Origin of the sequence: Stieleria sp. JC731, assembly GCF_020966635.1 — a bacterium.
GTDB lineage: Bacteria > Planctomycetota > Planctomycetia > Pirellulales > Pirellulaceae > Stieleria.
On record NZ_JAJKFQ010000005.1, the window covers coordinates 230,685 to 288,355 of the forward strand.

Consider the following 57,671-nt stretch of genomic DNA (forward strand, 5'->3'; position numbering starts at 1 on the left):
GACGGAAGCAGCAAAGCCGAATTGAAAGACGCGACGTTTCTTCTCTTCTATCAGTCGAGCCTTGGACCGAGCGAGTTCTAATTCTGAATTTCGAAAACGCTCTTCGACAGACGTCAGGTATTGTTCAAGCCTCCGTCCAACGTCTCCAGCATCACGAGGTCGATCATCTTGTTCCTTAGCCAGGCAGGATCGAACCAAGTCTCGTAGCACAGGATCACCAACAGTCTCGTTAAGCAAACTGAGCGAGCGAGCGATTTGACACTGCTGAGAGTCACTGATGATGGTAAATTGGCTCTCGCCTTGGTAGAGAGATTGGCCGGTAAGGATCTTGAATAGAATCGCGCCTAGTGAGAAGACATCGCTCGTTGGCCCAAGATCGTTGATTCGCCCTTGCGCCTGTTCCGGTGAGATGTAGCCGGGAGTTCCCAACAGACTTCCAAGTCTGGTGTCAAGCTCTTCAGTTGCATCCCGGGAGTCGAAGTCGGCCAACGGAATCGTGTTTTCATTACCACAAGTTTCTTCCGTCAAGGAAAGTGATTGCAAATCTACATCCCGGACGATTGCTTCGGATTTAGCGTTGTCAGATAGCACCTTTGCCAAACCCCAGTCCATCACCAGCACTTCTCCGAATTCTCCGACCATGATGTTTGCCGGCTTCAAGTCTCGATGGATTACGCCTTGTTGGTGGGCATAACCGACAGCCTGACAAACATGCAGAAATGTATTGAGCAACTGAGAACGATCATTTCTGCCATCGCTGTGGTCTAGCAGTTCACCAAGAGTGCCTCCGTTGACAAATTTCATCGCAAAATAGGGGCAATCATTTTCCCACATGCCAGCGTCATAAATGGGCGCAATTCCCGGGTGCTGTAATTGCCCTCCGATTTGTGCTTCCTCAACAAATCGCTTGAATACAGACATCGATTTTAGATGTTGCGGCAACATTACTTTGATCCCAACTTCCCTTCCGAGGTCAGTATCGAAAGCTCTAAACACCGCACCCATTCCACCGCGCGCGATCTCTTCAAGAATCAAGTAGCGACCTTCCTTCGCTCGATTCGAAAAGTCAGGTAGGCTTCGGCTTCGTTGCAGACGTACGCGAGGAAGTTCGTTTGATAGATTGCCTCGCCTCTTAAGAACGCCTGGCAATCCGACACTTATTTGAGTGTCTGAAGCGATGCTTGGCTCGGTTTCTGCAGACGCATTGAACACTAAATTAAATGCATCTATTCTTGCCGCATTGGGATTAGTCTCAACAGCATCCAGCAATTGTTTGACGATTTCAAAAAGGTCTGAACGCTGGCGTTTCAGTTGCTCCAATGCTGTGTCGCGCCCGTCTTTAGGCAAGTCATAAATATCGAGAAATGCTTCACGGATGGAGTCCAAGTCGGTATTGCTAGGCAACAATTGAGCAACTCTCGTATGTTTGTGTCTGCTATCAACTCGGTTTCAGCGTTTTGGTAGCGGAGCAGTTTTCGAGGGGACGAAAGACGCACCATTCTCGCCTCGCTCAGTCGATTCGAACATCCAAGCTGAGCGGAGACAGTTTTGCACTTTAGTACATGCGAGAGATGTTGCTGCTTTTTCCAACAAATCCAAATTCCCAGTGACTTTTCTGAAAGTTGCTCGACTATTCGCCTTTATCAATATCGAAGGCGTCCGCGACCATCGCGCGGGCGAAGGCCCAGTGAGCGTAAGCTTTGGATTTGGAGATGCCTACAAGCTCAGCAGTTTCGGTGACAGAGAGACCAGCAAAGACCTTCATCTTGATCAGTTGAGCTGATGTCGAATCTACTTTCTCAAGAGAACTCAACGAATCGTCAAACTCGATCAGCCATGCGGGGTCCATAGCCGCACCTGTTGTCGAGTTCTCGATCGTCAGTTCAAACTCTTCGCGTTTTAAATGCCCACCCCGCTTCTTGCCCGCCTTTTGCCTGGCATTCTCTATCAGTATGCGCCGCATGGACTCCGCCGCCGCCGCAAAAAAATGGCGTCTGCCTTCCCAAGTGGCAGTGTTCTTCTGACTCATCAACCGCATGAATGTTTCGTGGACCAAAGCGGTCGCTTGAAGTGAGTGTCCCGGTCGCTCACGCCGCATCATATTCTGCGCCACGTGGCGCAGTTCTTCGTAGACCAGCGGAAATAGTTGATCGAGGACGTTTTCGTTTTGGTCAGAAGCTTTCTCAAGAATCTGCGTAATCTCGTCAGCGCTCATCGGGTCTCCTGGAATCCCAGGTGAAGTTGTAGTACCACAAAGAATTAACAAGTTCATCGGTTCAGACTGGATGTAGTCTAGCAGTCTACACCGGTCTTCAAGCAGTATCAGCATCAGACGAAGTGTCGCTAGTCCATGGAGCTTTCTCGCCCAAGTGCAAAGCCCAAGCTGCATCAGAATGCACCGCCAGCATCCGGCCTGCTCTTCCGAAAAACGAGTTTGCTAAAAATGTCAACATCGTCTGGAAAACGCTCGGAGAAGTCTCGCATGTACTTTCGGCATGCATTGACTGGCGAACAAGGAAGTGGTTATTCGACCGTCATTATGCTCATCGGCGACGCACTAACGCCAAAGGCCGGGTCGAGGACGACTTGAATCCTTGCGCAAGTGCCAAGCAATCGTTTTCCCTGTATTTACCCCAGCTCCTGTCTAAATATCGAGGCTGAGATGCTTGACCTGACAAATGTACTAAAACAAATCGCTATTCACTCAGTTTTCGTTGCGGGGCTTCTTACGGTACAGCAGCTTCATGCTGGCAAAAACGGAAAGGGAAAAGGCGATGGTGGCAGCGGAGACACATCTCCAACTGTCATGTTCCAGCCAATAACGTTCTCGCTTCCCGATCCGCTGGGGTATGCGGGGCCAGCGAACAGCTATGGGGGCGTTATCAACAATCGACTACAAATTGCCGGAAGCTACACAACTTCAGCCGGCGCTCACTCGGCATTTTTCTACGATCCGCAAGTTGACGCGAGCCATTCGATCGACCTGAACGTGATCACCCAGAACGTCCCAGATGGCTTCGCCATTCGTGCCGCCAACGGGATCAATGAGTTGGGTAACATTGCGGTTGTATGTGTCAGTGATCCAAGTCTTCGATTCTCCGACCCTGCAAACGAGGTGCTGACAGGAGTAGTGAATACGAGTGCGGGGTTTGAATTCAGCTTGGTCCCCCTGCCATCGGTCGTCTACGACGAAACGGATGAATACGCCGAACCAATGGGAATTAACAATTCGAATGACCTGTTGATCGTTTCAAGGCAGATCGAGAATGGTATCCGCGAATGGACTACCTATGTGGCTTTCTTTGACGAGGCGAACTCGACTTGGTCGCTTGAGGCCATCGATCCGCTATCTGGATTCCGCGGAGTCGGAATATCTGATCGCCTCGCAGGCGGCGATTTGTTTGTTGTCGGAAACGCTGCCGACGCAACGACCAGAAATTTGTTGTCGTATCCCGTTCGAGTGAACCTGATCAATCCCGGCGCTGGCGAAGTTGTTCTGTCAGAATACAGTGAAGCAGGCACAGACTACCGGTTTGTCGGGCCCTTCAGTGGGACCAATTCCTATGGTGAGTTCCTGGGACGTCAGATCGCAACGACGACAACGACCAAGGGAAAGCGAACTACAACAGTGGTCCAAGAATCGTTCTTCAAATTTACAAACCAAGTGCAGGCCGATTCGTTGGGGTTGCAGTATCCAAGCAAACTAAATAATCAGCTCGACTACTTCGCCAATCTAATATTCAACGGGCGAGAAGTCTTGAGCATCGACGGGAGCGATTCCTATATCGATATCGTTGATTCTATCGACTTCACCAGTGCCCCCGAAATTAATTGGGAGGCTGCCGAAACAACGACCGAATTTCGATCGATTACTGACCGCATTGATGTTGGGTCGGATTCTGATCCCGCCAATGATCTTCCGATCATATTCGGATACGCTGAGGTTGAACGCGGTCCCTACACAGCGATATCTTCCAAGCCGATCCTGCTAGTTCCAGTGCTCAGCAACTGAGCGGAAGCAATAGAACACCAAAGATATGAGAACCGAGGAGTCGCGGGCAGTAAAATCCCGCTTCCTCGTATCCGTTCCATCGCCATGCGGCTCCAATGCATCCACATGGAAAAGGAGTCGTTTTGGATCTTGTTAAAGATCCCTTCAGTGTCGACTCTTCATACCCAAGGATCTTTAACAAGATCTACTACGCAAGAGCGGAACGACAGACATCTAGTCTTCTTTGTCTAGTCGCTTTAGGATCGAATCGAGAGCGGCTTCAATTCGGCGAAGGCGAGTTTCGAGCTGATCGAGACGTTCGTCCGTTGGCTTTGTCTCCGTTTTTGCAGCTCGCGATTGAGCTTGTGCCATTTGAGCTTCTGCCATTCGCAGAGCTTGTTGTCGCTGTGCTTCTTCTTTACGCGCAGCGGCTTGAGCAACTAGCTGCTGTCGTTGATCATCGAGCGGTTTGCGAGGTCCAAGGACGATCAATGAAAACTGCGTCGCATCTTCCTGTCCTTCGGAATCTCTGACGACAGCGGAAATGGGCAGCTGAGCTGCGAGCTGTCCCGCTGGCAACGATTTCCCTGTCAAACGCTTGTATTCAGCGGCATTTACGGATGCATCGAGCGGATCGTTGTTGTTGGGACCTGTCGGCCTCACCGGGGCGGTGGCGAGCTTCGCAACGAGGTTGTCCCAGATCGTGGTGGTTTGAATTGATAGCTCACCGTTCTTGGGATCGATGTCGATGCCTTCGAATTCGGTAATCAGGCTAAAGGTTCCCTCGTTGCCGGGGTTGCCGACTCCAAGTTGAACCTTTCGATTGCCACCGACGGAAATTTCGGTCGGTTGGCGTTCGCTAAAGTGGATCGGTGCAATCAGCTTTTCGGTGGTGGACTTCGCTAGCTTCGCAACAATCAGTTCGTTGTCCAGCAATATGAAGATGCGATCGGGTTGGACTATCAAACGGTTTTGCTGTCCGTAGAAATTTGGGTTGCCCGATTGAACTGGCTTCGCGGAAATCATCGCGGAATGGACGACCGTCCCATCAATCAAGCTGCTCAGTTCAAGCCAGGTCTCGATGGTTCGATCGACTTTGTTTTGTTCCGCTCGGATGGAGACGACAGCTGGAAGCTGTTCTGACAATGTGGTGTATCGCTGAGTTTGCCACTGTGAGATTCGGCTGCCAGCGTTGTTCACCAACGCATTGCCCTGAATCATTCGCCCCCACCGTTTGATGCCCTGGTTTCGAGCTTGCATGAGTCTAAATGATTGATTGGAGTTTGCGGCGATACTCGGTAGCGAGCTTCCCAGGCATCGGACAAGCGTCCCAGATTCGAAGTCAATCACACGATCACCAACTTGGATCGTGTCAGCGCTAGTCAAGGCAATCGGTGGTTGAAGGCGCTGGAATGGGCCAGGGGGTGAAGGCCACTTCACTAGTTGCAGCGGATCTGTTTGGAACACCTCAAGCTGTTCGCCTATGACTGCGATCCGCTCGGGAGCGATCTTGGTCAATTGCTTGGGCGTCGACTTTAGAAACTGTCGTTTGCTAGCCTTCAGTTCATGACTTAGCCGATAAAACAGATTTCCAGAGTTGGGCGAAAGGTAAACCCATTGATCATCGATCGTTGCACAGCGAATGCCTTGAGGAAGCGTTTTATTGACAACCGTGACGAGGTTTTCCACATCGATGACGGTTAGTTCGTCAGGCCCAGGTTGCAATGGATGGCGGTTGGGCTGACCCGCAGTCGGTCCCCACACAATCAAGTGCTTTCCGTCTGGCGACAATTCCATTGATTTTGCCGTACACCCAAGCTCAAGCGTCGGTAGCGTCACGCGAACTTCAATGCTGGCCGCATCAATCAGTTTGCCATCGGCTTGCTTGGCCTCGACACGAATCGATTTGACACCGACATCGTCGGCCGTTGGAGTCCAGCGTATCGTTCCAGTCTCGAATCTTGCCGTTTCAGGGCCATCGGCAATGTTGATATTAGTTGCCGAATCGGATTTCGAATTGGACAGCGTGACATCGACCTGCATCGGTTGATCGACCAAGCAAGTCACGCTGCTTGGGAGGCGAAGCATTCGCAATGGCTGCAGCACATCAGAGTGGTCGCCAAGATCGATCCAGTTTGCCGATTCACTTGTACCGAGAAAAACCAAATCATTCTTCAGGTCAAAGCCGATGGTTAACGAAGTTCCTTTACTCTGTTGCGATTTGTCGAGCGCAATCGATGCGATTGGGGACGCATCGCTGAAACGATCGAGATAAAGATGGTCGCTTTTGAACGAAGCGACAAGGTCGAACGACGGGTGAATCTTGGCTGGGCTGCCGCGAAAGGAGCGTACCTGCTTGGTCAGGTCGAGTGTGTAAAGTAGGTTGCCCAGGGTCCAGTAGCGGTTCAACGGGCCGGCAGTGACTTGGCCATAGCTCTTGTGATAGTCACGCACCTGTGTGAACGTGCATTTTTCTTCGTCGACCTTCATTAAGTCGGCACCACTGGGCGACGATTTTCCACGAGCGTCGGGGACGATCCAATGTCCATCGGGACTCATCGCGACGTGGGTCGGGTGCGATTGTCCCCAGCGTTGAACTTTCACGCGATTACGGATCTGTAGCGACTGGGTGTCGATTTGGAAAACCTCACCGTCCCACCACGCTGATCCGGTGTTGCAGATCGCATAGACATAGGAATTATCATTTTGCGAACAAAACAACGCGTACGGTCCATTGCCTTGCAAAGCGACTGACCCGAGTGTTTTGTTCGTATCGAGGTCGATTAGATGCAGAGACGGCGACTTGGTGCATCCCACGACCAGCAGGTTTCGCTTGATGATCAGTTCGGTTGGATTCGTCCCGACGGGAAACTCACGGACTTGTTCAGCCTGTGGTGAATACTCAAAGACTTTGTTTTGATCCTTCAGGGTTGCAAACACGCGGCCAGTTTTTTCATGGACGGCCCAGTCAACCGCGTCAACGGCAAGTGTCACTGGTGATGCGGCTTGCAGATCTGAATAGCTACATGCCCAGCCGAGAAGCAGCACGCTGGCAACCAATAATTTCCGGCAATACATTCGTCTTCTCCCACGCGAAGCAGATAAGGAGATCAGAGTATAGACGAATGCACTTGCCGTCGTGGATCTTGTTTGAAGTAGCTCAGCACAGTTCCACCATCTGCTAAGCGATCATATGTCATCCCAGAAGATAACCGGGAGCTAACGCTCTGCGGCTGATAAGAAGTTGGATCAGTTCGAACCGTAGTGGATCTTGTTAAAGATCCCTTCAGTGTCGGCTCTTCATACCCGAGGATCTTTAACAAGATCCACTACGCAAACATGCGACATGCGTCGCCAACTCTGGAAGCTCCTAAATTGGCTCGCCGCCGTGAGAGGTGGAAGGACTGCGCTGTGCTCCGCATCGCCGTCAATCTCTTTGCGTGGCCGCGATGGAATGCCGATTTTGTCCAGTCGCGACAAACTATTGGCCCACCGCTGTATTGGCATGTTCCAGCCACGTATCGCCTCCGTTCGAATCGTTGAGTCATCGAAGCCCGCAGCAGCGAACTATTCCCATCCCTCGATCGCAATCTTGACCGCCTGTGCCCGCCCACGCGATTTCGACACAACGATTTCACTTCATGGTCGAAACCGACAGACGCCATGGTCGGTACCACACACAGCCCGTTGGCGAATCGTTGAGCTGGCCGGCATCTGATTGTTGAACAGGCATCGCAGCGGGTATCGCCAAGACGGAATGTTCTGAGCGGTGCGAGCAAACCCATGCCGATACGCCTGCTTAATCATCGACCGGCGAGCCTAGCCGTCTGGAGAATTGGCTCTCGAATAGACCTGTTTGAAGAACACTAGCTTCTCGTCGCTAAATCGAAACCGCTGCACCCAATCGATAACGTAGTCGCTTGCCGCATCACGTAGGCGACCATGCTCGCGAGCATTCACAACGACAGTATCTCCTTGAGCCACAACATCCTGCACCTCCGGAAGTTGAGATTCGATTTGGCCAAAGTTCTTGCCGACTAGCGCGACAACATCATTTGGACCTTTCGCTTTGCCGGAAAATGGGATTGCAGTAGGACCGATAATCTCAAACTCGATTTCAGTTGAAAGTGCATTGCGAAAAGCCTCGATGTCTCCGGTCGAAATTGCACAATAGATCGCTTGCACCAATTCCGTATTGCGGCGTTCAGCCAATTTGCCTTCGACAGCATCATCGCCTTTCTCGAATCGAACGCGAATATCAGAAATGAAATCAGCATGCTTGGAGTCGTTCATTGATATTGTCGTGCTGAAAAATGGGCGATGTGCGCTCGGTGACTAGGAGGAAATTTACCGGTGCCGCGATCACATGATACACCAGTAGTGATCGGACGATGTTCCAGTCACGTGCATGCAGCGTAATGATACCGAACGGAAAACGAAGAGCTTGAACATAGGTCGGTTGCATCGGCCTGCGAAGTCTACTGGTCGGTCCACTTCAGTGCCAAGCGAACTTTGGCTGCCACAAAAAACACGAAAAGCCACAAAAACACATTAGCTTCCATACTCGCTGACGGTCATCAAGTATTTCTTGACCTGGAGCGTTGCTGCGTCGAAATTCACAAGCAGCCCCGTTTCGATGCGTGATGATTTTAGATATCCAAGAAGTTGTGCAATGTGTTCGTCCGCTACCGATTCGCACGCCTTCAGCTCGACAATCAAGCATCCTTCAACAAGCAAATCCGCGAAGTATTCTCCGAGCATGGACAATCCTCATCGTATACGGTCAGTGGATGCTGTTGTTTGACATCAAGCTCCAGTTTCCTGAGTCGATGCGCCAAGGCATTCTCGTAGACCTTTTCCAGATGCCCATTTCGATGGTACTTATGGATCGCAAAACTTGTGTCTCTCACGACGTCGCAAAGCTGGTTGATGTGATCCCACTTCATTTTTTGTGCCCTTTTGTGCTTTTTGTGGCAAGCGATGTCCAGGTTCGCTATTGAATTCCAGGGACGCACCGAAAGCAATCGGAGTGATACGCTGAGATGCGGAACAATGCTCAGCTGTGAACTGGTGAAAGCAATATAAGCGGACCGCGGTGAGCGGATATCCTGAGTTGGCTACCAGAGCAGTGCAGCGGATCATGCAATGTAGATTCGTTGAGCTTGGAAGCCAGCACAGAGTATCCGGGCTTGTCGAAGTCTACTGGTCGGTTCACTTCGGAGCCGAAGCGAACTTTGGATGCCACAAAAAACACGAAAAGCCGCAAAAATAGATCAGCTTCCAGGCTCGCTTACGGTCATCAAGTATTTCTTGACTTGGAGCTTCGCTGCGCCGAAGTTCACAAGCAGCCCTGTTTCAATTCGTGATGATTTTAGATATCCAAGAAGTTGTGCAATGTGTTCGTCCGCGACCGATTTGCACGCCTTCAGCTCGACAATCAAGCATCCTTCAACAAGCAAATCCGCGAAGTATTCTCCGAGTATGGTTCCATCTTCATCGTATACGGTCAGTGGATGCTGTTGTTTGACATCAAAATCCAGCTTCCTGAGGCGATGCGCCAAGGCATTCTCGTAGACCTTTTCTAGATGCCCATTTCGATGGTACTTATGGATCGCAAAACTTGTTTCTCTCACGACGTCGCAAAGCTGGTTGATGTGATCCCACTTCATTTTTTTGTGCCCTTTTGTGCTTTTTGTGGCAAGCGATGTCCAGGTTCGCTATTGAATTCCAGCGACGCACCAAAAGCAATCGGAGTGATTCGTTCAGATGCGGAGCAATGCTCAGCTGTGAACTGCTGAAAACAAGATAAGCGGAGCGCGGCGAGCGGATATCCTGAGTTAGCTACCAGAGCATTGCAGTGGATCATGCAAAGTAGATTCATTCAACTTGGATGCCTGCACAGAGTGTCCGGGCCTGGCGAACTCTACTTGTCGGTCCACTTCGGGGGCCGAAGCGAATTTTGGCTGCCACAAAAAACACGAAAAGCCACAAAAAAACATTAGCTTCCATACTCGCTGACGGTCATCAAGTATTTCTTAACCTGGAGCGTTGCTGCGCCGAAGTTCACAAGCAGCCCCGCTATGCTGATACACCGAACACAGTGCATAGTCTTGGCGATGTTGACCTGTCGGTCCGATACGATTGGCTATCGCTGATTCTTCAATTTCAATATTGCCGCTGTGCTGGTGTCGAGCCAGGAATGACTATGGGCTCGCACCTGTTTCGTGCCGCTGTCTGAAAATGGAAACGCAAACCGATTGAGGCATGACGGAAGGCGACTATGGAAAGTTGGTCTAGCGGCGAATGCGAGGGACTGGATTGCCAGAGCGACATCGAGTTACCCAGGCGTACCCATGGTCTGGGAATCGTTCGGCTGAGAAACAATGGCCAGGGATAACCGTGAGCTATCGCTCTGCGGCTGATGGAGAAGAGGGTTTGCGTCGACACGTAGTGGATGTTGTTAAACATCCCTTGGTGTCCGAGGTCGAGAAACCTCACGGTTGAGAAACCATGCCCATGGATAACCGCGAGCTAGCGCTCTGCGGCTGATGGACAAGGTAGTTGAAGGAGGATCTTTGACAAGATCCACTACAGCTTGAGAAGTCGGGGCGACAAGATTTGAACTTGCGACCTCTGCGTCCCGAACGCAGCGCTCTACCAGGCTGAGCCACGCCCCGATTGTTTGTTTCTGGCTTGTTTGCCAACGCCCGTATTCTAACTAGTGCGTCGATCGCTGGGAAAGATGCCGGACGACAGATTTATTGATTCTTGCCGCTAGCGTTTGCTGGCCGCTTTCTTGCGGCGGTGGAAGTGATAGCCGGGAACGAAGAAACATAAACCGGCGATCCCACCGAACAACAAATGACCCCACTGCGGTGCGATCGACATCAAAATCGCTGCGGTGAACAACGCGATCGCTTGGATATAAAAACGACCGGTCAATATACCCGCCTTCACCACGAAAACCATTCCGCTAATGACCCCCAAGAGCGGACTTAGTTTTAACACCGGCAAGTTCAATAAGCTTTCGATCGGAAACAACGCCCCGATCGCAATCATGCTGCTGCCCCAAACATGGGCGACCTGACGTTCGATAAACGTGACTGGCCCCATTCGCTGTCGAAGCTTCCAAAAGACACTCGCCCATGCGCCCAGTCCGATCGTCCATAGCCCCATGTAGACCATCCGCGATTCGACACCTAAGTACTCCAGTTGCCAAGTCAAATAGCAGGCAACAAACAGTACCAGCGAATGCCACATCCACAGCAAGCCCCAGTTCTCCAACACGGCAGCATGATGAGTCTCGCGGAAGATCCGTGCGACGACTTGGTTGAAGCGACCACTTCTTGCGGAGACCACTTCGTCGGCAAGAAACGCATCAAGGTCACTCGCCAAGTCTCCGGCACTCGCATATCGCAGGTCAACGGGCTTTTGCAAACAACGGACAACGATCATTTCCAGATCACGATCGAGTCCCGGGCGCAGTGCCCGCGGTGGGCTGGGGTCTTGTTCGATGACCAACATCACCAGTTCAACAGGCGTCTCGGCAATGAAGGGTGGCCGGCCAGTCAAAGCGTAGTAAAGGATCGCGCCGAGGCTGTAAATGTCGGTCGCGGGACTGAGCAGTTCGCGTCGACCACCGGCTTGTTCGGGTGACATGTACGCCGGTGTTCCGACCATCATTCCGCTGCGGGTAAGGTCAACGTTTGCACGGACCTCTTTGGCCAAACCAAAGTCGGTCACAAGAACGCTGCCGTCTTTGGAGATCAGAATGTTGCTGGGTTTGAGATCGCGGTGAACAACGCCGTGTTCATGAGCGAACTGCACCGCCCGAGCGATTTGTGACACCAGTTCAGCCGCCTCACGCTGGGGCATGGGACCACGCGCAACACGCTCGGCAAGTGTCTCGCCCGCGATGTACTTCATGCTGAAAAACGGACGGCCTTCGAAGTCGCCGACGTCATAGACGGGGACGATGCCCGGGTGTTCTAGCTTAGCCGTCGCGGCCGCTTCGGCCATGAAACGCTGCAAGTCGGCATCACTCGCCAAGCGACCGCGCAAGATCATCTTGACTGCGACTTCACGTTCTAAGCTTAGCTGCCGAGCCCTGAAGACCACCCCCATCCCGCCCCGCCCGATCTCTTCGAGCAACTCGTAATCGCCGATCGTCGTCGGCAATTGCAAACGGGCATAACGCGGTTGGCCGTCCGGTTTTGGCGGCGAGAGTTCATCGGAGCTGGCACCAGCGGTGTCCGTGATCAGGACGGCGCCCCAAAGTTTACGGAGTTCATCGGCCAAGTCGGGGTGCTGTTGGCAAGTCGAGTCGAAATCGACCGGTTCGCCACGGCAAATCGTGTCGGTCATCTCGGCGAGCAAGTCGGCGAGCCGCTGCTCGTCACGCTCGGACAACGTGCTCACGAAATCGGCTCGTCGTTTTGCGAAGAGGGATCATCGATCGTTTGAAGCATCTCGCGGAGCCGCCGAACGGCGCGAAGGTATCGCATGCTGGCGGCGGCTGCGTTGAGTCCTAGCGCCTCGGCGATTTCCAAATTGGAAAGGTGCTCGTAGTGCCGCATCACGATGATCTCTTGATCCTGCTCGTTCATTTTGGTGATCGCTTCTTCGACCTTGGTCGCGATCTCACGCTGTGTTGCTGCGGCGGCGGGGGTGAGTGCCGGGTCGCAGACTTGAACGGCCAGTTCCAATGTCGACTGATCGGGGCTGGAGGCGACCGCCATCGGCTGCTCGCGATCCATGTTTCGTTTGGCGCTAACGCGGTGCCGACGATAGGTATCGATGATGCGGTCCCAAGCGATCTGACGGAGCCAGAGGTGGAATGCCATCGATGGATCGGAGAGGTATTTGTCCAGCCGCCCACTGGCTTCGATCATCACATCTTGAACGACATCACTGACATCAACACGCTGTTGGACTTTGCGGTCGAGTCGAAGTTCGACGAGTCGACGGATCGGTGCGCGGTGTTTCTCAAGCAATTGATTCACCGCGTCGGCGTCGCCTTCTTTGGCGGCACCCAGCAGTGTTTCGGTTTGATCGTCACCAGCCCAAATCGACTTCGTCATTCAACTCTCCTTCCTGAGACTGTAGTGTGGCGAAAAGTGGTCTGTGATGGGGGAGAGCTGATTGGCTGGTGCTCTTCGCCTGGAAATCGAGGCGAAGAGCAGAGTCGCAGATTTTGGTTGGTCGACCAAGTAACGCTGCGTATGTGGCAGCGACTATTTAGCGGGATGCAAAACGATATTCTTGAATCGCATTTCCATCGCGTCACCGACGTGAAGCTGGAATGCGATCACACCGTTTTTGGCAGCTTTTTCGGATTGGTTGTCGATGACTTCGGCGGTCATCGTGCCATTGATGAAGTGTTGCAGGTGGTTGCCTTTGGCTACGATGCGGTAGTCGTTCCATTGGCCTGGGTGGATGCCGTTGCCAAGTTCTGTGCCGTCGGCGTACTTCTTGACCGCTTTTTTTCCGTCTTCGCCGATGGTGACCGACTGCCCACGTTCGGCAAGGATACCACGGCCTTTTTCTTCATAGAGAATGCCGGCGTAGCGGTTGCCAAAATCGATGTCAGCTTGATAGCCACCGACGATGAACTTTTCGCGATCCAAGACCTTGCTGCGGTATTGGATGCCGCTGTTGGTGTTGCTGATTTTGAATTGAAGGGTCAATTCAAAGTCGGCAGGTTGCTGTTCGTCGTAGATCAAAAACGTGTTGTAAGTCAGCGGGTTTTCAGAGGTTGTTCGGCCAACGATTTGACCATCTTCGACCGACCACAAGTCTTCACGCCCGCTCCAACCAGAAAGGTCCTTGCCGTTAAAGATTATGACCGATTCGGTCAACGCTTCTGACTTTTTAGATTCTTCGCCGCTAGCTTGGTTGGCGATCAGGCCGCCGCAAAGGGTGAGTGCGGTGAGGCAGCTTGTGGAGAAAAGCTGAGTGCTGAGAAATCGGAACGTACGCATGGGGAGGTCACGTCAGGTCGGAGGGAGCAGGCTGAAGGGAATCCGCGAGGCGGCGATTTCGACGGACGTCAGGCCGGTTTTGATTCGCATCAGCTGTTCGGTTCCGGTGCAGCGATCGGCCGTCTAAGCCGACCATTGTAACCCACAATGCCGAGTCCGATGAGTCGCCAATCGGTCCGCCCCGAAGACAAATTTTGGCTTCTCGGAAGAGCCTGGGCGGATTGAGAGGCTGCTCGGCAGATTGCGTTTATCGCTGTCTATACGTTGGTTTCGTTAAGGAACTGCATGTTGGTCAGGCAGAACTGCTGGGGGCCTTCGCAGTCGATGGTCGCGGTGTTGCAAACCCGGCACATGATTTTGGGGGTTACGGCGTCGGTGAGGGTGATCTCGGCGAATCGAAAGTCGGCTTGTCGCATGCTGAGGTATGACAGACCGCCTTTGCTGATGTCGCGAGTGATCGCGAAAAAGGAGTCTCCAAGGGGTGATCCGTTCTGTTCGACCGGTTGCACCATGATTTCGAGCGAACGGGGAATGCGAGGTTCTCGCCGACGCTCCGCTGCTGGTGATTCGACCGGGTCGACTAAAGATTCTGATCTCGCATGCGTCGCTTCGACGGCACTTTTACGGCGGCGTTCCGTTCGGTGATCGACATGGGGGCGGTGATCAACATGGGGATTAGACGGGATCGTGCTCATGGCATTCGATTGAGTTGCGAGTCAAAGTTGCGTGGGTTTCACCAGCGGCGTAAACGCATCGAATATCAATGACGCCCCCCACCGTTGCTGAGATCAAAACGATCTTTTGATGAGCAACCGTAACTTGCGGAAAAGATGAACGCCAACGGACTGGCGGAAGGCCCTCAACGGTTAGAATTGTGAGGGAAGGTCAGCCTGAGAAGAAAGACGTTGCTTTGATGGAGTGATAGGAGGCGATAAAGAAGGCCATCCACGGAGTGCTGGCTGGCAATGAAGAACGCCATCCACGGAGTGGATGGGGACAATGAAGCATTAGCAGTACGCTAAGAGACGACTGCTGCGACCGATCAGACGTTGGCGTGCTTGGCTTCTTCGCTGGCGATCATCTGTGTAAGGATGTCGCGAAGTGAAACACGGATTTCCCATTCGGGATAATCGCGGCGCAGTTTGCTGAGATCACTGATGTAGCAGATGTGATCTCCTTTGCGGTTTTCATCGCCGAGTGTGTAGTCGATCTTGTGTCCGCCGATCTCTTCGATCATCGCGATGCACTCCAGAACGCTGGCCGCATTCTCACGTCCGCCGCCGATGTTGTAGACCTCACCCGGACGCGGGTTTTTTGAAAATGCTTCGAAGGCCTTTACGACGTCGCTACATTCGATTTGGTCGCGAACCTGTTTGCCTTTATATCCGAAGATCGTGTAGGGCTTTCCGGTAACAGCGACATGGACCAGGTAGCTTAAAAATCCGTGTAGTTCGACTCCGCTGTGACTGGCACCGGTCAAGCAACCGCCACGGAAGATGCCCGTTTTGATCCCGAAGTACTTGCCGTATTCCTGCGCCAAGACATCCGCGGCAGTCTTGCTGGCCCCGAAAAGCGAATGCATCGTTTGGTCGATACGACAGGATTCGTTGATGCCGCCAAAGTCTTCTTCGCGAGCGTATTCCCAGCGGGTATCTAATTCCTGAAGCGGAAGTTCGTTTGGCGCGTCCCCGTAAACCTTGTTGGTGCTCATGTGGCAGAACACCGCTTCGGGAGCGTGCTGGCGGGTCGCTTCGAGCAGGTTCAACGTACCGTTCGCGTTGACTTCGAAATCAAGAAACGGGATCGCGGCGGCTTTGTCATGTGACGGTTGAGCCGCACAGTGGATGATCAGATCAGGTGTCTCGTTCTTGAACAGATCAAGGATCGCTTCACGATCGCGAATATCGATCGCGACTGTTCGAAAGTTGTTGGTTTCGTCTTCAAGTCTTGATTGGTTCCAGCGGGTGCTACCATCGGGGCCGAAGAAGGTCGCACGCATGTCATTGTCGATTCCGATGACTTCGTCGCCGGCCGCATCCCAATGCCGCACCGCGGCCGAACCGATCAATCCACTTGAACCTGTAACGATAACTCGCATGTTGACTTTCTATTAGTTCGTACCGATCAGGGGAGCCACTTGGATCTGTCCGTCGGCCGACATCGAATGAGTTGACTTGATTGAATATTACCGCAACGAAACTCGGCGATCCCCAGAGTGATCGGTCGGGGCTGTAATGTATTGTTCACCAGCGAAACGACCTGAGAATCCTTCGCATGGTGATTCTGATTCAATCGATTCGACTGGATATACCATGACCACCACAGAACAGGGAACGTCCGATATCGTCATCATCGGGGCGGGTTTGGCGGGATTGGCCTGCGCAAAAACTCTTGCGGACGCTGGCAAGTCCGTGACGGTGCTGGAGGCCAGTGACCGTGTGGGGGGGCGGGTGCGTACCGATCATGTTGATGGTTTGACACTGGACCACGGTTTCCAAGTATTGCTGACAGCGTATCCAAGTTGCCAAAAACTGTTGAACTATGACGACCTGCGATTGAGACCTTTTCGGCCTGGAGCGTTGGTACGAAAGAACGGACGTTTTGTTCTGCTGGCGGACCCATGGCGACGCCCGACCAAAGCAATCGCGAGTGCCTTGTCGCCGGTCGGAACGCTAGGTGACAAGTTGAAGGTTGGCAAGCTGCGGTCTGATTGCCGCCAGGGCAGCTTGGATGACATCTACAGCCGTCCCAACGTGACGACGAGCGAACGTTTGCAGGAAGTCGGTTTGAGCAAGCCGATGGTGGCAGAGTTTTTCAAGCCATTCTTGGGAGGCGTTTTCCTTGACGAGTCGCTTGAGACAAGTCGTCGGATGTTTGATTTCGTCTTTCGAATGTTTGCCTCTGGGGACATCGCGGTGCCGGCCGACGGCATGGCAGCCATCCCACGGCAGTTGGCAGAATCGCTACCGCGTGGAACGGTGCGGCTTCGTCAACCTGTAAAGTCAATCGAGCATCAGGGTGATGCAAGCCACATTCATCTGTCCAACGGTGAAACCATCGTTGCCAAGAGCCTCGTCATCGCAACCGAAAGCGACGCCGCATCAAGGTTGTTGGGGATCGAAGCTCTGAAGACTGACTGGAACGAAGCGGTCAATCTGTATTTTCGGGCGCCGGTGTCGCCACAGGACAGCCAGATGTTGATGCTTCGCGGTGATGAGTCGGGGGTTATTCAAACGTTGACGGTGATGAGTGATATCGCGCCCGAATACGTTTCCGGAGCCGGCGCCCTGGTTTCCGTTTGTATTTCGGAAAGCGATCGCGATAAGGAATGCGAATTGCTCAGCGAGTTGGTGCTCAAACAGGCAAAGTCATGGTTTGGAGACCAAGTTGATCGATGGCAATACGTTCGGAGCTATCGGACACCGTATGCGTTGCCGCGGATGGACTTGAAAACGGTCGTTAAAAGCGTCCGTGGTTGCGAAATCACCGACGGCTGTCCGTCACATGTTTATGTGTGTGGAGACTACCGCGAAACGCCTAGTATTCATGGGGCGCTCAATAGTGGAATGCGAGTTGCAACGAGACTGATTGACACGCTTTAGAACGCTCATGTGAGACAAACTGGGAAATCCTGACGACGCCGGTATCGGATCAATGCAACAGATGAATGACAACTCAGCGATGACTTTAACGACTGCGATCGACAAGATCGCGGAGGAGCATTACGACGACTGGATCTCGTTGCGCCGACACTTGCACCAGCATCCAGAACTATCGGGTGAGGAGACTTGGACATCCAATGAGTTGAAATCGCGTCTGTGTGCTTTGGACTTGCCAGTTCGAATGGCAGGTGAAAGTCGCGGCGTGATGGCCGATTTGATCACCGACGTTAGCTTGGCTGATGAGCCAAGATTGGCGATCCGAGGCGACATTGATGGCTTGCCGATCCAGGATGAAAAATCGGTGCCCTACCGAAGCTGTAAGCCAGGGGTGATGCATGCGTGTGGTCACGATGTCCACGCCACAGTCGTTGTAGCGGCAATGCAGATCTTGAAAGAGCTGGAACGTACCGGGCAGTTGCCTTGGCCGGTCGCAGTGCGTGCCGTCCTGCAGCCGGCGGAAGAAAATTCCGAAGGGGCACGCCACATGATTCACCATCGCGCGCTCAAGGACGTCGAGGCCATTATCGCTCTTCACGTCGATCCGACACGGCAGGTCGGATGCATCGGAATTCGAAACGACGTCTTGACTGCCGCTTGTGACCAATTTGAAATCACAATCGAAGGCAAAGGCGGACATGGCGCGAGGCCACATTTAGCGATCGATCCAATCGAGGCATTGGTCGCTTGGGTGGAAGCTGCCTATCGTCGTGTGAATCGTGCAATCGATCCGCACCAAACCGTTGTGATTTCGATTGGGATGATCAAGGCAGGCCATAGTGCGAATGTGATTCCTGACACGGCAGTCGCGATGGGAACGCTGCGAACACTAAGTCCATCTTCGCGCAGGAAAGCTTTCGAAACGATCGAGTCAATTAATGAGTCCATCGAGACTCAGTTCGGCTGTACCGTCAAGTTACGTCTGGGGACGTCCGCGCCTGCGGTGGTGAACGACCGTAAGATTGTTGCGTTGATGTACGACGCGATTGTTCAGACACTGAATCCCGCGGCAGTCGATTGGATCGAGTCACCGAGCATGGGTAGCGAAGACTTTTCGTACTACCTCGAACACGTTCCCGGTGCGATGTTTCGACTAGGCGTAGCGGGATCGCAAGTCGGAACGGCACCTCTTCATACGCCGACGTTCGACATCGACGAGCGTGCCATCGCGCATGCGGCTAAACTATTTGCATCGATTGCGATTCGGTACTTTGACCCGGCAAGAAAATGAGCAAGTTCGTATTCCGTGCCAACGATCGTCCAAGTCTTGGGATTGAGCTCGAGTTGGGGGTCGTCGATGCGGAAACGTTCGCGCTGACATCGCAAAGTAATCAATTGCTGGCTGCGGTTGAGCCTCCTTATCGAGATTCCTGCAAGCATGAGCTGATGCAGTGCTGTGTGGAAGTGATCAGCGGTGTAAGCGATAGTGTTCAGGACGCACGCGAAGATTTGTCTGGGAAGCTCTCCGTTTTGCAACGGGCAGCCGAGTGTCAGGGGCTTCAATTGTGGTGGGGAGCGACACATCCCTTTAGTCACTGGCTTGATCAGACCGTCACCGATGATGAACGCTACAAGAGTTTGATGCGTTTGTTGCAGGAGATGGCGAGGCGACTGATCACTTTTGGCTTGCACGTACACGTCGGCGTTGACAGCGGCGACAAGGCCGTGATGATCTGCGATCGCATCATGCATCACCTGCCTCTCTTGCTGGCCCTATCGTCCAGCAGTCCTTATTGGGAAGGACGCGACACCGGCCTACATTCGCACCGCAGCAAAGTCATGGAAGGCTTGCCGACGGCCGGGTTGCCCACGTTGATGCGAAACTGGAGTGAGTACGTCTGGTTGGTGAACCATATGGTCGATACGGGATTCATCAACACGATCCGTGAGATCTGGTGGGACGTCCGTCCACACCATAATTTCGGAACGGTGGAAGTCCGCATGTGCGACATGCCGGGCAACATGGATCACGTTTGTGGACTGGCAGCATTGATCCAGTGTTTAGTCAAATTCCTCAGCGATGAAATTGACAACGGAACCTATCAGTTCGATTGTCATCCGATGATGGTACGACAGAACAAGTGGCGCGCATCACGCTATGGGCTGACCGCGATGTTGGTCAACACCTACGATTATTCTCAGCAATCGGTGCCCGAAATCGCTTGCGATCTAGTCGATAAATTGCAAGGGGTCGCGCAAGATCTTGGTTGTGAAACAGAGCTGTTGTATGTAAAAGAGATCGCGAGCAGCGGCGGATGGGCAGAACGACAGCGTTCGATCCTGAGAGAGACTGGTTCCGCAAAGGAGATCGTGCGACAATTAACGGAACAGTCGCTCGTCGCGATCTGACGACTGAAAAAACGGTTCACCTTGAATTGTCGTTCAGTTGAAGCGAACCAGCATAAGCGAATTAGCAGTGGAACGCTTCGTCAGCCAATAACCATTCGTTTCAGAGTTTCCAATCGGAGAAGGGCCGCAGGGATGGGCAAGAATATTGTTGTCTGTTGTGACGGAACCGGCAACGAATTCGAAATCGATCAAACCAACGTGTTGCGTCTGCACTATGGATTGCAGACCGATGAGAATCAGGTGGCCTTTTACTCGCCTGGCGTTGGAACGTTCAGTCCGTCGATGGCGTTGACTCGACCCGGCCAAGCATTCAGTCGAACGTTGGGCTTGGCCTTTGGTGCAGGCTATAGGCAAACGATCGAGCATGCCTACTGGTTTATTGTCCAACACTTCGTCCCGGGCGATCGGATTTTTCTGTTTGGATTTAGCCGCGGCGCCTACACGGCTCGAATCATTGCGGCACTGTTGCACGGGGTTGGGATCTTGTGGCAAGGCAATCGCCATATGGTTCCCTATGCCCTTAATGAAATCGAAAGTCGCCGAAACAAGCGAATCAACTTCGATCGATTGACGCGGTTTCGAAAACAGTTCTCACGCCCGCTCGCTGAAAAACCCTACATTTTTTTAGGGCTGTGGGATACGGTGTCTTCGATCTCGTGGGCGTATGACTATTTGCGTTATGCCTATTCGGCGAACAATCCCAGTGTTAGCGTTGTTCGTCATGCGGTGGCGATTGATGAGTACCGTGCCTTTTTCACTCAGAATCTTTTCACCCGTCGGGAAGATCAGGATTTCAAAGAAGTTTGGTTCGCAGGGTCACATTCGGACGTCGGAGGCGGCTATCCCGAATCGCAAAGCGGTCTAGCAAAGATCACAATGCAGTGGATGGTGATGCAGGCGTTTCAAGCGGGAGTGCTCTTTGACCCCAACCGGATCGAATCGCTATTAGCCGGTGCAGAACCGTCGACCTATGCAGACGATCTACATCGATCGCTGACTTGGAAGTGGTGGGCTGCGGAGTTCTTTCCGAAGCAAACATTTGGGATGCGGATTCCGCGGCCACACCTAGCACGACGTCGTCAGGTCGTCGCGCGCGTTCGCGGAAAACGCCAAGCCCAAAAGCCGCTGTTGCATGAAACGGCTATTCGGCGATTCGAAGATCGTGCGATGAAGTATCGCCCCCGGAACTGGCCCAAAGAATATGACATTGAGCCGGAAATCGACCGTGATAATTCGATGACGAACCCGCTGCCTACCGCAGTGGGTAAAGTCGCTGGCTAGAACAGCCGGTTGTATCCATTCAAGGCTGCAACGCGGTACGCTTCGGCCATCGTCGGGTAGTTGAACGTGGTTTCGAAAAAGTATTCCAAGTTCAGGTCATGTGAATCCATGACCGCTTGTCCGATGTGGATGATTTCCGATGCATTGGCGCCAAAGCAATGAACACCGAGCACCTTTCGTGTTTCGCGGTGGAAAAGAATCTTTAGCATGCCAACAGTCGTTCCCATGATTTGGGCGCGAGCCAAGCTTTTGAATTGAGCTTGCCCGACCTCGTAGGGCACGCATGCTTCGGTAAGCTGCCGTTCGGTCTGCCCGACGGAGCTAATTTCGGGGCTTGTATAAATCCCTGTCGGAATGTCATCGAGTCGCAAGTTGCCGTCTTTGCGTTCCAAAATATGCATCGCGGCGGCGCGGCCTTGTGTGTAGGCGGCGCTTGCCAAGGACGGATATCCGATCACGTCGCCGACCGCGTAAATGTGATCGCGGGAGGTTTGGAATTGTTGGTCGACTTCCAGTTGTCCGCGTTTATTGACCTCCAGGCCGACGTTTTCCAGGCCAAGGTTTTCAGTGTTGCCGCTGCGACCATTGGCCCAGAGCAGCGCATCCGATTTGATGCGTTTACCGCTCTTGAGGTGCAGGATCACGCCGTCGCCAATGCCTTCGATCTTCTCGACGACTTCATCGTTGCGGATCACGACGCCTTGGTCACGCAGGTGGTACGCGAGGGCGTCGACGATTTCGTCATCGAGGAATTCCAGCAAACGGCTTCGGGTGTTGACCAAGTTGACTTTGACGCCAAGGTTACGAAACATCGAAGCGTATTCGGTGCCGACAACACCCGCACCATAGATGGTGATCGTGCCGGGCTTTTCAGCCATGCCAAGGATGGTATCGCTGTCGTAAATATGAGGGTGGTTGAAGTCGACGTTTGGCGGATGATAGGGACGCGCTCCGGTCGCGATGACAAATGATTTGGCGCGAATCTTTTCCGTCTCATCGATCAGAATGGTATGGTCATCGATAAAGCGGGCATGGCCATAGTGAACGGGCACACTGTTGCGGTCATAGAATGATTGCCGCATCGTGACTTGCTTGGCAATGATTTCCGTGGTGCCCCTGCGAAGCTGTTCCATTGTGGGGCTGGCATGAATCCCCATCTCACGGAAAACTGGGTTCTTCAGCACGTTCATCGTGTTGGTGATCGTGTACCGAAGTGCTTTACTGGGAATCGTCCCCCAGTGTGTGCAGCCACCCCCGATTTGGCGATATCGCTCCGCGACGCCAACCCGCAGTCCGCCTTTTCCAGCCTGCATCGCGGCGCCTTCCCCACCGGGGCCTGTCCCGATGACGAATAGATCAAAATCAAAGTCCGAATCGCTCATTTGAATTCAGTGGGTGTAAAAGTACTCGTATGCGAAGGCTTGTTTTACGATGTTGATCGTCTGTGTCCAATCCGACGTCACGTTCGCGGACGTCGATCACAACGTTACACGTGTGTGTACGTGGTTGGAGCAAGCCGCAAGGCTCGAAAGTGCATCTGGCGAAGACACCAAATTGGTTGTTTTTCCTGAGTGTATGCTATCCGGCTACGTCTTCGAGACTCGGGATTCGGCCATCGCGGCATCGATTTCAATCGACAGTGAAGCGTTCCGTCAGATCGCCAGAGTCTGTCATCAGCACAAGCTTTTGGCTGTCATCGGGTTCCTCGAACGACATCATGACCAGTTTTTCAATGCGTGCGCATTGGTCGGTGGTGAGGGGAACATCGCCTGCTATCGAAAAGTCCACTTACCACATTTGGGAGTCGATCGATTTGCCGACCGTGGTACTCAACCATACCATTGTGTCGAGGCAAGCATTGGTGGGGCTGATCCGTTCCGACTGGGGATGGCAATTTGTTACGACGGATCTTTTTCCGAACCGATCCGATGTTTGGCGCTCGAGGGCGCCGATCTGATCGCACTACCGACCAATTGGCCAGTCGAAGGTCAACAGGTCGCCGAAATCGTTCCACGTGCCCGTAGTCACGAAAATCATCTGTACTTCGCAGCGGCAAATCGAGTCGGTACCGAGAACGGAACGAGCTTCGCCGGACGAAGTTCGATTTGCGGTCCCGACGGCATGGTGCTGGGGAAACTAGACCATTGCGAAGAAGGAATGATCTATGCGAATGTTGATGTGACGCTGTCGCGGAAGAAGCGGATCGAGCGGGTTCCCGGTGAACATGTGATCGATCGATTCGCCGATCGGCAGCCAAGCTACTACGGCAAGATTGTTGAGTAGCATTGTTGCTGCAAGGTCAGCCATCTAAACGGTCGATCAATCGCCGTCGAATGAAACCGGAAGGACGCCATAGAGTCCGCGAGTGAAGACTTGATCGATCCAATTGTCCAAGCGGACGATCGGACGTGCTGGCACAATGACAACGTCACCATCGCGTAGCCAGATCTCGTCGCTAGGATTGGGGCGTTTGCCATAGATCGCGCCTTGTAGATCCAGCATCGTCGAAACCAAACGCCAATCTTCGGCGCGGCGAAGGATCACGACCTGACGCATATTGCCATCGGGTGTGTTGCCACCGGCTTGTGCAATTGCGCCAAGGACAGTCGTCGGTGTGGTCAGCTGAATTCTTGATGGTGACGCGACGTTGCCCAAAACATAGACAAAGTGTGCCGCCTGCTGAGTCAGGATCGGCTCGGCTTCCAAACCGATAACGATTTCTTGATAGCGAAGGTTGATTTCCTTCTTTAGCTCAGGCAACGAGAAGCCTTGGACACAGATCCCGCCAATGCCAGGCAAACGAATCTTGCCATCGGGCATCACGGTGACGGTCAATGCTTGTTGCTGAAGACCGCTCGCACCACCGACCGCGTTGCGGATGTCTTCGGCAAGCTTGTTGACAACAACGGGTGTGACGTCGATCGATGGCTCGTCATACAGCTTTTTGTATTTCTGCTCCAACACATCACGCAGTTGACTGACGGTTAATCCGGCAGCGTGAATCTGTCCAAGCAAACGAACAGTGATGGTGCCATCCGGCTGAATTACTAATCCGCGATCAAGGGTGCCGCGTTGCAAGTCTTCGTCAGCCACCGATTCGATCAAAACTTCGTCGCCAGGTGCGAGTCGGTATTCACCTTGGTTTTGACGACGGGTGATCAAGTAGAACACTTGCAACTGATCACCAGGACGAAGGCGATAGACACCCAAATGTGCGTAGCGTGATGGCCCGGCATATCCACCCGGGCCGTAGGCTCCAAAATCCATTGGGCACATGTCACGCCATCGGGCTTCGGCACCACAATGATTGGCACAGTCGACACCCATCATGCACTTTGCACAGCCCGATTTGCATGGGTATCCACCGGGAACATTACGACATCCACAATCGGGCTCACTATCGATACGTCCTTCGATCGTGACGGCTTGTGAAGAGCCCGTTTCGAGAGTTTGAGCATTGGCCGAAGTCGTGACAACACAGGCGAAGACGACGAGTGCCAGTCGCAAAGCCATCGACTTTGTGATTCGACGTGATTGATCGAAGGAAGCTTGATCGCTGTGTTTCATCGCTACGTTTCCGACCACGTGGGATCGAATGATGTGGAGTTTGTTCGGTTGCAGTTGGGTTTCGGACTGACGGTTACCAAAAACGCATCTTGGTCATGAACCGCTTCACCGGCGAAATCTGGCTCGCAGGCTGGTCCTTGATTCCAGATTGGGCTTGGCTCGCAGTATGAGCTTGGATTGAATTGTTCGCCCTCGAGATTTCTGGGGCCGTTTGCGTAGGCCTTGGCCTGCGGAAGGACGCGGTCACGGCAGGAGTCGCGTCCTCGTTTTTGACGCTTGCGTTGATTGCTGAAACCGGATGGGTGCTTGATCCGTAAGGCTGTGCTATCGCGGGAGCATTGGCAGGTTGGTTTGCTATCTGCGACTGCCCGACATTGAACGCTGGCGAAATGGCGGCGAATTGTGAAGGCGATAGCTCGATGACTTCCGGCGTCCGAGTTGGCTTTTCGGTTTGTGGCATTTGCATTCGCAAGCTTGCCGTCAATCGCATTGCCGCTTCTCGGTCGCCTTGTCGCTGCTGCACCGTCGCCAGTGTCGCTGCCACACCCGCATTGGGTTGCAAGTCCATGGCATGCTTGAGCGTCCAAGTTGCTTCGCGATCCAATCCCATCTCGGCTAATTGCATTCCAAGGCGCGCGGCCAACGAAGCGTTTTCGGGTTGACCTTGTAACGCCGCACGACGAAGACATAACGACGTTTCCTCTGGCAGATGACTTCGGTCATTGCGTCCCAATTCGATCGCCGCGACTAAGTCCATCGCTTGGGCTGCCATCACGTGATACTTTGCCAATGGGGCAAGATTCATGCGGGCGTAGTCGAGGTAGCGATCGGCCGCTTCCGTAGTGGTGATGCCCTCGGGGACACCACCAGCGAAGATCGGTGTCTGATGCGACGTCGCGATCGCGTTGATCCGGTCGACGTCGATAGCGGCTCCACCTGAAAGAAAGTCGCGAGCCTCGATCATCGCGGTTTTTGCGGTGCGAAGCTGCTTCGCGGCGCGAGGCTGGGTGTTGGAGGCTGCCGTCTGGCGATCCGCGATGTCAATTCCGGTCGCGATCAACTCAAGTGCTTTCCAGGCCGATGCCTCTGCAGATGACCAGGCGCCGACACGGTACTCGCGATAGGCATCCGCGAGGTGTTGTTCGCTTCGTGCGGAACAGGAATCGATCGTAACCGATTGAAGCCAACGCCGATCAGTATTGCCTTTCAAGGTGCTGTCGGACGACTCGGACAAGCGATCTTGTCGAAGCTGTGCGAGGCGTCGCGCGGCAACCTGGATCGGTGCATGCGAATGGGACTCTGATACCAAAGAACCCGCTTTCGAAACCGCGTTGGTATCTGCTGCGTGAGATGCGATCTCGGAAGGAGAATCAGGTGCCGGAGGTTGGTCTAAAGCGATCCATTCATGTTGTGGCGGTAGGTCTTGCGCAAACGTTTCGCTGGATGCCGGAACGACAGGAACCCCAATACCGGTGCTCGACTGCTGACGGACGGTAGTTGTTTTGGGAAGACGCCGCGGCATCAACGATTCGGCTGATGATTGCTTTTCCTGGACGGGGCCTTCAAGCACAATCGCGGATTCGATCTCTGTCTCCAGCGAGGTCTTGCCATTGGCAATCGCTCGACCATGAGACGACACCGGTTGCAGATAGAATGAGTTTCGAACCGGATCGCCTGCAAGAACAGATCCGGCGCACGAACAGGCAAGCGACAATGCGATCCATCGGCGACAGGTTGACTGTCGCCGGGCAAGCGAACTCCGATTTCGCTTTTTACACTTCATGGCTTCCATGTCCTGACATAGGTTTGCGTGGATTCCGGGAGGAACTCAAACCTGAAACTCGATGTTTCGCGTCTATTTCAATCGCGATTGCTATCCGCTGAACGGTCCTGTTGTGATGATCGGACGGGTTGGGACGGTCAGCACCGTAAAACCATTGATGCGAATCATTCCAAATCTGGTTTGATCGATCGATCCGTTACAACCCGCAAAGCTTCCCGAATAACGATTGATAGCAAACGATAATGGGAGGGTCTTCGGGCAGTTATTTCAGGCGGCGGAAGAGTGTTCGATGGTGCTGCCGGGGTGATGGAAGCCACCACTAGAAACCTGGCTTCTGACAGATGAAATCAAATTGTCGACGAAGCGAAAGAACTAATCACCGAATGCGTTGAACGCATGTCGGCCAGCCCGGATCTAGCTAGCCCGTTTCTAGATCGGTGTAGGGCGACCGTAGAAGTAACCTTGCGCGAGATCGAAACCGATGTCGGAACAGGTTTGAGCTTCGCTTGACGTTTCGATGCCTTCGGCGAGGGCTTTTATTTCCAAGTCGCGAACCATTTTGACCAACGTTTCGAGCATTTGTCGTCGCGCCGCACCCGCATGATCGATCCCGTGGATCAAGCTGATATCGAACTTAACATAGTCCGGCTTCGATTCGATCAGTTCCGCCAGTCTCGCCTGTCCAGAGCCGAAGTCATCAAAGGCAAGTTCAATGTTCAAATCGTTGACGGCGGCAGATAGCTCGCGCATCACTTTACGGTTGGTCACGCTGGCTTCGTGGATTTCCAGAACCAAGTCAGCGTTGTCTGCGATCTGACGGACTTTCACAAGCGAATCGATCAGCTTGTCTGCGTCCTCGAGTTCTTTGGGATGGGTGTTCACAAACAGGTTGGGTCGTGGCGGTAGGTCACGTCCAACACGGATGCCTTCCCAGCGAAGCAGTTGGCTCAGTTCGACTTCCAGATTCAGTTGGCTGGCCGCATTGAACATTGCCGCGACTGATTCAAGGCCAAAGACTTTGCCGCGGCCAAGGATCTCGTGTCCGACAACATTCTGGCTGTCCATTTCCACGATGACTTGGAAGTGTGGACGCACCAATTTTTCGCTCATCATCCGATCGAACTGAACGAGTGCCAGTGCTTCGTCGCAAACATTGCGTGCAATCGTGCCAGTGGCTTGACCGGTTGGCGATTGTCGAAGGACACGAAATGGCGCTTCGGCAAAGTGCAACAGGTCTTCTTCTTCGATCGTGGTTTCGCCATGAAGGCGTTCACCATTGACGTAAGTCCCGTTGGTACTGCCAAGGTCACGTAGATATAGAACGCCATCACGAACCGAAAGGACGGCATGCTTGCCACTGACGGTATTGAATTGCAGCTTCAGTGAGCATCCCGGTTTCCGACCGATCGTGAATTCGTCTTCATCGATTGGCAGGTGGCGTAGCGTGTCTCGGGGCTCCAATGAACCGGACAGAAACCACACGTCGCCTTTGATGGCGGAATCGTGGGTTCGTCGTTCCAGAGCGGAGCTGTCGACCGAGCTCATAGCGGAGGATCATCGTGGGGCGAGCGAAGAAAACGTCTTCACCGTTACCGATATGAGTCAGATGACTACAAATCAAGTCACGGCGGACCGGTGCACACCACACCGGCCGTGGGGGTAATTGTCAAACCCTAGGTTGTAATTCTAGGCAAGGTTATTCGGACATCGAATTCTGCAACGAAATTGAATGCCAAGGCCGAACGGTGTCATCGAAAGGATGCGATAGGTCACGTGATCGTGTCGGAAATTCAGTCAACCTAAAAGCAAGCTACCCTTCTACTGAGTTGCTTTGTAGGACTCGCTCGCCCCAACCCTACCAGAACGCAATATCGGTCCATCCCCCATGTCTGTCTCCGTCCACGACACGCACGCCGTCGATCTCGGCTTGCTTGGTAGTCTGCTAACTGACGATACCTTTTGGCCTGCGGAAACCAGTTCGATCGCCGAGACAGGATTAAGCGATTCGTATGTCGAGGGATTGATTTTAAAGTCAATCCTATCAGTCGGTACGATGAGTGGTCGGCACCTGGCCGAATTCATCGGGCTGCCTTTCAAAGTCATCGATCCGATTTTGGATTCGATGCGAACGCGAAAGCTCGTCGCGCACGTTCGACCGGCACCCTTCAACGACTATTACTACTCGTTGACCGAGCTCGGACAAACTCGCGCCCAAGCTCAAATGGAACAGTGCAGCTATGTCGGACCTGCGCCTGTCCCGCTATCCGACTATGTATTAAGCGTCGAAGCTCAGGCAGCGGGTTTAGAACCTGTGACAGAAAACCAGCTTGGCAAAGCGCTTTCAAAGATCTCCTACCGACGCGAATTGCTGGATTGTCTTGGACCTGCGATCAACAGCAATACAGGCTTATTTTTGTTTGGCCAGCCTGGAAACGGAAAGACGACGATCGCACGTTGTTTGACAGAATGCCTTGGCCAAGAGATTTGGATTCCTGCCGCCATTCTTGACGACGGAAATCTGATCAAACTGCAAGACGATGCGTTTCATCGCCCTTCGCCAGTGCCGGAAAACTGCGGCAACTTATTGAAAGCGCAGGAGTGGGATCGACGTTGGTTGCGAATCCAACGCCCGACGGTGATGGTCGGTGGTGAGTTGTCGATGGAAAACCTCGAAGTAAGGCACGATCCTCGGAGCAACATCTGTGAAGCTCCGCTACAGATGAAAAGCAATTGTGGCTGCTTGCTGATCGACGATTTCGGACGCCAGAGAATCGCACCCGAAGAGTTGTTGAATCGTTGGATTGTTCCGCTGGAAAATCGTTGTGATTTCCTGACACTGCCAACCGGCAAGAAGATTCAAATCCCGTTTGAACAACTGCTCATCTTTTCGACCAATCTAGATCCTGGCGATCTTGTCGATGAAGCATTCTTAAGACGCGTGCCATACAAAATCTTTGTCGACGATCCAGATGCAACTGAATATCGCGAATTGATGAAAGCGGTGATGCATCAGATGGGGTTTCCTGAGACACCAGAAGCATCCGACTACATGCTGGCGTATTACCAAAAGACAAAACGCTCACCACGTCGCTGTCACCCACGTGATCTGTTAAAGCAAGTTGAATCGTTTTGTCGCTACCGACAACAACCATTGTCGATGCGTCCGGACTATCTCGAACGCGCATGTCGAAGCTATTTCAGCGACCTATAAAGTTCATACCCCAGTGATCCAACTACGTTGTGATCCAACAAACTCGTGATCCAACAAGATGGCAGCGGTCAAGAACATTCAAATCGAGCCTGGCTTTGAACCGATCGAAGGCTATGTGCTGGAAGAGCGAATCGGGCAAGGCGGTTTTGGCGAAGTCTGGCGTGCGACCGCGCCCGGTGGGCTGAAGAAGGCTGTCAAGTTTGTCTATGGCAAGCACGGTGAACGCCACGCCGCACAGGAGCTGAAATCACTGGAACGTATTCGTGGGATTCAGCACCCATTTATTTTGACGCTCGAACGGTTCGAATTTATCGACAACCAGTTGGTCATCGTTACCGAACTCGCTGAAGGCACGTTGGAAGATCTGTTCAATCAGCATCGCAAACGTGGTTCGTGTGGAATACCGCGTGAGGCGCTTCTTGGATACTTGCGTGACGCTGCCGATGCACTGGACTATCTACACCAGCACTATCAGCTTCAGCACCTTGACATTAAACCCGGCAATTTATTGATCGTCGGAGGACGCGTCAAAGTCGCAGACTTCGGCTTGCTGAAGGATCTTGGCGAAATCGATTGCAGTATGGTTGGCGGATTGACACCCATCTACGCGCCTCCAGAGCTGTTTGATGGACGCCCGACGTTGCATAGCGATCAGTATTCACTGGCCGTGATGTATCAGGAAATGCTGACGAATTCTCGGCCATTCAATGGACGGACCATTGCGCAACTTGCAACGCAGCACGTTCACAATTCACCGAACTTATCGCCGTTGCCAGCATCGGACCGCCCCACGGTTGCTCGCGCATTGGAGAAAAGCCCAGATCGCAGGTTCGAAAGTTGTGCCGCGTTTATCGACAAGTTGGCGAACCCACATGGGGCGACCGAAATGCCAACAGAAAAACTAGATGTCGATGAAGGTCAAAGTAGCGAAGTCATTGATCTTCCACAGCTGAGCGAGCATGTCGTTCGCGATCACGACGCGCCAACGACGCATGCCTTAGTGGTCGCATTGGGCGGCACCGGGACGGACATCCTAAATCAAGTCCGTCGCCGAGTATTCGACTTCGGTGCCGCAAGTCCGCTGACACTGCATAGCGTTCTGATCGATACGGATATCGTTGGGACCCAAGCGGCGCAAATGATTGATCCGACCGATCAGGTTGCACGGACACGTGTTGTTCCCGCACGCTTGCGATCGGCAAATGACTATCGCGCGTCCGGTACCGGACGTTTCGCTTCGATCTCGCGGCGATGGATTTACAACGTTCCCCGCAATGGCCAGACCAGTGGAATGAGACCGCTGGGGCGTCTGGCACTCGTCGATCACGGTCACGAAGTCGTTGAACAATTGACAGCTGCGATTCGAGAATTGAAGCAGTCGGCTTCGGGGGGCGAACAAACCAAGGTTTATGTTGTTGCTTCGCTCACCGGAGGCACCGGTGGCGGAATGTATTTCGATGTCGCGTATCTCCTGCGGCACCTTTTGGACGAACAAGCTTTAGAGAACGTCGCGATCGTTTCATTGCTAACGACAAATCGTTTTCAAGGTGACCCATCAAAGCCACTTGCGCTGCATGCGACCAAGTCTGCATTGACCGAGTTCGATTACTTTTTGAAACCGGGAAATAGCTATCCCGGCGACAGCGGCGGTGGCTGGCCCTCCGTTCCGGCGGCAAGAACACCTCTGCATAACGCATACATTATCGCTCCATCGGATCGGTCGACCGAACGTCGCGCCCTCGATTCCGCGGTCAATTACCTGTGGGCTGACGCGACGATCGGAAACGAATCATTTGAAAAAGGTCGCCACATCGAAAGCATTTCATCGTTGGCGACATGTCTCCGGACGGTAGGCGTTGTTCAGCTCGGCGAGCCTATCGACCACCAAGCGATGGTGTTGGGGCCCGCAAACGCTCGCCAACTGTTGCGATGCTGGGTCGGCGATGATCAGGCGTCAATTTCGGCAGCTGGCATCTCGGCAGCGGGTGAGTTTTCGCGAAGGATCATCCGTCGGTGCTACCTAACGGATGAAGTTTTGCGATCGATTCCGGAAAAATGGATCGCGTCTGACAAAAACGATCTGCGACAGCTTGTGAAAGAGCAATTGGTTCATCTTGAACCCGTTGTGTTATCTGATCGCGGTACGGTTGAGGCTCATCTCGTTCGATGGTTGTCTACTTTTGTGGATCTCGATCAGATCCAAGTGATTGTCGAACAAGCGATTCAACAGATTGATCGAGAGCTGCGGATCCACTTGCTTGACCAGCGATTGAATCTTTCGTCCGCATTGTCAGCGGTCAAGGCTCTGCAAGTGCATTGTTCGGACATCCGAAGTCGGTTGTATCAACATGGTCAGCAGCAACAAAGCGACAATCAAACTGATCAATCAGGTAACGCTAGCAGGAAGCGTTTGGTTGCACTTGAAGAGGCCTGCTTGGCAGGAGAGCAGCTCGTTGAATCCGTCGCCGCTCGAGTCGCTTCGGATATCGCGTCGAAAATCGAGAAAGGTTTGGGACGAATCTCTGAGACGATCCAGGCCGCAATCGAAGCGATCGAATTCGGAATAACTCAATTGTCAGATGACAACTCGGGTGAAGTGGACCCGTGGCTTCATTTAGAAAGTCATGCGTCATCGCAAAAGGACAAGTTTTTTGACCGTCTGCATGAGCGGTGTGCGTCGAATTATCTGCTGCGTTTAATCGATCCCGGAAGGGCCGCACAGTTGGGGAGCTGGGTGACTGACTTCTCTGGCGAGTTGACGGAGAAGACACGAGAGTTCTTGGTGGAGTGCGAAAGTAACGAAGCACGCGATTGCAATAGTCTGGAACACCAAACGACAACGGCGTTCGCGTCCCCAGTGGATGACTCGGTGGCGGGGACAACGAAGATACGAGACGGCCTAGCTGGAGGCGGTTCCGATTCGACTGGCATTTCGAAAACCCAGTCTTGGGCCGCAGGCAACGTTCCTGAAGTCTTAAGCGTGACAGCCGCGATCGAAGCCGCCCGTCCTGTTTTGTTGGAATGTGGTGGCAAACAAAGGCACTATCTGATTTGCCGAAATCAGTCAGAGCGAGAGCAGCTCGTTTCCCAATTGCCCGAGGAGATTCAATCGAGTGTCTCCGTCATCATTTCACGCAAGGCAACGCCAATGCTGATTCACGAAGGGCAGCAAATCGATGTCGGAAATGTTTTGCGGTGGTTGGATTCGTTAACCGGCGATGACGGCAAGATCAGTCGTCGACTTGCGACTCGGTGCGACATCGAGTGGTAGTCACAAGAAACTAGATTCCTTCGTATGGCGAACACTTCCATGGGGGGCTGGCCCGGTATATCTTTGGGGTGGTCCTTCGTATCTTTGGATTTTCGACAATGATTCATTGCCCACGATGTCAAAATCGTCCTTCGGAGTGTTTTCGGTCTCGTTGGTTCAAGCAACTGATCCATCTACCGAGGCTACGTCTGCGATGGCGTTGCATGCGCTGCGGGACCAAGTTCACGGATTGGATTTGGGTGCGGCCTCCTGCGAACCCATTTGAAAACAATATGTCCGAGGGCTAGAGAGATCTCCGTCTATTGATTCACTGGACGTTGTCTAAGTTTCTTGCCTGCGTTTCTCACGACATCGTTGGCCGGATTCCCTATCGAGAATTCCAACGAAACCGATTGGGGGATTCCCTTGTTGATGCGTCCAGGCAAGGAAATCGAAGTAGGTTTAGTTAGCCCAAGGGACGGCAAATTGGTCCGTACCCCGCGGTCTCTTCGTCCGACAGATAGGTCGGAACTGGGAAACTGTTTTGTATGTGATGTTGGGGCCGCATCACAGCCAACCTGCTTCTGCGACTGTCGACTGAACGCCGATCGTGCAGTTTTGACACAGGGAAAGTGCATGACCAACGAAAAAACGATTCGTCGAATTGAACGTCTAATTCAGTGTCCGGATCTACTTCATACACCTCCGGAAGTTGCACAGTCGCTTTTACAGCTGACGCAAAACGAAGACTGCACAACGCATGAGATCGTTGAATGCATCAAGACTGACCCGGCAATGGCGAGCCGCGTTATGCGACTTGTCAATTCGCCGCGATTTGGTTTAAACGCGCCGGTTACGAACCTGCACCAAGCGGTAGCATTGCTGGGACAGCGAAGCATGCGTTTGATCGCGATGACATTCAGCATCACGCAGGCATTTTCCAGCGGTTCGGCGCGAGAGTTGTATAACGATTTCTGGCGACGCGCTTTGACCGTCGCTGCGGCTTCCTATCAACTTAGTAAACGCTATCCACTAATCGATTCGCAGGACGCTTACACAACTGGGCTGCTGGCCCATGTTGGAACATTGCTGCTGGCCCAGGCGGAAGGTGAATGGTACTTGGCCTTTTATCAACAGCACGTTGGGCTGGGGTTGCCTGCCGCGGAACGTGACTACTACGGCGTCGATCACGCAGAGATTGGCGGTTTGTTGCTACGCAACTGGAACTTTCCAGGCGAAATCGCTGATAGCGTACGACATCATCTCGATGATTCCGCGGATGATCCGTTGTCGCTGATCATTCGTGCCGCTGCCTTGGTTTCAGGTGCAATTTGGGATGCCAACGGTGAATCAGTCGGCAAATGCCGCAAGCTGTTGGAGGAACGATTTAACATTGACATCGATGGATTCACCGAGCTGGTTCTTCTGTGTCGTGATGACGTGATGCTTGAAATGGAAGTCTACGGCGTTCAATCCGAGGCTCCCCCAGACCCCAGTGCGCTTTTGGATCTGGCACGCCAGCGGTATCTTGAAACTTCGTTGCAGTCGGCACTTGAGATGGATTCGTTCGAGTCCATTTTTGAACAGAACTTCTAACCAGCGCATCGGTCGCCCCGGCAGGCAGCAAAAGACGAGTCTTCGGCAATCTTGTGAAGCTCACCACGACGGTTTGTGTCGAGCTTTTCGCACGGAGTTATCATTGAACGAAATGAACAGTCCGATTAGGTCTGTTCGATTCCGACTCTCGTCAGGTTTTCGTTCATGAACAAGCTCCATTCGAAGTTGCCCATCAGCGTTTTTAATCGCTCGGTAAAGACAGCAGCGTTATTTCTCGTTTGTCTATATTTTGGCAGTTGCGAGAAAGTTTGCCTCGCACAGCAGTCCAAGCCACTGAAAGTCTTTGTGCTTGCCGGGCAATCCAATATGCAAGGGCACGCGCAAGTAAAAACGTTCGCAGCGGCGCGGATGAATGCACAAGCCGCTCCACTGTTGGAGGATCTGACGGACGAAAATGGCGAGCCGAAAACGTGTCGCAACGTCTGGATTAGCTCAGTCGGTTCGGCAGATGTTGAGCAAACGGGTCAGCTAACGATCGGGTATGGCGCCAAAGCTGGCGGCCCCAAGATCGGTCCTGAGTACACATTCGGGTTTTACATGGAGCGGTATCTTGATGAGCCAATCTTGATCATCAAAACGGCTTGGGGTGGCAAAAGTATCAACACGGATTTTCGGCCCCCCAGTGCTGAGCCCTATCAATTTAGTTCTGATCAATTGGAACTGTTCCGTAAGCAAGGCAAGGATGTCAGCAAGTTGCAGGCGGAAAAGAAGGCCGCGACCGGTGTGTACTACGCTCAGATGATCAAGCATATCAACCATGTATTGGGCGATATTGAACGCGTCTACCCCGGCTATGATCCAGAATCAGGATATGAATTGGCTGGTTTCGTCTGGTTTCAAGGATGGAACGATATGGTGGATCGAGGGACGTATCCCAATCGAGATCAGCCCGATGGCTACGCTGAATACAGCGAATTACTAGCGGAGCTTATTCGCAACATTCGCAAAGATCTCCAGGCTCCCTCATTGCCAGTGGTGATCGGTGTGTTGGGCGTTGGTGGACCGACTCAAGAATACGGACAAGACCAGCAACGCTACAAATCAACGCATGACAATTTTCGTCAAGCGATGGCTGAACCGGCGAAGATGGAAGAATTTGAAGGAACCGTCGCGGCAGTTCTAACCGAACGCTATTGGGATCAAGAGATCGTACGGTTGCGCCGAATCGAAAAAACAATCCAACCACAAATCAAAGAGATCAAAAAACAAATCGCCAACAAAGATCGCACGAAGAAGGATGGCGATGCGGCGATCGAGCAACTTTATCGAGACACGTTTTCAGAATCGGAGTTGAGCTATCTGCGCGATAGTGTTTCCAATGGCGACTATCACTACATGGGGTCGGCAGCCATCATGACACAGATTGGGAAAGGTTTCGCCGAGGCTATGATGGGCTTGTTGAACCGCAAATAACGCAGTGTGGTGTTGATAGTCTGAATGCAAAAAACGCCGCCCGATTGTTTGCAGCCAGGCGGCGTTTTTATTGGTTGAACCGTCTATCTACGACGCAGAAACAGCTACTTAGGATCCAGATTGGCTTTCAGTTCTTCTTCAGTGACAGAACTTTCGACTCCGGATTCAGGGACGTCAGCCTTCGCAATCCACATGACTGCATTGAGCACGACTTTGCGGAAGTTGTCATCGCCAAAGTTGTTGTGGAAATGACCACCGGTAAAGCCGAATCCTCGACCACCATCGGGTCGTTCGACCGACCACATCATCGCTTCGGCTCGCCCTTTGGATGCTTGGATATGTTCGTAGGGACCTGGGGGATAGACGTACGGTCCATCACGAACATCGTCTGATGGGGACGCAACCAAGATGGGGACGAACTTCATGCCCTCGACTTCTGCAGGTTCGTTGCCGTTAATGCCCGAAAGGAAACGCATGTTGAAGTACCATTCGTCTTTGACTTTGAATGGTTCAACGCCATTGGTGATCGGGTGTTTGGGAAAGTCATTGAAGACCGGTTCCCACATTGGATTGCACGAAAACATGTGTTCGTAATGTCCGCCGATCCAGCGTTTCATTTCTTTGCCGGCTTGGTCCGCAACAACCTCGACGCCGTAATGCATGAAGCCCAGCCCGACGCCTTGTTCGGTCCACTTCTGAATGGTTGCCAGACGCTTGCCCTTTTCCTGGACGATTTCATGGCGTCCGCCACCATCCATGAAGAACACGACCGCGTCGGCTCCGTTGAAAATCGTTTCGTCTTTTGGCCAGCCGTTTAAAACGAAATGGACGTCAATGTCAGTGTTTTCCTGCAAACACTTCGTCATCAACTGAACACCAGCATTGAATTCGTGCATCCCTGCAGGGTGCGATGGTTTACCGGCGACGAGGACAACTTTCTGTGTTTCGGCGAAGGCATCACCGGAAGAGAGCAAACCAGAAAAAATCGAAAGGCTGATCAGCGCCAGCGCAGCGAATGAACGTTTCAACGCCATGCTCCAAAGGTCGTGTGGGGTGGAAGGTGGGGGCCCGCGGTGGCTTGGTCACTGCCACGCTTCGATCTGCCCAAAGTTCGGCAGTGCGAAAGTGGAATATTTCAAACCCTTCATCTGTTGACACCGTTGTCGTGCTAAACGTCAGACAACCATCGTTTTGTTGGACCTGGCTATCTGAATTTAGAAGGGCAACTTAATCGACCACCGCAGGGCAGGCATTATCATAGCACGAACCTTCAAATATCACCCATGGCCGTTGGGAACGCGAAACGAATTGTCCCGTTGTTGGGCCGCCGTGTTTGATAACTGCCGCGTTAGATTGCTGGTTGGCGTGCGGAATCCTGTTCGGGTGGCGGGGTTTCGGTCCTGGTGGATTTTTTCGTCCCCCAAAAAACGATCCCGACGCCAAGCAAAGTGATCACGGTCAGGCCAGCGAGCCAGGTCACTGGCAAGTGAACTTGATCGGCGGCGTCCCCGCCCAAAAAGGTCAGTCGATCCTGATATTTCGCTACAAGTTCCAGCAGTGCGTTGTGCGTAAAGTGCATCAGGACGCCGGGCCAAACGCTGCCGGTTCGATAGGCGAGCCAACCGAGGATGATGCCGAGCAAAGTGGTTGGCAGGAATCGTTCGACCAAAAGTGTATTGCCAGTGATGACATGAAAAAGGCCGAAAAGGACGGCTGTGGTGGCGATCAGTTTCCAAGGCGAAAAGATCTTTCGGAGCGATGTAAATAGGAAGCCGCGAAAGCAAAACTCTTCGATCACCGCCGGTGTCAACGCCAAGCAAGAAAGCAGCAGCCACGCGGGAGCCAACTTAAAGTTTTCGACGGTCTTTTGTGTTTCCGCGATTCGTTCTTCGTCAAGGACGCCGATACCGACTTGCTGAGCCAGCACGTATAGCTCGTGCGCGAAAATCCAGGCACCCAAACCCATCAGGAATGCACCGAACAGACTGGTCGCATTCGGTGCACCCAATTGGTATGTCGTCTTCAATTCCGACTTTGTGATTCGCGCTGCTAGAAACGGAATCAATCCGAATACCAAAATCAGCGTCACCGCACTGAGGATGAGCACGAAGTATAGATTCATGCCGGGGACGATCCCCATCAACAGATTGCTGACCACGTAGTAGGCGGGCACCAACAATGCCAACGTCATCGCGGCAGTGTGAGGCGAAGGCGTCTGGGAAGTCTTCTTCGGACGGTGCAGCATCGAAGCGAAGGTTTGTCCGCTGGTGCGGCTAACGGCATCATTGCCGAAGCACATCGAAGCAACCGCGACAGCAGCAGCGGCATAGCCGAGTGTACTCAAAACGGTGACCAATGCGGGCGCGGCTTCGGCCGTTCCCTGCAAAACCTCGCGAGCCAAAAGAACGATATTGATCAGTGGAGCGATCGCGAGCGGCCCCGAAAGTGTCACTCCGGGAAGCAACGACAGCATGCCAGGCGTCAATGACAGAAGCATGATGGGGATCAAGTACGCCTGGGCTTCTTTGAATGACCGCGCGAAGCTGGTTAGCGACAACAAGACAGCCGAAAAGAATGCGCTAAACAGCACCAACAGCAGCAGGATTTGCAAGACTGCGAGCCAAGGGAAACCGGAGTCGTCGCCGGTTAGTAGCGGAAGCAGACGCCCGGCCCACAATGTTGTGAACATGGCTAACAGGTTGGCTATCGCGGTTAATAGCGCCACCGTTACCACGGCGACATACTTTGAAAACAAGATGTAGGTTCGCGGAACCGGCGATGCCATCAAGGATTCCATCGTTCCACGTTCACGTTCACCTGCTGTTAAGTCAATCGCCGGATAGACCGCGCCAGTGATGGTCATCAACACCAAAACGAGCGGAACAATCGTGCCCAGCATCGATGGTGACGAAGCATTGCCGACGTCCTCCAAAATGATCGACGGCGGTGGGACGTAGTGTGTCACTTGGCTTGCCGTTGCTTCTGCGTAGGACAAACGCAGCCAGTGAATTCTTTCGGTGACGATGCGGGCAGCGGATTCGCTAACGGTGTTGCCGCGAAGGGCTTTGACTTCGATTACCGGCGGCGTCCCATCATTGATCGAAACAGCGATGTCAACTTTGCCAGACTTCAGTGCCTCAACCGGCGGCGAATCGTTCGTGGTGTTGACGACTTTAAATTTCGCGATGCGTCCGCGGCTGGCTTCGATGATCGCGTCCGGCGGTTGGCTTGATGGGCTTTCCAGCCAAGCCAGCAGCGCGCTACCCTCTTCGTCTGTTGCCACACCGATCGCGTATGGCACCTGTTCGGCATCACGCGCGGCGTTAAGCAAAAAGCGGTTCAGCGCCATGCTAAGAAGCGGATAGACCAGCAATGGCATCATCAACAGTGTGACGATGGTCCGGCGGTCACGCAGTGTTTCGCGAAGTTCTTTTTGACAAAGACGCGCCAGTCGTCGGCCTGTACTGAAGTGCCGTCGCTGCGTCGTCGAGCGCTCGCGCGAAGGTTGTGATGATTCCGGGGCCACGTTCGAATCAGTTCCTGATCAAGTCGACGAAAATGTTGACAAGCGAATCGTGCCCGGTTTGCTGCTTCAGATCATCAAGTGACCCGCAATATTTCAGACGCCCGGCATGAAGCAGTCCGAATCGATCGCACAATCGTTCGGCTTCATCCAAGCGGTGAGTGCAAACAACAACCGCCTTTCCACGGTCACGAAGTATCTCAATGTAGTCGAAAATGGTCTGGACGCCGACGACGTCCAATCCACGTGTGGGCTCGTCAAGCAACATGACCGGCGGATCGTGGATCAAGCCACGTACCAAGGTGACTCGCTGCCGTTGGCCGGTGCTCAGTTCGCCGGCTCGTCGATCGAGCAATTTTTCGACATCCAACAGACGAGCCAGTTCGACCGTACGTGGCTCGGCGACTTCTGGTGGGACCCCATAGAGATCGGCAAAGTAGTGCAGCATCTCGCGAACGGTCAGCCACGGATAAACGCCGTCGCTGGCGGAAACGAATCCGAGCCGACTTTTTACCGCCATCGGGTCTTCGGAAGTCCGCAGCCCGTCGACTTCTGCCCAGCCAGAATCTGGTGCGAGCAGGCCCAGGACCATTCGCATGGTCGTCGTTTTTCCGGCACCGTTAGGGCCCAACAGGCCAAAAACTTCACCAGGACGGATCGTAAACGAGACGTTATCAACGGCGGTTAACGTACCTTCGGTCAGATCAAACCGTTTCGTTAAAGCCTCGACGTGCAGCATGCTGATTCTGGTGAGTGGACGATCCGCCAAGGTTGTTCATTGAACCCGGCGTCCGATTGTATCAAGTCCGACTAGGGCTTGTCTTTTAAGCCTTGGCTTGAAGGACGGCTAGGTGGCAGATTTTGCTTTTCCAACGTGAACACCGGGTGCATAATCTATTGGCGTAAGGCGTATGTGCATTCGGAAAGTGTGTGAATACGCCATTGTGCAGCAATCGCTTTAAATCAAAAACAAACCGAAAGACGGGTTCGACACCCTGGGCTTGTCGTTCCTTCTGCATGCCAGGAACCCTCTGGCGGGAGGGAGCCGCACACCGCATTGAGATCGCAGTGGCATTGATGGCTACTCAGGTGGGCCAAAAACTGGATAATCGGTCTCGGATTCGTTTGATTGAATGGATCGAAGCCTCATTTCTTCACTTTTAGCTACGCGACCCCACATACGATCCCTGTGCCCACCGATCCAGAATCCGTGAACCGATCTGAGCTGCTTTCATTTGAGGAAGCGATGCGGCGGTTTGCAGATGGTGCAGAACATGATTCTCAAGAATCACTGCAGTCGAGGGACGAACCTGACTCGGATGACGTTCCAGGTCAGATCGAACTGGATGATGATTCCGCGATCGATGAATTGGCGGAACTCGATTTGGAGTCATCTGCTAACGATGACAAACCAGGCGACTCCCAATCGCCGGCCGGAAAGAGAATCGCATTGGTTGGACGCTTTGGCAGTATGAATCGCCGCCAAGCCAGCAATGTGATCGAATCTTTCGGTGCGAAGGTCGTCGACCTACCACGCGGAAAGTCTCCGAACTACGAATCGCTTGTCAGTTGGGTCGTGATCGGTGCCGAGCAGCCGCCGCTAAGTGAATCCGAACTGCTTCCGACTGCGTTAATCGATGCGGCGGGACGCGGCGAAGTCGAGGTGATTCACGAGACGGAACTGTGGGAACGCCTAGGCCTTGTCGAATTGGAGCAACCGGTCCGACGGTATTGGACGCCTGCGATGCTTGCCGATTTGCTAGACGTTTCGGTGCGTGTCATTCGGCGATGGCATCGGCGTGGGCTAATTCGGCCTATCGTCACGCTTCACAAATTGCCTTATTTCGATTTTGCCGAGGTCGCAACTGCGAAGCGTTTAGCGGGATGGGTCGCGGCGGGAGCGGATTGGAAAGCGATCGAAAAGCGACTCGCCGAATTGGTTCGCGTCTTTCCGCACAGCACACGGCCACTGGATCAGTTAAGCGTCTTGGTTCAAGGCAAAGACGTCTTGCTGCGTCAGGGCGATGGCTTGGTTGAACCCGGTGGGCAGATGCGTTTTGACTTTGAAGATATCAAGTCCGCAGATGACGCCGACAATGAAGCTCGGCAAGTTTCCGAAAAAGAAGATTCGCCACTATTATTGGCCTTCGTCGATGCCGACCGTCCTCCGATGCTTCGCCAAGCGAACGAGCACGTCAGTGATCCGCTGTTGGTGGACGCTTACACGGCCGAAGATGAAGACGATTTGGAAACCGCGATCGATATCTATCACGCGATCTTGGCACGGGACGGGATTCGAGCTGATATCTGTTTTCAAATCGGCGAGTTGTTGTATCGCATGAATTTTCTGGTGGCGGCAAGGGAACGCTACTACACAGCCATTGAGCTAGAACCGGACTTTGTCGAGGCACGTGCCAGCCTTGGTGCGGTGCTCGCCGAATTGGGCCAGTTTGATCTTGCCGTCGCGGCGCTTCGTGGTGCGCTGACGTTCTTCAATGATTATGCCGACGTCCACTATACGCTCGCAAAGACCCTTGATCGCTGTGATCGCGAAATCGAGGCTTTGGTGCATTGGCAGCGGTTGATCGAATTGGCTCCCGATGGACCTTGGGCTGACGAGGCTCGTGTGCGTCTGGGAGTTGATGGCTAGCGGTTTCCCTCCGCAAAATCTTTGTTGCTGAAATCTTGGCTCAAATCGTTGTAGCCAACGTTGGAATGGACGAACGCATCACGCTAGCCATTCGCTGGCGGTTTTCTTTGGTAACACCGCGACATTCTTTTCGCTCGGTCAATTAGTAGCGGTTTTGATGCACTGCCAGTCTGCAAAATGTGGATCTCACATCCAATGTGTCGTGGGCGTCTGGCGAGCTTCAAAACCGGGTTTTCGATAGTCGACAGAGCCGCCAAACCGAATGAATTCGACGATGAAACGCAGAAAGCTAGTTCTCCAATCGCTGTCCGGACGTCTACTGATGGCGGGCGACCTTGACGCGAAGACAGAGGTTGCCGTCGAGAGCAAAACAGATGAGACGATCAGCAAAAGTGCCGCGATTTCCGGCGATGAACTGAAGTCGGATTCGATGGAAAAGTCTGCTACGACATCGCAAAGAAATGATCCGAAAGCGGTTGCGGTACTGGAGATCGAAGCGTTGGGAGAAATGTTCGGTGCTGACGAAGCGGTCATTCAGCGGGCCAAAGATGCCATCCAAAATGCATCAGTCGAGGGCAATGCGGTTCGACAAACGGCAAACGACGTGACTCTGCTGATTGTCGTTGATGGGATGACGCTTCCAAAGGAAGCAGCCAAGGCGGGACTGTCGGCGTCTGAATTGATGAAGTTCGCCGATACACTTGCCAAAATCGAACCCGATGATCGCGAAATACTGACCAACCCCAAGACATACATTCAAATACTGAACGAAGGTCCTGAAAAAGGCGTCGATAACATCTACAAGAAATCCTTGGGCACCAAGTTCGGTGTTCCAAAGGAATTGTGGGGAGGAATGACGAGCGAGCGGATGCTCAATGGAATCAGCCTTTCAGAATTGCTTAGCGATGGACAAGCTGCGACTGATAGGAATTATTGGGATGGACTGGATAACGTCCAAAACGGAAAAGGTTCCAAAGAGGATTTCTTGAATCAATGGTCCGGTGGCGACTACACCAATTCGCCACTGGATGACTTTATCGGCGACGATTCTGTGTCCGATGATGGAGAGCAACCGATCCCTGATTCACCGAGTGGTGAGATCGATGAAAACGAGTGGATCGACGCAGACGATCTGCAAGACATCGAAGGCGAGTGGGTTGACGATCCGAATGCGGATATCCCGGGTGCATATGGAAATGTCACGCACACGCCTGACGGCGGTTTCGACATCAGCGGGTACAACGAAAACGGCGACTACTTTTCAGAACACTTCGCCCCCAACGGAAACGGTGGTTTCACCGGAAGCAACGGCGGCTATTCATCTCAAGTGCCAGCGGAAGGAACCTATGGGGTATCGACCGGAGACGATGGGGCGACCGAAATCTACGTTTCGACAGAGAGCGGCGATGACAGCGCTGACTCTGGTTCCGACAGCGACGGCACGGGCGATTCGGGATCGGACGATGACAGCAGCGACGATTCTGACAACGGTTCATCGTCCGATGATTCAAACGATGATTCCGAAGCCGACGAAACGCCTGTTCCCAATCAATCTGACGCTCCGGGGCACCTGCTGCTATGGGCTTTGATGAATGCCCATTCACCTGCCGGTCAACAAGTGTTGGGCATGATTCGGGCAGCGGTTGCGTCCGCGCAGAACTACGGCGGCAAGATCGATCCGATTGATGAAGGCAGTCGACTATCTGGGACGGCACTGCGATGGTCTTTGATGAATCCGAAGAATCCAGCAGCCCAGGCCTACCTCGAGATGATCAGCCAAGTGGTTGGCCAAGCAGACGCCGATGGGGGCACCGACAATAACCCAGATCAATGGCTTTCTAATCTGTCGCATCTCGCCGGTTCGACTGTCAATGTCGACTTCATTCTCGCCGGAGGCGGATTGATCGATCCGGTCGATAGCGATGGAAGTTACCTTTGGGGATGGTCACCGATTCGCGGACCGGAAGGTGGAACTGAAGCCGAATCTGACGACGAGGACGGATCGTTCGCGATCAACGTCGACTTCCTGTTCACGACCAGCTTTATCAATTTTGATGCCTTTGAAGCTGCCTTGGCATAGACAGTCGCTACGACGAATGATTGCCGCCAGCAACCGTATCCACGGGAGAATCAATCGCGTGATACGGCACCGGCGGCAAAGCTGCATCGAGCAGCGTATAGCTTCCGGACGCAAATAGCGGGCCGGATCTTTCCCCACAGTTTGGGTTGCGGCGGTGTAGCGATTGGTGTGTCGCGAGTTTATTGACACAAGATGGTCGGCTTCACGCAGCGATCCAATAGACAGCCTGACTATTCATCTGCGGATTTTAAGACTGAAAAACATTGAGATCGACTCATTTCGTTTCCTTTCGCCTGGGTGTGCTGCGATTTCAGAAGTTTCCGCATTGCAGTATTGGGGGCATCGAAAAACAAGAGAGCATTCGACAGACAAGGGAAGATCTATCGTCGCTTGCGGCACGGCGGCATGCCGTTTTTCATAGCTACCAACCGTGATGGCTGGATGATATCGATTCAGACTGGACTGATTCAATCCAATCGCGGACGTTGGCAACGCGCGAGTCTAAATCGCAATCATTGGCTATTCACCAATGCCGTTCTCGTGATCTCTAGCGACCGCAGCTTCATGCCTCTTCTTGCTCGTACAAGCGATCGCGATAGCGGAAACGACAATGCCGACGATTGCAATGACCGAGAATTGGTAGTCTTCCGGTGCGCGGTCAATGAAGTAACCGATGACTGGGGCCAATAACGCGATGCCAAGTGACTTTGCTTGTGATTCAACACTGAGCACCGTTGCCATGTTGGACTGATCGACTTGGTCGGCGATCCGAGAAACGAGAACTGGACGCCAGATATTTTGAAGGATGGCGAGTGCGATGAATGCCAGTACGGACACAAGTTGCCACTGGGCCAAAGTTCCCAAAAGCAACATCAGCATCGTTGCTAGAAAGACCAGCCATAGCGATCTTGCCGCGGCCAAATCACCTCCCAGCCACTTTGCGATTCGTCCCGCTCGACGAGACGCAAAGCTGGAAAGTAGGTAGAGCGTTGTGTAGATGATCGCGACGGCAACCGCGGTACGCCGAGTTTCGGAAAGGGCTACAAAAAGCGGTACGCCGACGACCAATTGTTGAATGACTGGCTGCAGGTAGTCTTTGGTCGCTCCGTAGACCCCTTCGAAACCCATCGATTCCGAGATTGGTTTTCTCAGTTGGCTTTTGCGAACACATTCGCAAATTGAACTCCAGAATATTCCGAAGAGCGTTTTCGTATCTCTGGGGCGGCCTGAGATTCCGTCGAGCGACTTTGGGTATCCCAAGAAATTAACAATATTCAAAGACGTCGGAATCACACTCAGCCAAAAAATGGTGCTGTAGTTCAGAGTTGTGAATACCAGTCCGGCAGCAATCAAGGCCGAAAGTGCGCTTCCCTTTTGAGACCAACTGCGGGTCAAACCATAGATCTCCGTTTTCTCGCTCTCACGGCCTTCCTGCTTTAGCCAAGCAAAGATCATTGCCTTGTGTGTTCCGGTCCGAAACGCTTCACCGATGGCGAAGGCAAACATGGCAGCGAAAAGCAACGGGACGGAATTTGCAAAGGCAAACGTCAGAAACGCGATCACGTAGGCGATATGCGACAAGATCATTGCTTGTCTGCGACCTAGCGCATCCGCCAACGCGCCGGTGGGAACTTCGCCGACGGTCACACAGATTTGCTGAAACCCAATCAAGGAACCGATGGTTGCAAAGGAGAGGCCTTTGTCAACGAACGCAAGGATCCAGAACGGTGCGAAGTACCGTTGGTTTTTTAAGAATCCGTAAAGGCAAAAGCGAAAGATCAAAGCGTGCTTCCTTCGGAGATCATTGCCGAATTCAAAAGTCTGCCCTCCATTGATCGATGACGCAATGGGATGCAGTAGCGTCCTATCGAGTTGCTTGGAGAGTGAGTCGATTGCAACTTCGGAGGGAAGTCAGCGATTTCGGCCTCGATGTCGAAGACGTTGTTCAACATTTCGCAGGTAAGCACTTCATCAGGCGGGCCTTGGTAAAGAATCACACCATCCCGCAAAGCCACCATTTGATGAGAGAACCTTGCGGCGTGGTTGATGTCGTGCAGAACCATCACGATCGTTTTTCCAAAGTCAGTCTGCAGTGTCTGCAAGAGGTGTAGTATTTCGAGTTGATTTGACAGGTCCAAAAACGTAGTCGGTTCGTCGAGGAGCATGATTGGGGACTGTTGCGCGACATTCATCGCAATCCAAGCCATTTGTCGCTGTCCACCGGATAATTCACCTAGGTGAAAATTTGCCAGCGTTTCAATTCCGACAACTTCCATCGCTTCGTCAACGGCACGTCTATCGCTACGGTCAAAGTAGCCCAGCCAACTTCGGTGAGGGTATCGTCCAAATGCGACTAGTTCAGAAACCGTCAGGCCTTCCGGAGCATCACTTTTTTGAGAAAGGAGTGACAGGGTTTTTGCAACATCACGAGACCTCATCCGTTCGATCGATTTACCATCCAGTTTTACCGTTCCGCGATTTGGAGGTAGCAAACGTGCAAGCCCGCGCAGCAACGTTGACTTGCCCGATCCGTTGGGACCAATCAATGAAGTAATTTGGTTGTCTGTTACACGAAGGTTAACGTTTCGTACAACCTCGTCGCCATCATATCGAAGTGACAAGTTTTCAGCTTCCAGTCGAGCCATCGTCATGCACCCTCAGCTTCGGTGAGTGACCAGCAGGTATAGGAAATAGGCGCCACCGACAACGCTGACGATCACACCGGCGGGCATCTCAACCGGATGGAACACAGCACGACCGATTGTGTCGGACCCGACTAGGAGCCCAGCCCCCACCAAACTGGCAGAGGCGATTAGGGGACCATGGTTCGGGCCAGTCAGACGCCGACCGATATGCGGTGCGATCAAGCCCACGAAAGCAACGCTTCCCACAACGGACATTGCGGCAGAAGCAATCAGTACGGCGAATAGCAGCGTACAAACACGCGCCGCGTTCACTGAGACGCCTAAGCTGTTCGCAGTCTCATCAGAGAACCGCATCGCATCGAGCAGGTGTCGGTTCGACCAAGCGACAGGAAGTGCAACCGTCACGAGTCCAGCAATCGCAAAGACATAATTCCAATCCGCTTTAGCTAGGCTGCCGGACATCCATGCGATCGAATGGGCATAAGCAGTACGGTCTAGATGCATCGCGAGAACAAGCGTCAATGCACCGATCGATAAGCTAACCGACACACCGGTTAAAAGCAGCCGAACCGGTGACAACGTGTTTGAATGGTACGCCAAAATGCAGACCAATAAAACGGTAAGGCTGGCACACAACATGCTCATCGCGGGAAGCATCCAAGGCGATGTGATTTGGGAACCACCGATGATCATGGTCAGGGTGACGCCCAAGTTAGAACCGCTTGAAACGCCCAAAATCCCAGGTGCGGCTAAGTCGTTTCGCAAAACGCTTTGAATCAAAACGCCTGAAACGGCCAGGGTAAGGCCGACCACCGAGGCTAGCGCGATCCTTGGAAACCGGAAAGACAAAAGAATGGTTTGATGTGTCAGACTTTCGTCGGATTGAATGATCTTCCAGATTCGAATCGGTGAGTACGTTTGGTTTCCGAGACAAGCGGAAACGATGACGACTGCAATCAAGCCGGCAACTAGGTAGATGAATTTCTGTGGCGTTGTCATGTTGCCTCTAGCAGCGGGGGCGACTAGCGGAGGCACGTCTTGAAGCTAGATAGACAAAGAACGGTGCGCCGATCAAAGTCGTCATCAGGCCCAGAGGCAGTTCCTGGTTCCCGCCAACGAAACGCGCTAGGGTGTCCGCCAACATTGTTAGGCAGGCACCCAGGGGAATTGATAGCGGGATGATTCTTCGATAATCCGCCCCGATCAGGGACCTGGATAAATGCGGTACCATCAAACCGACAAAGGAGACAGGCCCGGCAACCGCGATTGCCCCGCCGGTCAGAATCAAAACCGCGATGGTCGAAATGAGTCGAGTTCTGCGCACCGTTTGGCCCAAGCCAGCAGCAATCTCTTCACCCAAGCTAAGCAAAGTAACCGATGGGCTAATCACGATAGCCAAGCAAAGGCCGATTCCGAACAACGGGGTCAACAACAGAACTTGCGTCCAAGTCACATGCGACACTCCACCAACCGTCCAAAAGAGCATCTCATCGTGCAGTGAATAGACGATGGTCAATCCATGCGTAATCGCACCGAACAGGCTAGACACGATGACACCGGCCAATGCCATCGTTGCGCCATTGCTGGGTTTTGACGCGACCATTAGTGTCGCGCAGACGGCCAAGTAGCCAAACATGGAACCTGCAAGCGAAAGACCAATTGAATCGGTATATCGAAGCTGCGGGTTCACCAGGATTCCAACCAGCAAGCACAGTGTTCCGCCGGAACTTAAGCCCATGATGGAAGGACCCGCCAATGGATTTCTGGTCACACCTTGCATCATGGCCCCGCTGCTCGCCAAACAAGCGCCAATCATTGCAGTCAACACAACGCGTGGAAGTCGCAGTTGGCAAATGACAAAGTGAGAGTTGTTGTTGTAGTCGTATTCGAAAACCGATTCGATCGCATCTTGAATGCCAATTGGTGTCGGTCCAACGAATAGACCGAGTATCGCGACGGCTAATGCGAGGCATATAAAACCGAGGCACCACAGAAATCGTTGCCTTTGTTCGGTGGGAGGTGAAAGCGACCGCATTGAAGACCGGTTCAGACTCCCACACCGTTGGCATTGATCGAAATATTCGTCTTAGCTTGACCTTCGGCTCGGGAGCAGGATTGGATGATCTCATCAAGCATTTGCGACTTTGCCAAAAAACCAGGTCGCAACCAATGGTGCTGCATCGGCAGCATGATGACTCGCTTCGAACGGACCGCTGGGACGCGTTCCCAGGCTGGATGGTCTAGCAGCTGGCTCCAAGACCGCTGCGCACCTTGATTGGCTTCGACGGCCAGGAAAATTAGGTCCGCATCAAGCTGCAAAAGCGACTCGGGGGTCAGCAAGAATCCTTTGGGTGACGAATCGAGCAGTGTTGGCGGATTCAGTTTTAGTTCGTCATACAGCATGATTCCGCCGCGGGTGTGACCGTGGATGTAGAACTGTTTTCCAAAGATTCGAAAGAAAGCGACCTTCTGAGAGCCCAGCTCATCCGACAAAAGCTTGCGAGCCTGACGGATCTTTGCATCGTAGTTTTTGATGCACGCTGCAGCTTCAGCCTCACGATCCAGCAGGCGACCGAGGTCAAACATCCGTTGTCGGTTGTTGTCTCCATCGCCAGAAAGCAGAACTACCGGTGCGATCTTTAACAGTTGTCGATAGGTCTGAGGGTCGCCAGCAGACGCGATGATGAGGTCGGGTTTTGTCTCGACGATGGTTTCAAAGTCGGGTTGCCCAACACCCATCATTTGATTGATGCCGACAACGTTTTGAAGCCGCTTCCGCAGGTAGTCAGGGAATTGACCATTGGTGCAAGACGCTGATGTCGGTCGGATTCCAAGGGCGACTAGCTCATCGGTAAATGCAAGGCTACAAATTCGTTTCGGATGACTCGGGATTTCGATGGTGCCCTGCTGATGGGTAACGAAGTGTTTGCCTGCAACCGATTGGATTTCCAAAGGGCGATCGGCAAATCCAGGTGGAGTAGATTCACTCGATTGCGGACGTTTCGCTTTGCCAAGATCCGCGGTCTCTGATTGGAGTCGAGGGATCAAGACCATAAGAGTTGCCAACGAACAAAGGCAAACGGCGAACGCTTTGACGAGTGTGATGAAATTCATTTGAGGCTGTTGCGGCAGCAATACTGTGAACGAATACAATTCGCGTCGATTGGCAACGACTTATTCACGCATCATTTTGACGTTTTCCAAGACGATCGGTTCGAGCATGTTGGAACCTTCTTTGATCTGAATCGAAACGCCAGACGACTCGGGCTTGGCATACTTGCCCATCAATCGATCTTCGCCCGGGTCGGTATGTTCGGGATGTTGTGGCCAGAAGATGGAGACGTTGTATTGACCCGCAGGAGCACCATCGCCTTTTGCAAATGATGATAGCGTGAAGGCCCCGTCGGCTTTGACTTGCCCCGCAGGTCGGGTTCCTCGTTCATCGAAGTCACCAGAAATCGGATGCAAACCAACGATAGCTCCCGTAGCCGGTTGGCCATTGACCGTTAAGGTTCCTTGGGCCGGATGCACAGGAATGCTCTGATCTTTCTCGCACCCACTGCATGCGATCAATATTGCGGCTACGAGGCTGCAGGCACGGTAGATTGAAACTGAGGGATGTTCGGGCATTAGAATACCTCTCCCAAGTTGACTTGCTCGCGCGCTTGGGATGTCAACATATGAATGAAGGTCAGGTTGTTGACAGATTCGGTCAGGTACTGCACGGATCCATCGACCATCAGCAGATGCACACCGCCTTCGTGGAATGAGTATGGTTGCGAATTGCGGTTGGTCGCGTTAACAACGGATGAACCACCATTGGCGATTCCATCATGGCTCCAAGATTGCAGCCAGAACGCGTTCCCTGATGCCCAGGCACAGTTGTCTGGAGAGACAGGAATGGGTTGGCCGGTGGTTTCGTCGATCCACAATTTGCCGAATAGGTAGACACTGTGACGTCCAGCCGATTCCCAAACCGCGACCGTATTGCTTGTTCCGTCCAGCATGTCGCGAAATTTCTGCGGCTGGACCGGATAAGCACGGACGAAGAAACCTTTGCGACGTTGTTTGTCACGTGATTCTTCGGGCAGCAACAGAGTCGCGCGGTGACCGCAGTTGCCGGCATAGTCAGAAGACCAAGCTTCGACGTCCGGATTCACAGCCGTGAATTCGCTATTGAACGAATTTGTATAGATCTTTTGAGTTCCACCGGGACTCGACGGGCATTCGAACATCGGCAGTCGACGTGCCACCACGTCCTGGTTCTCTTCATGGAACCATGTGTAGTCAAAGTCGTAGTCGTCCAAACGGTTGCCTTCTTCAAAAAACGGCAACAGAGACGACACCCAGCCGGACTTGTATTCATGTCCACGCCAAGCACTCAGGTCTAAAATCTCATAGCAGGGGAACTTACGAAAAGCGCTGTGATAGTTGTGTAGCGCCAAGCCGACCTGCTTCATATTGTTTGAACACTGCATCCGCCTCGCCGCTTCGCGAGCTGCTTGGACTGCTGGCAACAACAGTCCCACCAACATGCCGATAATCGCGATGACTACCAATAGTTCGACGAGTGTAAAGCCACGGCGTTTCGATTCATTCGATACTTTTACGCGATACATTGTTTTTGGCTGAGAGGATGATCTAGAGGGTGAGTTGGAGATTGGAACGTTCGAATCGCTGAGCATGAAACGCAGGCTAACCATCGATCGGCAGCAGGTACGTTTCTAGGGTGTCATTGGCTTGCCGATGCATCTTTTGCCAGCCACCGGCCAGCAGGACTGCTGGTGCGTGTGCCGATTGGCGGACACCACAGGCGAACACAGCGCGGTTGGATTGAAGTGAATCACACGCCGACCAACGGTCTTCGGCGATGTGATAGCGGAAGACGGTTGATGTTGGAGTCTTTTTTGTATCGATGCCACCGAGGACATAAAGCGATCCGGCGTGTGCAACAATCGCATGCGCCGTTCTGGGCTCAGGCATTGGTGAAAGGTCGCGGCAACGATTGCTCTGCGGATCAAATTCGATCAAAGCATTTTGAAACGTGCCGCCATCGGGGCCGGCGGACCATCCTCCGCTGTAGTAGATCAGTCCATCGAACGAGCACGCGGCACCGTGTCGGGCGGCGTACGGCAAAGTTCCAACCAGAGCCCATTCGTCGGATGCGATGTCATAAGCAAAGATCGTGTTCGCATCGACTTTGTCTTCGCGTCCACCGAGTACGTAAAGAGTCTGGCCAACAATGGCGACGCCCGGTTTAACTCGTCTGGCTGGCAGGTCTTGGCACGATTTCCAGGCACCGGTGGCGACATCGAAAGCTTCGACAACGGTCGAAGGGCCTTCTGGTCGCCCCGAGTTGGATTTATCAGAGATGCCACCGGCAACTGTGAAAAGTTTCCCTTCCGATGCTACCGCGACAACATTCGCTCTGGGGGTAGGAAGCGGTGCAAGTGATCGAGGCGAACGATCACCGTTCGTAGGAATCCCATAGGCTGAATCGAGATGGTCAAAGGGATTTAACATTCCGCCGACGACGTAAAACGTATCGTCAACAACAGCACCGGCGACTCCGCCTTGATACTGGACGTTTGCTTGGTCGGTTGAGAGCGACATTAAACTGTGGGGCTAAAGAGACATTGGTCCCAGCAGTCTTTTCAAACGCTTACTTGAAGGAACGCATCTTGCAAGATTCCTGGGAAGGTGTGCTGTCCCTAGGCAAGAGGCGTGCCAAACGGATGATCAAGCAACGAATATGCGTTTTGCCCACGAAATGATGTGTATCCGTTGCCTGCCTGTTGCATCTTGGCGGCGGATTACTCGACACCGATGGACACTAATTCGTCAAAGTGCGTTGGTTGTTCCCCAGATGGAGGTGTGACGTAACGCATCTTGCAGTTAGCCATTGGCAGAGGGCAATTGCAATCAGAACAAACGTTTCCGCAGCGTCTTTGGTTTCGACCGGGCTTTCGAAAACTAGAAGGTGCGTGAGCCGGTTCGTTGCAAGAGTTCGTTTGCCGACTGGGTTCCCGTCGAGACGATGTCGCTGAGAATCTTGGACGCGTGAGCTGCCGAATTCCATCCGTTTTCGATTTTGGAATTCGTTTCCGAGACGATGTCATGAATTCCAGTTGCGGCAAGGTTGCTTGCCGTAGCCAGACTCTTAACTTCATTGGCAACGACGGCGAAGCCTTTGCCACTTTCACCAGCCCGTGCCGCCTCGATAGATGCGTTAAGGGCAAGCAGGTGAGTTTGCCCCGCGATTGCCGAAACCTCCTTGAGGTTTTCATGCATCTGCAGGGAGCAACTTCGAGCTTCGTCGAGTGCGGCTAAAGATTGCCTCACCGCGTTTTCGCCTTCACTTGCAAAACGTTCCAGGTCACTCTGCAAACGCAATGCGATCTCGTGATCTTGGATCGCCGAATTGGCAAGTTGCGAGCGGTCGGACTGGATGGCATCAATCATTTGGTTGTAGCATTTTGACAGATCACCGATCTCGGTTCCATGCTCGATGTCTTTGATCTTTGCATTCGAGTAATCATTCGTTGCGGTTGCCGTAGAGATCACACTTGCTAGGTCCAGTAGCGATGATCGGGCACCATGTTCGGCAACGTTCAATCCGACTTCCTCGTCGTGCTCGCTGACGCGAAGCGGCATGAACATCTTCAAGACATTCAAGACTAGAAAGCAGCAGCCAAAGGACCAGGCAAAGCATACGACCACACCTATCGACTGCACACCAAGTTGTCCAAGGCGTGAAGTCCCCTCAGGTAGGTGATCGCTTCCCATGAACAGTGCCAGCGCGACCGTTCCCCAGGCACCGCAGACGCCATGAACACTGACCGCGCCGACGACATCGTCAAGTTTTAAGACGCGTTCAATCCAAATCGTGCTAAGCCAGACGAGGACTCCACCGGCCAACCCAATCAAGGCGGCCGATCCGGCACCGACGACAGAACATCCGGCGGTAATCGCGACCAATCCGCCAAGGACGCCGTTGGCGATATCCTCAGCCGTTGGCAGACCGTCGGAACCGAACATGACGCTCGACAGAGCACTTGCCAAACCACCGAAACATCCGGCGAGGGCTGTGTTGACCGCAATCATCGCGATGTCCGGTGACGCTGACAGTGTGCTGCCACAGTTGAAACCGAACCAGCCGAAGAACAAGACAAAGGTTCCCAAGTAAACCAGGATCAAGTTATGTGCGGGCAACTTTTGAGGCTCGTCCTGTTCGTTGAAGCGTCCAAGACGCGGACCGATCACAATGATCCCCGCCAACGCGACCCAGCCGCCCGTCGAGTGCACAACGGTTGATCCCGCGAAATCGATAAAGCCCATCGACTCCAGAAAGCCCATCGTTTCACCGTTGAAAAAGCTTCCCCAGGCCCAGTGACCCATCAACGGATAGATCAGACCTGAAATAACGGCTGAGACAATCAAATACACGCCGAATCGAGTTCGCTCAGCAACCGCACCGCTATCGATTGTCGCTGCGGTGCCACAAAACATGGCTTGGAAGATAAAAAAGCAAGCTGCCCAAGGGCTACCGTCAAAGTCTGGCAAAAAGTCGCTCGTTCCGATCAGACCGCCGTAGCTGATCCCGAACATAATTCCAAACCCAAAGAGCCAGAAGATCGAGACCGATATCAACAGATCAAACATGTTCTTGATCGCGACATTGATCGAGTTCTTCGCGCGGCAGATACCCGATTCCAAACACATAAATCCGCCTTGCATCAGAAAGACAAATGCGGCGGCGATCAAAACCCAAAGCAGATCGAGATTCGTTTGAATCGAATCCACTTTGGATTGAATTTCGGTTGATGCGATCACGAGTTGTGATGCTGATAACATCGATCTACAACGCTATGGAATCGGTGGAACTGTGACTTATGAATCTTCGAATCGAGAGATGATCTCTTCGAATTGTGGGTCACCTGTTACCAAATTCGCACACTTCCCGTTACGGGTTTCCCGCCAACCGCTTCCGGTTGCCCTCGATATGGGGGTGCTGGTCGTCCGCGTGGTTCAGTAGTGGCCTAGTGACGGCCCTATGCGGTGATTGAGCGTCGGTGCACGCCGTTGGCAATTTTGCCCAGATCCAAAGGGTAAGTTGCACAGCACGGAAACAAAGTATTCCGACCGGTCTGAATGAAGCGAAATCTCAATCTTAAGAGGATGCCTGGTTTGTAGCGTCAGGCATAAGAATATCTCCGCCAAAGCGGTAGTTGTGAACCGCTATCTAGGGTTGATCGGTGATGATTTCCACAGTACCTTTTGTGCGTCAATCGGAAATCCAGGGAATGTCGGATCTGCCCCATTCGACGAACCCTTTCCGGTTGGCAATTTGTACTGTGGTGAGACTTCTTAAAGCGTTGCTGCAACAAACGTTTGCCGCTACTGAATCACCTGCCTGACAATCGCCGCAATAAAAAAGCCGGCCAGGCGATACTAAACGTTGTTGCCCCAACACGTTTAATTCACCCAACCGGCTGGCTTGTCATTTCGCGGGCTCATCATATCGCTCCGCTAGTGGCGATAAACCCGAACGAATATCGTTGGCTCGATTAAGGTGCGAATCTGCACCCAACCCTTGGCATAATCGAGCATTCCTGCTTGGCATTCTCGAAATCTACATCAAGGCTGGCTACAGATATCGACGCGAATTGATCTCATACGATGCGAACGTAATAGAAACTCTACCTCACGAATTGATTCGTCGACGCTTTCGAGACGTATGATGTCGGGCAAACGCATTGCCTTTGGAAGATTCAAAAAGTGACTGTGGAAGGACATCGTTCGGCCATCCATCACTCATCGCGAGCCACTAGCTAAGGGCGGCCAATGCGATTCGCAATGTGTCGTGATGGTCGGGGAGATCGACTCGATTCGGTTTTGCGACAGGTCAGCTGCGATTCTGGAATGCGATTCATCAAAAAAGCAGTCGTCGTACCGGTCGTCGATTCAACTGTTTTGGAAGTCGCTGGTTCCGCGTCGGCGAGCGATTTGTAGATTGAACAGGCTGGTCTGAGCTGCGATTGCTGTTCAGATGCACAACTCATTTCACCAATCTCGATAGTTCCCGTATCGGATGACTTAATGCCGATGCAAAAACTGGCGTCGAACCCACAAATGCTGTTTTTTTGATAGACCCCGAGACCATCCCCCGCTACGATGATGAGACCGTACAAAATGGGGGTGGGTAGGATGGTCCAGCAAATCATTCATTTCAGCCAATTACCGGACGGACAGCTATTTCGGTTTCAAAACGCCCTGTATCGGAAAATGGGTGTGACCATGGCAGTGCTGATCCTACGAGCCAAGCGTCAAAAGCCGACGGATGAACACATTGTTCATTTCGACATCGAGCAAGTCGTCGAAGCTCTCTTAGACCAATAGAATAGGCCTGCTTCGAAAGTCTCTGCTGTTGCCGAGAATTTCGTCGCTTGGAATCACTGCATAGCAGCATTCATGGCCGAGTAGAATCTAGTTCTCGAGTAAAATCACTTGGCCAGCCATCTTGGTCGCAAGCGGTCGTGACGCTCTCACCGCAACTCGGCGATCATGGCTGGATGCCGCGGTGATTTAAACTCTGCATTTTTCGCGTCACAGCTTCAAGCTTCCCTTTGCCCTTTTCCTCTGGATCCATGCATAACGCGAGCATTGGATCTGCCCGGTCCAAATAGATGTTGCAATGAGTCGCAAACTAACGTGGACGCTGATTGTGATCCTCGCCACATGGGCGTTCGCACTTTTCTATTTACTGAAAAAGCCAAGTCCCAACGTTATTCGCAACGCGTCGGTCACGTTCGAACCTTCCAAACCAGATCTGCCTATCGCGACCCCGGTTGCCGCAACGCCAAAGGTCGATCGTAGCCATGGCTACATTGGTTCTGATTCATGTCGACAGTGTCACCAAGAACATCACCAATCCTGGCATGAATCCTATCATCGCACGATGACTCAAATGGTCGGTCCGGAATCGGTGCCTGAATCGATCGTTGATGGTGGAAGGATTGAATTTCTTGATGAGGACTATGTCTTTACTCGCGAAGGCGATGAGTACTTTGTCGAACTCAACGACCCAATCGCAAACGGAAAACGGGTGAAACGCAAACTGGTGTTAATGACCGGTTCGCACCATATGCAAGTGTTTTGGTACGAGTCCGGTTATGACCAGACACCAGCACAGTTGCAGATCATGTACTACATCGACGGTGGGCGATGGATTCCGCGTCGTAGTGCGTTCTTGCGGCATCCCAATATGCACAAAGACTATGAACTGGGACGCTGGAACGGAATCTGTAGCAATTGCCACGCCACGCAAACTCGCACACGACCGCCCGAGTCTGGCGAAATCAATTGGGAAACAAGCATCGCCGAATACGGGATCACTTGTGAAGCCTGTCACGGCCCGGGTGAGGAACACGTGAAGCTTCACCAACCTTCGGATAGTAGTCCGTTGAACAATGAAGTGGCTCGCCAAGACGATCCGATTGTCAACCCGAGCGAATTGCCAAAGGATTTGAAGTCAGATCTCTGTGGGCAGTGTCACGGCATGATGATGATCAGTATCGCCGACGCGAAAGACAAAGAGACATACTTCAGCAGCGGCCGTCAATTTCGACCAGGTGATCAGCTTGAAGATGCACCGTTTCTTCGTTTAGTGCGT

Annotated in this window: 42 protein-coding genes and 1 tRNA gene (2 of these 43 cut by a window edge); 14 read left to right on the forward strand and 29 right to left on the reverse strand. The window is 52.9% G+C overall.

Annotated elements, in window-relative coordinates:
- On the reverse strand, nucleotides 1-1,404 hold the 5' portion of the coding sequence (locus LOC67_RS12000; protein ID WP_230262846.1) for a serine/threonine-protein kinase. 3,618 nt of this gene lie to the left of the window's left edge; only the first 1,404 of its 5,022 coding nucleotides appear in the window; the start codon lies at nucleotides 1,402-1,404; its stop codon lies beyond the left edge, outside the window.
- Between the two features lie 226 nt (nucleotides 1,405-1,630).
- Nucleotides 1,631-2,215, reverse strand: coding sequence for an ECF-type sigma factor (locus LOC67_RS12005; protein ID WP_230262847.1), 585 nt, complete (start codon nucleotides 2,213-2,215; stop codon nucleotides 1,631-1,633).
- A gap of 447 nt (nucleotides 2,216-2,662) precedes the next feature.
- Between LOC67_RS12005 and LOC67_RS12010 the strand changes: the two genes are divergently transcribed.
- Complete coding sequence (locus tag LOC67_RS12010; protein WP_230262848.1) at nucleotides 2,663-4,012, forward strand: hypothetical protein; 1,350 nt, start codon at nucleotides 2,663-2,665, stop codon at nucleotides 4,010-4,012.
- Nucleotides 4,013-4,225: 213 nt separating this feature from the next.
- Here LOC67_RS12010 and LOC67_RS12015 read toward each other — a convergent pair whose 3' ends face one another.
- The 11 genes from LOC67_RS12015 to LOC67_RS12060 form a co-directional block, all read right to left on the reverse strand.
- The gene (locus LOC67_RS12015; RefSeq protein WP_230262849.1) at nucleotides 4,226-7,069 is read right to left on the reverse strand and encodes a cell envelope integrity protein TolA; all 2,844 of its coding nucleotides are present in this window, start codon (nucleotides 7,067-7,069) and stop codon (nucleotides 4,226-4,228) included.
- Nucleotides 7,070-7,810: 741 nt separating this feature from the next.
- A complete protein-coding gene (locus LOC67_RS12020) occupies nucleotides 7,811-8,284 on the reverse strand; it encodes a nuclear transport factor 2 family protein (protein ID WP_230262850.1) in 474 nt (157 codons plus the stop codon).
- 258 nt (nucleotides 8,285-8,542) lie between these two features.
- The gene (locus LOC67_RS27350; protein WP_261366890.1) at nucleotides 8,543-8,752 is read right to left on the reverse strand and encodes a GxxExxY protein; all 210 of its coding nucleotides are present in this window, start codon (nucleotides 8,750-8,752) and stop codon (nucleotides 8,543-8,545) included.
- The gene (locus LOC67_RS27730) at nucleotides 8,707-8,937 is read right to left on the reverse strand and encodes a GxxExxY protein (RefSeq protein WP_410001131.1); all 231 of its coding nucleotides are present in this window, start codon (nucleotides 8,935-8,937) and stop codon (nucleotides 8,707-8,709) included. The genes LOC67_RS27350 and LOC67_RS27730 overlap by 46 nt, the downstream gene beginning before the upstream one ends.
- A gap of 327 nt (nucleotides 8,938-9,264) precedes the next feature.
- On the reverse strand, nucleotides 9,265-9,660 hold the full coding sequence (locus LOC67_RS12030) for a GxxExxY protein (RefSeq protein WP_230262851.1): 396 nt from the start codon (nucleotides 9,658-9,660) through the stop codon (nucleotides 9,265-9,267).
- Nucleotides 9,661-10,594: 934 nt separating this feature from the next.
- Nucleotides 10,595-10,668 (reverse strand) — tRNA-Pro (locus LOC67_RS12035).
- A 97-nt stretch (nucleotides 10,669-10,765) separates the two neighbouring features.
- A complete protein-coding gene (locus tag LOC67_RS12040; RefSeq protein WP_230263742.1) occupies nucleotides 10,766-12,355 on the reverse strand; it encodes a serine/threonine-protein kinase in 1,590 nt (529 codons plus the stop codon).
- Between the two features lie 50 nt (nucleotides 12,356-12,405).
- On the reverse strand, nucleotides 12,406-13,071 hold the full coding sequence (locus LOC67_RS12045) for a sigma-70 family RNA polymerase sigma factor (protein WP_230262852.1): 666 nt from the start codon (nucleotides 13,069-13,071) through the stop codon (nucleotides 12,406-12,408).
- Between the two features lie 153 nt (nucleotides 13,072-13,224).
- The gene (locus LOC67_RS12050) at nucleotides 13,225-13,971 is read right to left on the reverse strand and encodes a DUF1080 domain-containing protein (protein WP_230262853.1); all 747 of its coding nucleotides are present in this window, start codon (nucleotides 13,969-13,971) and stop codon (nucleotides 13,225-13,227) included.
- 257 nt (nucleotides 13,972-14,228) lie between these two features.
- Nucleotides 14,229-14,666 (reverse strand): hypothetical protein, encoded by a 438-nt coding sequence (locus tag LOC67_RS12055; RefSeq protein ID WP_230262854.1) that lies wholly within the window; start codon nucleotides 14,664-14,666, stop codon nucleotides 14,229-14,231.
- A 347-nt stretch (nucleotides 14,667-15,013) separates the two neighbouring features.
- Nucleotides 15,014-16,069, reverse strand: a complete 1,056-nt coding sequence (locus tag LOC67_RS12060) for an NAD-dependent epimerase/dehydratase family protein (RefSeq protein WP_230262855.1) — start codon at nucleotides 16,067-16,069, stop codon at nucleotides 15,014-15,016.
- A 214-nt stretch (nucleotides 16,070-16,283) separates the two neighbouring features.
- On the opposite strand from LOC67_RS12060, the gene LOC67_RS12065 reads away from it, so the two are divergent.
- From LOC67_RS12065 to LOC67_RS12080, 4 genes are all read left to right on the forward strand, one after another.
- On the forward strand, nucleotides 16,284-17,573 hold the full coding sequence (locus LOC67_RS12065; RefSeq protein WP_230262856.1) for an NAD(P)/FAD-dependent oxidoreductase: 1,290 nt from the start codon (nucleotides 16,284-16,286) through the stop codon (nucleotides 17,571-17,573).
- A 61-nt stretch (nucleotides 17,574-17,634) separates the two neighbouring features.
- Complete coding sequence (locus LOC67_RS12070) at nucleotides 17,635-18,861, forward strand: M20 family metallopeptidase (RefSeq protein ID WP_230262857.1); 1,227 nt, start codon at nucleotides 17,635-17,637, stop codon at nucleotides 18,859-18,861.
- Nucleotides 18,858-19,979, forward strand: a complete 1,122-nt coding sequence (locus tag LOC67_RS12075) for a YbdK family carboxylate-amine ligase (RefSeq protein ID WP_230262858.1) — start codon at nucleotides 18,858-18,860, stop codon at nucleotides 19,977-19,979. The genes LOC67_RS12070 and LOC67_RS12075 overlap by 4 nt, the downstream gene beginning before the upstream one ends.
- Nucleotides 19,980-20,111: 132 nt before the next feature.
- On the forward strand, nucleotides 20,112-21,260 hold the full coding sequence (locus LOC67_RS12080) for a DUF2235 domain-containing protein (protein ID WP_230262859.1): 1,149 nt from the start codon (nucleotides 20,112-20,114) through the stop codon (nucleotides 21,258-21,260).
- Here LOC67_RS12080 and sthA read toward each other — a convergent pair.
- Entirely contained in the window at nucleotides 21,257-22,642 is a 1,386-nt protein-coding gene (sthA, locus tag LOC67_RS12085) for a Si-specific NAD(P)(+) transhydrogenase (RefSeq protein ID WP_230262860.1), read from the reverse strand. The two genes, LOC67_RS12080 and sthA, sit on opposite strands and share 4 nt — an antisense overlap.
- 49 nt (nucleotides 22,643-22,691) lie before the next feature.
- Here sthA and LOC67_RS12090 point away from each other — a divergent pair, with 49 nt between their 5' ends.
- Nucleotides 22,692-23,543 carry a carbon-nitrogen hydrolase family protein gene (locus LOC67_RS12090; protein ID WP_230262861.1) on the forward strand — a complete coding sequence of 284 codons (852 nt, stop codon included), beginning with the start codon at nucleotides 22,692-22,694 and terminating at the stop codon, nucleotides 23,541-23,543.
- Nucleotides 23,544-23,579: 36 nt separating this feature from the next.
- Here the strand turns inward: LOC67_RS12090 and LOC67_RS12095 are convergent, their stop codons facing one another.
- The 3 genes from LOC67_RS12095 to LOC67_RS12105 form a co-directional block, all read right to left on the reverse strand.
- On the reverse strand, nucleotides 23,580-24,827 hold the full coding sequence (locus tag LOC67_RS12095; RefSeq protein WP_230262862.1) for a polysaccharide biosynthesis/export family protein: 1,248 nt from the start codon (nucleotides 24,825-24,827) through the stop codon (nucleotides 23,580-23,582).
- A 73-nt stretch (nucleotides 24,828-24,900) separates the two neighbouring features.
- The gene (locus LOC67_RS12100) at nucleotides 24,901-26,610 is read right to left on the reverse strand and encodes a hypothetical protein (RefSeq protein WP_230262863.1); all 1,710 of its coding nucleotides are present in this window, start codon (nucleotides 26,608-26,610) and stop codon (nucleotides 24,901-24,903) included.
- Nucleotides 26,611-27,039: 429 nt separating this feature from the next.
- On the reverse strand, nucleotides 27,040-28,155 hold the full coding sequence (locus tag LOC67_RS12105) for an EAL domain-containing protein (protein WP_230262864.1): 1,116 nt from the start codon (nucleotides 28,153-28,155) through the stop codon (nucleotides 27,040-27,042).
- Nucleotides 28,156-28,495: 340 nt separating this feature from the next.
- On the opposite strand from LOC67_RS12105, the gene LOC67_RS12110 reads away from it, so the two are divergent.
- From LOC67_RS12110 to LOC67_RS12125, 4 genes are all read left to right on the forward strand, one after another.
- Nucleotides 28,496-29,821, forward strand: a complete 1,326-nt coding sequence (locus LOC67_RS12110) for an AAA family ATPase (protein ID WP_230262865.1) — start codon at nucleotides 28,496-28,498, stop codon at nucleotides 29,819-29,821.
- A 58-nt stretch (nucleotides 29,822-29,879) separates the two neighbouring features.
- Complete coding sequence (locus LOC67_RS12115; RefSeq protein ID WP_230262866.1) at nucleotides 29,880-33,092, forward strand: protein kinase domain-containing protein; 3,213 nt, start codon at nucleotides 29,880-29,882, stop codon at nucleotides 33,090-33,092.
- A gap of 615 nt (nucleotides 33,093-33,707) precedes the next feature.
- The gene (locus LOC67_RS12120; protein WP_230262867.1) at nucleotides 33,708-34,667 is read left to right on the forward strand and encodes an HDOD domain-containing protein; all 960 of its coding nucleotides are present in this window, start codon (nucleotides 33,708-33,710) and stop codon (nucleotides 34,665-34,667) included.
- Between the two features lie 165 nt (nucleotides 34,668-34,832).
- A complete protein-coding gene (locus LOC67_RS12125) occupies nucleotides 34,833-36,101 on the forward strand; it encodes a sialate O-acetylesterase (protein ID WP_230262868.1) in 1,269 nt (422 codons plus the stop codon).
- A gap of 104 nt (nucleotides 36,102-36,205) precedes the next feature.
- On the opposite strand, the gene LOC67_RS12130 is transcribed toward LOC67_RS12125, so the two are convergent.
- The 3 genes from LOC67_RS12130 to LOC67_RS12140 all read right to left on the reverse strand — a co-directional run bounded on the left by LOC67_RS12130 (nucleotide 36,206) and on the right by LOC67_RS12140 (nucleotide 40,363).
- Nucleotides 36,206-37,135 carry a ThuA domain-containing protein gene (locus LOC67_RS12130; RefSeq protein WP_230262869.1) on the reverse strand — a complete coding sequence of 310 codons (930 nt, stop codon included), beginning with the start codon at nucleotides 37,133-37,135 and terminating at the stop codon, nucleotides 36,206-36,208.
- 314 nt (nucleotides 37,136-37,449) lie between these two features.
- Complete coding sequence (locus tag LOC67_RS12135; RefSeq protein ID WP_230262870.1) at nucleotides 37,450-39,627, reverse strand: ABC transporter permease subunit/CPBP intramembrane protease; 2,178 nt, start codon at nucleotides 39,625-39,627, stop codon at nucleotides 37,450-37,452.
- Between the two features lie 7 nt (nucleotides 39,628-39,634).
- Nucleotides 39,635-40,363, reverse strand: a complete 729-nt coding sequence (locus LOC67_RS12140; protein WP_230262871.1) for an ATP-binding cassette domain-containing protein — start codon at nucleotides 40,361-40,363, stop codon at nucleotides 39,635-39,637.
- Between the two features lie 471 nt (nucleotides 40,364-40,834).
- On the opposite strand from LOC67_RS12140, the gene LOC67_RS12145 reads away from it, so the two are divergent.
- Nucleotides 40,835-42,274, forward strand: a complete 1,440-nt coding sequence (locus LOC67_RS12145) for a MerR family DNA-binding transcriptional regulator (protein WP_230262872.1) — start codon at nucleotides 40,835-40,837, stop codon at nucleotides 42,272-42,274.
- 274 nt (nucleotides 42,275-42,548) lie between these two features.
- Nucleotides 42,549-44,354 (forward strand): hypothetical protein, encoded by a 1,806-nt coding sequence (locus LOC67_RS12150; protein WP_230262873.1) that lies wholly within the window; start codon nucleotides 42,549-42,551, stop codon nucleotides 44,352-44,354.
- Nucleotides 44,355-44,873: 519 nt separating this feature from the next.
- Here the strand turns inward: LOC67_RS12150 and LOC67_RS12155 are convergent.
- From LOC67_RS12155 to amt, 9 genes are all read right to left on the reverse strand, one after another.
- A complete protein-coding gene (locus tag LOC67_RS12155) occupies nucleotides 44,874-46,136 on the reverse strand; it encodes an MFS transporter (protein ID WP_230262874.1) in 1,263 nt (420 codons plus the stop codon).
- Nucleotides 46,133-47,005 carry an ABC transporter ATP-binding protein gene (locus LOC67_RS12160; RefSeq protein WP_230262875.1) on the reverse strand — a complete coding sequence of 291 codons (873 nt, stop codon included), beginning with the start codon at nucleotides 47,003-47,005 and terminating at the stop codon, nucleotides 46,133-46,135. The genes LOC67_RS12155 and LOC67_RS12160 overlap by 4 nt, the downstream gene beginning before the upstream one ends.
- A gap of 6 nt (nucleotides 47,006-47,011) precedes the next feature.
- On the reverse strand, nucleotides 47,012-47,998 hold the full coding sequence (locus LOC67_RS12165) for a FecCD family ABC transporter permease (RefSeq protein WP_230262876.1): 987 nt from the start codon (nucleotides 47,996-47,998) through the stop codon (nucleotides 47,012-47,014).
- A gap of 7 nt (nucleotides 47,999-48,005) precedes the next feature.
- Nucleotides 48,006-49,034 (reverse strand): FecCD family ABC transporter permease, encoded by a 1,029-nt coding sequence (locus tag LOC67_RS12170; protein WP_230262877.1) that lies wholly within the window; start codon nucleotides 49,032-49,034, stop codon nucleotides 48,006-48,008.
- An 11-nt stretch (nucleotides 49,035-49,045) separates the two neighbouring features.
- Nucleotides 49,046-50,113, reverse strand: coding sequence for an ABC transporter substrate-binding protein (locus tag LOC67_RS12175; RefSeq protein WP_230262878.1), 1,068 nt, complete (start codon nucleotides 50,111-50,113; stop codon nucleotides 49,046-49,048).
- 60 nt (nucleotides 50,114-50,173) lie between these two features.
- The gene (locus LOC67_RS12180; RefSeq protein ID WP_230262879.1) at nucleotides 50,174-50,629 is read right to left on the reverse strand and encodes a carboxypeptidase regulatory-like domain-containing protein; all 456 of its coding nucleotides are present in this window, start codon (nucleotides 50,627-50,629) and stop codon (nucleotides 50,174-50,176) included.
- Nucleotides 50,629-51,618, reverse strand: a complete 990-nt coding sequence (locus tag LOC67_RS12185) for a DUF1559 domain-containing protein (RefSeq protein WP_230262880.1) — start codon at nucleotides 51,616-51,618, stop codon at nucleotides 50,629-50,631. Before LOC67_RS12185 ends, LOC67_RS12180 begins: the two co-directional genes overlap by 1 nt.
- Before the next feature lie 76 nt (nucleotides 51,619-51,694).
- On the reverse strand, nucleotides 51,695-52,612 hold the full coding sequence (locus tag LOC67_RS12190) for a Kelch repeat-containing protein (protein WP_230262881.1): 918 nt from the start codon (nucleotides 52,610-52,612) through the stop codon (nucleotides 51,695-51,697).
- 360 nt (nucleotides 52,613-52,972) lie between these two features.
- Entirely contained in the window at nucleotides 52,973-54,853 is a 1,881-nt protein-coding gene (gene amt / locus LOC67_RS12195; RefSeq protein ID WP_230262882.1) for an ammonium transporter, read from the reverse strand.
- Nucleotides 54,854-56,206: 1,353 nt separating this feature from the next.
- On the opposite strand from amt, the gene LOC67_RS12200 reads away from it, so the two are divergent.
- Both LOC67_RS12200 and LOC67_RS12205 read left to right on the forward strand, forming a co-directional pair.
- The gene (locus LOC67_RS12200; protein ID WP_230262883.1) at nucleotides 56,207-56,398 is read left to right on the forward strand and encodes a hypothetical protein; all 192 of its coding nucleotides are present in this window, start codon (nucleotides 56,207-56,209) and stop codon (nucleotides 56,396-56,398) included.
- Between the two features lie 295 nt (nucleotides 56,399-56,693).
- Nucleotides 56,694-57,671, forward strand: the 5' portion of a protein-coding gene (locus LOC67_RS12205) for a cytochrome c3 family protein (RefSeq protein ID WP_230262884.1). 945 nt of this gene lie beyond the right edge of the window; the window shows 978 of its 1,923 coding nt (coding positions 1-978); it begins with the start codon at nucleotides 56,694-56,696; the stop codon falls past the right edge of the window.

Coding starts and splice junctions, on each gene's coding strand:
- LOC67_RS12100 (WP_230262863.1), bottom strand. CDS start 26,610: ATGAAGTGTAAAAAGCGAAATCGGAGTTCGCTTGCCCGGCGACAGTCA.
- LOC67_RS12065 (WP_230262856.1), top strand. CDS start 16,284: ATGACCACCACAGAACAGGGAACGTCCGATATCGTCATCATCGGGGCG.
- LOC67_RS12020 (WP_230262850.1), bottom strand. CDS start 8,284: ATGAACGACTCCAAGCATGCTGATTTCATTTCTGATATTCGCGTTCGA.
- LOC67_RS12070 (WP_230262857.1), top strand. CDS start 17,635: ATGAATGACAACTCAGCGATGACTTTAACGACTGCGATCGACAAGATC.
- LOC67_RS12110 (WP_230262865.1), top strand. CDS start 28,496: ATGTCTGTCTCCGTCCACGACACGCACGCCGTCGATCTCGGCTTGCTT.
- LOC67_RS12055 (WP_230262854.1), bottom strand. CDS start 14,666: ATGAGCACGATCCCGTCTAATCCCCATGTTGATCACCGCCCCCATGTC.
- LOC67_RS12075 (WP_230262858.1), top strand. CDS start 18,858: ATGAGCAAGTTCGTATTCCGTGCCAACGATCGTCCAAGTCTTGGGATT.
- LOC67_RS12030 (WP_230262851.1), bottom strand. CDS start 9,660: ATGAAGTGGGATCACATCAACCAGCTTTGCGACGTCGTGAGAGAAACA.
- LOC67_RS12160 (WP_230262875.1), bottom strand. CDS start 47,005: ATGACGATGGCTCGACTGGAAGCTGAAAACTTGTCACTTCGATATGAT.
- LOC67_RS12090 (WP_230262861.1), top strand. CDS start 22,692: ATGTTGATCGTCTGTGTCCAATCCGACGTCACGTTCGCGGACGTCGAT.
- LOC67_RS12200 (WP_230262883.1), top strand. CDS start 56,207: ATGGTCCAGCAAATCATTCATTTCAGCCAATTACCGGACGGACAGCTA.
- LOC67_RS12130 (WP_230262869.1), bottom strand. CDS start 37,135: ATGGCGTTGAAACGTTCATTCGCTGCGCTGGCGCTGATCAGCCTTTCG.
- LOC67_RS12125 (WP_230262868.1), top strand. CDS start 34,833: ATGAACAAGCTCCATTCGAAGTTGCCCATCAGCGTTTTTAATCGCTCG.
- LOC67_RS12040 (WP_230263742.1), bottom strand. CDS start 12,355: ATGACCGACACGATTTGCCGTGGCGAACCGGTCGATTTCGACTCGACT.
- sthA (WP_230262860.1), bottom strand. CDS start 22,642: ATGAGCGATTCGGACTTTGATTTTGATCTATTCGTCATCGGGACAGGC.
- LOC67_RS12150 (WP_230262873.1), top strand. CDS start 42,549: ATGAAACGCAGAAAGCTAGTTCTCCAATCGCTGTCCGGACGTCTACTG.
- LOC67_RS12095 (WP_230262862.1), bottom strand. CDS start 24,827: ATGAAACACAGCGATCAAGCTTCCTTCGATCAATCACGTCGAATCACA.
- LOC67_RS12185 (WP_230262880.1), bottom strand. CDS start 51,618: ATGTATCGCGTAAAAGTATCGAATGAATCGAAACGCCGTGGCTTTACA.
- LOC67_RS12115 (WP_230262866.1), top strand. CDS start 29,880: ATGGCAGCGGTCAAGAACATTCAAATCGAGCCTGGCTTTGAACCGATC.
- LOC67_RS12010 (WP_230262848.1), top strand. CDS start 2,663: ATGCTTGACCTGACAAATGTACTAAAACAAATCGCTATTCACTCAGTT.
- LOC67_RS12045 (WP_230262852.1), bottom strand. CDS start 13,071: ATGACGAAGTCGATTTGGGCTGGTGACGATCAAACCGAAACACTGCTG.
- LOC67_RS12190 (WP_230262881.1), bottom strand. CDS start 52,612: ATGTCGCTCTCAACCGACCAAGCAAACGTCCAGTATCAAGGCGGAGTC.
- LOC67_RS12105 (WP_230262864.1), bottom strand. CDS start 28,155: ATGAGCTCGGTCGACAGCTCCGCTCTGGAACGACGAACCCACGATTCC.
- LOC67_RS12165 (WP_230262876.1), bottom strand. CDS start 47,998: ATGACAACGCCACAGAAATTCATCTACCTAGTTGCCGGCTTGATTGCA.
- LOC67_RS12005 (WP_230262847.1), bottom strand. CDS start 2,215: ATGAGCGCTGACGAGATTACGCAGATTCTTGAGAAAGCTTCTGACCAA.
- LOC67_RS12180 (WP_230262879.1), bottom strand. CDS start 50,629: ATGCCCGAACATCCCTCAGTTTCAATCTACCGTGCCTGCAGCCTCGTA.
- LOC67_RS27730 (WP_410001131.1), bottom strand. CDS start 8,937: ATGAAGTGGGATCACATCAACCAGCTTTGCGACGTCGTGAGAGACACA.
- LOC67_RS12175 (WP_230262878.1), bottom strand. CDS start 50,113: ATGAATTTCATCACACTCGTCAAAGCGTTCGCCGTTTGCCTTTGTTCG.
- LOC67_RS12120 (WP_230262867.1), top strand. CDS start 33,708: ATGACCAACGAAAAAACGATTCGTCGAATTGAACGTCTAATTCAGTGT.
- LOC67_RS27350 (WP_261366890.1), bottom strand. CDS start 8,752: ATGCTCGGAGAATACTTCGCGGATTTGCTTGTTGAAGGATGCTTGATT.
- LOC67_RS12060 (WP_230262855.1), bottom strand. CDS start 16,069: ATGCGAGTTATCGTTACAGGTTCAAGTGGATTGATCGGTTCGGCCGCG.
- LOC67_RS12015 (WP_230262849.1), bottom strand. CDS start 7,069: ATGTATTGCCGGAAATTATTGGTTGCCAGCGTGCTGCTTCTCGGCTGG.
- LOC67_RS12170 (WP_230262877.1), bottom strand. CDS start 49,034: ATGCGGTCGCTTTCACCTCCCACCGAACAAAGGCAACGATTTCTGTGG.
- amt (WP_230262882.1), bottom strand. CDS start 54,853: ATGTTATCAGCATCACAACTCGTGATCGCATCAACCGAAATTCAATCC.
- LOC67_RS12140 (WP_230262871.1), bottom strand. CDS start 40,363: ATGCTGCACGTCGAGGCTTTAACGAAACGGTTTGATCTGACCGAAGGT.
- LOC67_RS12050 (WP_230262853.1), bottom strand. CDS start 13,971: ATGCGTACGTTCCGATTTCTCAGCACTCAGCTTTTCTCCACAAGCTGC.
- LOC67_RS12080 (WP_230262859.1), top strand. CDS start 20,112: ATGGGCAAGAATATTGTTGTCTGTTGTGACGGAACCGGCAACGAATTC.